This is a genomic window from Bradyrhizobium semiaridum, assembly GCF_020329505.1.
Classification (GTDB): domain Bacteria; phylum Pseudomonadota; class Alphaproteobacteria; order Rhizobiales; family Xanthobacteraceae; genus Bradyrhizobium; species Bradyrhizobium semiaridum.
Window position 1 is genome coordinate 1 of record NZ_JAGKJJ010000035.1, and the last position, 56713, is coordinate 56713.

A 56713-nucleotide genomic window follows, 5' to 3' on the forward strand; every position below is an offset into this window, starting at 1 on the left:
TCGCGACGCTGCTCGGCCAGCCGCGCTTCGAGAACGAGATCGCGATGCGCACCAGCATCCCCGGCGTCGCCACCGGCCTCGCCTGGACCCAGGTCGGCGGCGACATCCTGTTCATCGAGGCCTCTCGCACGCCGGGCCGCGGCACGCTGATCCTCACCGGCCAGCTCGGCGAAGTCATGCGCGAGAGCGCGCAGGCGGCGCTGACGCTGGTGAAGAGCCGCGCCTCGCAGCTCGGCATCGATCCTTCGATCTTCGAGAAGAACGACATCCACGTCCACGTGCCGGCGGGCGCGACCCCGAAGGACGGGCCCAGCGCGGGGGTCGCGATGTTCACCGCGCTCACCTCGCTGCTGACCGACCGCACCGTGCGCAGCGACACCGCGATGACCGGCGAGATCTCGCTGCGCGGCCTGGTGCTGCCGGTCGGCGGCATCAAGGAGAAGGTGGTCGCCGCCGCCGCGGCCGGCCTCACCCGCGTGATGCTGCCGGCGCGCAATAGGCGCGACTTCGACGATATCCCGGCGAGCGCCCGCGAGAAGCTCGAGTTCATCTGGCTCGAACGCGTCGACGAGGCGATATCGGCGGCGCTGGAAGCCGCCAAGACCACGCCCGCGGCGGCTGAGTAATCGCGGACTGCGGTGACCGACATCCCCGCGCAAGGGCTTCTCCCTTGCGCGGTTGCGCCGCGTCAATTGCGCCGCTCCGCCTTACGAGACACCCCGTTTTCAAATAGGATGACCGCAACCAGCGCAAGAAGGACATGAGGAACGCGGCAGCGACCGCCCAAGGACACGGCCAAGGAAAATTGCCAGCCATGACAAAATCCCTTGAAATCGAAATTGCACCGGACGATCTCGAATTCCTGAGAACCCACAGCTATCTGCTTTGCATCGCCGCCACCGCGGCTGACGGAAATGGCGTCGTGGTCCGGCGGTGCCTCGACCGTTACCTCGCAAACAATCGCGTTGATGGTCCCGATGTCTTCAGCCACGTGCCGCGCGACCGCCTTCGCGTCTGGTTCCAGCAGAACATCGCCGCCGGCGCGACGCTGCACCAGGAGATGCTGGCGAACGGCCCGAATGCGATCGAGGCCGATCTCACCGCTTCGGAAACGGCCTCGCTACGCTACGAGAATGGCATGTGGTCGGCGATCGCCGGCTGACTGGAGGGGCGCTCGACAACGAGGCCTGCGCTTTAGGATGGCGGTGATGGAATTATGGCATCGTCCTGGCGAAAGCCAGGACCGATAACCACCGAATTTGGTTGAGAGCGGGATACCGGCCCCAGCGGCGCGCAACAACGAGCGGCTGGGGTAATGGGTCCTGGCCTTCGCCAGGACGACTCCGAGGGTGGTGCCGCTTGTGAGCGATGCGTTCGCATCGCCTCAGGTCTTGGTCATGCACTCCTCGATGTAGAACCAGCGGTCGTCGCCGGTGAGGCCCTTCGCCTTCACGTCCTTGCGGCACGCCTTCAGCTTGGGCTTGTTGGTCTTCCACTGCGCCCGCATCGCCTTCAGCTTCTCCATCGTCAGCTTCATCTTCGACGGCTTGGCGGCGGTGGCGGCGGGCGCGGGCGTTGCAGGTGCCGCGGTCTGGGCCGAGGCGGCATGAAGACCGAAGGCGAGCAGCGCCGCGGCAAGACAAGTCCGGGTAACAAACATTAAAACCCCCAATTCATTCTTGTTCGTTCAAAGAAAAGCAAATGCCGCAGGATGCCCGACATCGGCACCCTGCGGCGATCATGCACGACGGTCAGAGAATTTTGACCGCGCTGAGCAGCGTCATGTAGATGCCCCACGCCAGCGGGATGCCGACGAACAGCCAGAACAGCGCCGCCTTGCCATCCAGGCTGCCCTTGCCGATGCCGAACGATCCGCTCGGTCCGGCGCCTGCGGTCGCGGTGGCCTCCTGCAGCTTGGCCATCTCGGCATCGCTCATGTGCCACTTCGGATTGACCGGCTTGATCAGGTAATTGCAGATGAAGCCGGCGATCAGCATGGCGCAGAGGATGTACATCGTCGTGTTGTAGAGCTGGTCGCGCGGCACGCCGGCGGCAAGCTGGAATTCACGGATGTAGTTCACCACCACGGGGCCGATGATGCCGGCGGTCGACCACGCCGTGAGCAGCCGGCCGTGGATGGCGCCGACGAACTGGGTGCCGAACATGTCGGCGAGATAGGCCGGCACGGTGGCGAAACCGCCGCCATACATCGACAGGATGATGCCGAAGCCGAGCACGAACAAGAGCTTCGAGCCCATCGCGGCGAAGGTCGGCGCCAGCGCGTAGAGCACGATGCCGAGCACGAAGAACGTGTAGTAGGTGTTCTTGCGGCCGATCTTGTCCGACAGCGAAGCCCAGAAGAAGCGGCCGCCGATGTTGAACAGCGACAACAGGCCGGCGAAGCCGGCCGCGATCGCCGCGATCTGCGCCTTCTGCGAGGCGTCGAGCGCGTTGAAGCCGACATTGGGCAGCCCGATCAGCTTGCCGGCGAATATCTCCTGCAGCATCGGCGAGGCCATGCCGATCACGCCGATGCCCGCCGACACGTTGAGGCACAGCACCCACCAGATCAGCCAGAACTGCGGCGTCTTGTGCGCGTTGTCGAGGTGGACGTTCTTGCTCGAGATCATCGCATTGGCCTTGGCCGGCGGCGTCCAGCCCTCCGGCTTCCAGCCGGTCGGCGGGATGCGATAGCGGAACGCGCCGATCATCATGAACACGAGATAGATCGCGCCCATGGTGAGGAAGGTCTCCCAGACGCCGACCGAGGTCGGGGTCTTGTAATAGGTCATCAGTTTGTCGGCCAGCGGCGCGCCGATCATGGCGCCGCCGCCGAAGCCCATGATGGCCATGCCGGTCGCCATGCCGCGGCGGTCGGGAAACCATTTCACCAGCGTCGACACCGGCGAGATGTAGCCGAGGCCGAGCCCGATGCCGCCGATCACGCCGGAGCCGAGCCACATCAGCCACAATTGATGCGTCATGATGCCGATCGCGCCGAGCACGAGACCGCCGCACCAGCACAGAGCGGCGACGAAGCCGGCCTTGCGCGGCCCAACCCGCTCGAGCCAGCCGCCCCACACCGCGGCGGAGACGCCGAGCACGACGAAGAACAGCGTGTACATCCAGCCGAGGCTCGCGACCTTCCAGTCGCAGGTGGTCGTGAACAATTCCTGGACCAGCGAGATGTCCGGACAGGCCTTCGGCGCGGAGAGGCCGATCGCGCGCGACAGCGGCAGCCAGAACACCGAGAAGCCATAGGCCATGCCGATGCACAGATGGATGCAGAGCGCAGCCGGCGGCACCAGCCAGCGGTTGAACCCGGCTGTCGCGATCGTCCGTTCCTTGTCGAGGAAACCCGCACCTGCTCCGGCGATACTTCCGGCGCTCACTGTCGTCATTGAAACCTCCCCTGCAGCCGCCATTACGACAGGCGAATCTGCTGTCTTCGATCCCGCTTCAGCCCCTCTGCGGCACAGCTTGCATCCGCTGGTCCACAAAACTCCCCGCATGCGCCGGGACCACCACACGCATTGTCGGAATTCTAACCCCCGACGCGACCGGATATGCCGATCACGCGGCGCTCATTTGGTTGTAGGCTCCCCATAGCCCCGACGCGCCTTCACCCGGGCGCGATTCCACCTCCACAGCGTCGGGGACATTATCAATTCGCGCAGAAGCGGGAATAGGTGTCGATAGGCAAAAGGTCGATATTCAAAGCCGTCACGAGCTGCGCGGCGATGCAGCATTTGTATTGTCTATCGTCCCATTTGTCTTCTCGATCAGGAAGACGATGCGGACGTCGCTGCGCTCGGTGATCTCGACCTTGTCGCCGGTCTCCCGAATGAGGTTCGGGATATCAATCACCGACAGCGGATCGGTGCAATGCACCTCAAGGAAATCGCCTGCCGTCACGCTCTTCAGCGCCTTGCGCGTCTTCAGCGCGGGCAGCGGACATTTCAGGCCGGTGAGATCGAGCTTTGTGGTGGTCATGACGCGACCATGGCGAAGCTGCCGCCCATCGTCAACGGAGACCGCGCATTGATGCGAACCTTGCCCATGTCAGTGATCGGCGGAAGCCCCGGCCAGCACCTCGTCGACTGGGATTGCGGAGCGCAGCATCAAAGCGGCGACGTCATCGATCCTGTCGAGATGGACCACCGGCAGCGCGGTCTCGACCGCCACGTCGCTCGCGATCCCGACCACGCGCCTGTCGTCGGCAAACAGCAACGGCTTGCCGTTGGCGGCGCGGTACACCTCGATCTTGTTGATCGGCTCGCGCTTGAAACCTTCGACCACGACGAGGTCAACCCGCGCCATCTTGGCGAGCAGTTCCGGCAAATGCGGTTCGCCGGCACCGCGCAGCTCGTGCATCAGCGCCCAGCGCCGGGCCGAGGACACCAGCACCTCGGTCGCGCCGGACTGCCGGTGCACCCAGGAATCCTTGCCGGGCCGGTCGACATCGAATTCGTGATGGGCGTGCTTGATCACCGACACGCGCAGGCCGCGCTCGAGCAGATGCGGGATCACCCGCGACAGCAGGGTGGTCTTGCCGGCGCCGCTCCACCCCGCAAGGCCAATCACTCTCATTCGATCCATCGCCACGTGCAAATCCGTTGGGCCCGCTCGTCGGTGCGAAGCGGAAAGATTCAAGCCCGGTTCCAGCCATCCTTATATCGGCGAGCAGGGCTTGTCATGCCAGCCCGGCCGGCGCCAGCACGAAGGGCACCCGTGGTCCCCCGCTTCTTCATAGTACGTAAGGAGAGCACACCGGTCGGGCTCTCTTCCCCTTGCAGGCAGGGCGATCGCATGTGAGGCGCGTAAGCTTATCAGCTGGTTCACTTCGCCTCTCCCGCTTGCGGGGGAGGCCGACGCGCATCGTGAGATGCGTGGCGGGTGGGGCTGTATCCACGGTGGGATTCTCTATGCCGGCCTGAACCCCGCCGCGGTCAAAGCGGCGCGGCCTTCGGCCGACGCCAGCGCGTCGAGAAAGGTCTGCACTGCCGGCCGCTGCTTGCGCGCCGTCACCAGCGCAAAATCATAATGCTCTTCGGCAAGCGGAATGAAACCGAGCCCGGACGCATGGGCGACCGGCGCGATGGTCATGCCCCAATCGGCGCGATGCTGCGCCACCGCGGCCGCGACCGCGTTGTGCGAGCGCGGCTGATTCCAGTAGCCGTCCGGCCGGCGACCTGCGAGCAGCCGATCGATCAGGATGCGCGTGCCGGCACCCTGGTTGCGGTTGACCATGATGCAGGCGGGATCGGCCAGTGCAGCGCGCACCGCCTCCTCCGCGCTCAGGCCGGCGAAGCGCGGATCGTCGTTGCGGAACACGATGCCCTGCATGCGGCGCCAGCCCGGCACCAGTTCGAGACCCTCGCTCAGATACGGCGTGTTGTAGGTCTCGGTCTTGTCATCGAACAGATGGATCGGGGCGAGATCGCATTCGCCGCGCTTGGCCGCGGCGAGCCCGCCGAGGCTGCCGACCGCGATCGACCGCACCACGAGGCCGGCCCGCGCCAGCGGCGCGGTGACCAGATCAAGCCCGGTGCAATGGCTGCCGACGATGACGAGATCGGGCACCCGCACATGCGGCGTGAACAAGGTCACGTCGGTCTCGCTGCCCGCCGGCATCTGGTCGGCGAGCGCGTCGATCTTCAAAAAACCGTCGGCCTGCGCGAACGAGGTGATCGCGCCGGATCCCTTGCCGCTGGGATAGGCGATCAGCCCCTCGCTGCCTTCGACCAGCGACACCATCACGAACTCGGTGCGGCCGAGTTCGGAAGCGATGCGCACCGGCACCTTCGCCGTCACCCTGGCATCTGCGCGCGGCGGCAACCCGGCCATGCGGCGCAGCACCGGCACGATCATGTCGTGGAAGGTGAACATCGCCGAGGTCGGAAAGCCCGGCAGGATGATCACCGGCTTGCCGTCGCAGACCGCAAGGCACAGCGGCTTGCCCGGCTTCAGTGCGACGCCATGCGCGATGATGCCGGGCGCACCGAGCCGCGCGATGATCCGGTGCGAAACGTCGCCGGCACCCTTGGAAGTGCCGCCCGACAGCACCAGCATGTCGCTGTCGGCCAGCGCCCTGCGCATCGCGGCTTCGAGCGCGGCCTCGTCGTCGGCAATCGCGCCGAGGAAATGCGCATCACCGCCGTTCTCGGCGATCGCCGCGCTGACGATCGCGCCGTTGGTGTCGTAGATCGCGGCCGGCCGCAGCGTCTCGCCGGGCTGCACCAGTTCGTCACCGGTCGAGAGGATCGCAACCCGCGGCCGGCGTGCAGCCAAAACCTCGGCGATGCCGCAGGCCGCGAGCATGCCGATCTCGCGCGAGCCGATCACGGTGCCGGCGCGCAGCAGCGCCTCGCCGCGCGCGATGTCGGAGCCGGCATAGGACACGAACTGCCCGGGCGATGCCGCGCGGCGCACCTCGATCGCGCGGTTGCCGGCGGGCTGGGTGTGCTCGACCATCACGATGGCGTCGGCGCCGCGCGGCACCGGACCGCCGGTCGCGATCGACGTCGCAGTGCCGGAGAGCACCGGCCGCGTCGGCGCGGTGCCACAGGCGATGGTCTCGTCGTTGAGCATCAGTTGCACCGGCGCACCTTCGCCGGCGCCTGCAAGATCGGCGGAGCGTACCGCAAAGCCGTCGACATTGGAGCGGTCGAACGGCGGCACGTCGATCGGCGCCACCACGTCCGCCGCCAGCGCGCAGCCGAGCGCGTCGGCAAGCAGCCGCGTCTGCGAAGGCACGTCGCGCGGGAACAGCGCGGCTTCGAAGCGCGCCAGCGCCTCCTCGCGCGACAGGACGGTCAGGAACTGGTCCTGATCGAGGGATGGATCATGTTTCGGCGTCGGCATGCTCATCTCGGGAACTCACTCCCGCAACATATAGGCATCGACGACCGTGCCCGCAGCAAAACCTTCCGTAGATCCGGGCACGATCAGGAGGGCTTCGGCGCGCGCGATCGCATCGAGCGACAGCTCCCCGAGCGCGAGCGTCGCCCAGGACGCATGTTGATGCATCAGCAGCGCGACCTCGGCAATGCCGACACTGGAAGCGATCTTGCGCGCCAGCGGCAATGCGCGCGTCTGGCGCGGCTGTCGATCCGTGAGGCGATCGAGCATGGGAAGCCCGAGCGCCCACCATACCGCGAAAGCCTGATCCGGAGCGCCCGGCAAGGCGATGACCGGCGTCTCGCCGATCCGGCCGAGCGCCGCGGTGCGCCCCGGCTGCAGGGCAATGCCGTGCGCGATCACCTCGCCGCGCGCGGACAGCGCCGCCACCGCCGCGTCGTTGCGGCCGACGCCGCTGCCGCCGATCGTGAGAAGCAGGTCGGCGCTGGCGTCGAGTGCCGCAACGATCGCCGCCGCATCGCGCCCGGGCGCCTCGCTGCGGGTGACATCGGCGCCGGCCGAGCGTGCGACATCAGCGATGAACGTTGCGGTCGCCTCACCGCCGGGAAGATTGACGATGCGAAGCCGCGGCCGGCGCACGAGCAGCGCCGCAACTCCGGCACCGCGCGCGAGCAGCAGGTCGCGCGGCTGCACTGGCCGCCCTGCGTCCGTCACCGCGCGCCCTTCGGCAATCTCGTTGCCGGCACGCCGCACGCCCTGCCCCGGGATCACCTCGGCCAACACCTGCACGATCGGACCGGAGGTGTCGACCATGTCGGCATCGACCACGCAGTCAGTGCCGGCGGGCATCGCGCTGCCTGCATCGACCCAGGTCGGGGCCTCCGTCAGCGGCAGCGGCGCATAGAACGACGCCCCGACCAGATCGTTGGCGCGCATCGCCCAGCCGTCAGCGGCGGCAACGTCATGCGGCGGGTGGGCGCGCAAGGGCGGCATCTCCGCGGCGATGCAGTGCAGGGCATCGGCCAGCGGCAATGTGACCGGCGCCACAGGGGCGACGCCGCGCAGCACGGCGGCCAGGGCCGTATCGAGCGGGGTGAGCGAAGCCGGCAGGCGCTGGGACGTGATCATGGCCCGCTATGGACTGAATCGGCCCGAAATGAAACCGGCTTGGGCCGATCCATGACGCCGCAATTAGACCGAAGGCGCGTTGACGCGGACCCCGAAATGGTTGCAAAAGAAACCAATATGGCCGGGCTTCGACGACCGGCACAAGCAATCAAGCAATAATGGCCAATGCGCCGATTCACGGGAGGGAGACAGAATGATCGCCACAAGACTGGCCGTGTTCGGGACGCTCGCGGCGGCGCTGCTGGCCGCCTCGGCCGCGAGCGCGCAGGTGTCCGACGATCTCGTCAAGATCGGCGTGCTCACCGACATGAACGGCCCGGCCTCGACGCCGACCGGACAGGGCTCGGTGACCGCCGCGCAGATGGCGGTCGACGATTTCGGCGGCAAGGTGCTGGGCAAGCCGATCAGCGTGATCGTCGGCGACCACCAGCTCAAGCCGGACATCGGCGCGAGTCTTGCGCGGCGCTGGTATGACGTCGATCAGGTCGACCTGATCGTCGACGTGCCGGTCTCCGCGGTCGGGCTCGCGGTGCAGAACATCGCCAACGAGAAGAAGAAGATGTTCATCACGCACTCGACCGGTGCGACCGATTTCCACGGAAAGTTCTGCTCGCCCTACACGATGCAGTGGGTGTTCGACACCCGGGCGCTCGCGGTCGGCACCGCGCAGGAGGTGGTGAAGCGCGGCGGGGACAGCTGGTTCTTCATCACCGACGACTACGCGTTCGGCCATTCCCTGGAGAAGGACGCCTCGGCCGTGGTGACCAAGAACGGCGGCAAGGTGCTCGGCGCGGTGCGGCCGCCGTTTGCGACGCCGGATTTGTCGTCCTTCATCCTGCAGGCGCAGGCCTCGAAGGCGAAGATCATCGGCATTGCCGGCGGGCCGCCGAACAACACCAACGAGATCAAGACGGCGGGCGAATTCGGCATCTTTGCCGGCGGGCAGCAGATGGCGGCGCTTTTGGCGCTGATTACCGACGTCCACGGCATTGGATTATCGGCCGCGCAGGGGCTGCTGCTGACGACCTCGTTCTACTGGGACATGGACGACAAGACCCGCGAATGGTCGAAGCGCTATTTCGCCAAGATGAACCGGATGCCGACGATGTGGCAGGCCGGCGTCTATTCCTCCGTGACGGCCTATCTCAACGCGATCAAGGAGGCCGGCACCGACGAACCGCTGAAGGTCGCGGCCAAGATGCGCGAGAAGCCCGTCGAGGATTTCTTCGCCCGCAACGGCAAGCTGCGCGAGGACAATCTGATGATCCACGACCTCTGGCTGGTTCAGGTCAAGACGCCCGCGGAATCGAAATATCCGTGGGACTATTACAAGATCCTGGCGAAGATTTCCGGCGAGGAAGCGTTCGGCCCGCCGGACCCGGCCTGCCCGCTGGTGAAAAAGTGACGTGAGCGAATGGCGAATAGCGAATGGTGAATAGCGGATGGCGATTGACGAACAAAAACGACTATTCGCCATTCACTACTCACCATTCGCTCTTCATTTCACCACCCCGATTTCGCGGAAATACTTCAGCACGCCGGGATGGATCAGATTGATGTCGGGCGCGGCGGCGACGGTGTTCGCCGCCGTGGTCTCGCAGGCCTGCGCGAGCCTGGCGCAGAACGCCGCCTCGGCCCCATGCAGCGTCTTCGCCAGCCGGTAGGCGAGGTCGTCGGGCAGGCTGTCGCGCACCAGGATGTAGCTCCAGGAGCCGACCGAGGCGATTGCCTCGGTCTGCTTCGGATAGCTGCCGGCCGGCACTGTCAGCGGCTTGAGGAAGGTGTGCTTGGCGCGGATGGTCGCGATCTCGTCGGCGCTCGGCGCGATGAAGCGCGCGCCGCTCGCGCTCTCGGCCAGCTTGGTGAAGCCCGGCCAGCCGATGCCCGCGCCCCACAGCGCCGCGGCGCGGCCGTCCTCGACCATCGCGGGGCCGTCACCGGCGCGGTCGAGATAGATCGACTTGAAGTCCTCGTCCTGCTTCAGGGAGATGCCGTCGAGGATATAGCGCGACAGGATCGGCAGGCCGGAGCCCTTGGCGCCGAACGCGACGGGCTGGCCGACCAGATCCCTGATGGTCCGGTAGGGACTGTCGGCACGGACCACGAACATGCCGGGGCTCGAATACATCGCGGTGAGGATCTTCAGCCTGGTCGCCTTCGGCCGGCCGATGCCCATGAAGGCCTCGTAGGACGGCTCGCCCGCCACCGTCGCGATGTCGACGGTGCCGGCCTCGAGCAGCGGGATGTTCTCGTTGGAGCCCTTGGTGTTGCGCGGCTCGATCGACAGCGTCGGATCGGCGGCGTTCATCACCTCGGCGAGAGCATTGCCATAGAGCGGAAAGCCGCCGCCCGGCGTCGCCGTGGCGAAACTGATCGGGGTCTTCGAAGCTGCGTTGGACATGGCCTTGCCCCCCTGTTGCGCTACCGCGTTGCCCGCCAGCAGCATCGCGCCGGCGCAAATCATAACAACGAATTTCATGGTCGGCCTCAAGTCGCATTGCAGGCAGGGCAGACCATCGTTGCACGGCCGGGGTCATAGGCAAAGCCGGCGTTTTGTGAAACCATGCAGATAAAGGTCAAAAGAAAATGACGGGAGAGACGATGATCCGCTTGGTGCGTACTGCATTGCTCGCTTTGATTTGCTGCTTTGCCTCTCTCGGCCCCTCCGCAGCATCCGACTATCCGAACCGCCCGGTGCGCTGGCTGATCGGCTTTGCCGCCGGCGGACCGGTCGACATCGTGGCGCGCATCATGGCGCAGTGGCTGTCGGACCATCTAGGCCAGCAATTCGTGGTCGAGAACCGCACCGGCTCCGGCGGCAACATCGCGGCGGCCGCCGCGATCAACTCGCCGGCCGACGGCTACACGCTGCTGTTCGTCGCGCCCAACAACGCGATCTCGACCTCGCTGTACAAGAAGCTGCCGTTCGACTTCCTGCGCGACACCGTGCCGGTTGCAAGCATCATGCAGCTGACCAACATGCTGGTGGTCTCCAACGCGATGCCGGTGAAGACCGTCAAGGAGTTCATCGACTACTGCAAGGCCAATCCGGGCAAGATCTCCTACGCCTCGTCCGGCAACGGCACCTCGGTGCACATGTCGGCCGAACTGTTCAAGGCGATGACCAAGTGCGAGATGCAGCACGTGCCGTACCGCGGCTCGGCGATCGCCTTCCCCGACATCATCTCCGACAAGGTGCAGCTGATCTTCGACAATCTGCCCTCGGCGCTGGAGCAGGCGCGCGGCGGCAATGTCCGCGCGCTCGGCGTCACCTCGCCGCAGCGCTGGCCGAGCGTGCCCGACGTGCCGGCGATCGCCGAGACCGTACCGGGCTTCGAGTCGGTCGGCTTCTACGGCATCTCGGCGCCGAAAGGCACCCCGCCGGAGGTGGTCGCGACCCTGAACAAGGCGGTCGGCGAAGCGCTGAAGGACCCCAAGCTGTTGGCCCGGCTGGCCGAGGTCGGCGGCATCCCGAAGCCGATGACCCCCGCCGAATTCGGCAAGCTGGTGGCCGACGAGACCGAGAAATGGCGCAAGGTGGTGGAGTTCGCCGGCGTCTCGGTGGACTGAGCTACGCCATTGCCGGAACGCGGCTCAGCCTGTAAACGGAGCCGGCACCGTTGCCGGCCGCCTCGCGCGGCCCGCAAGGCGGCGGGGCCTGTAGCTCAATGGTTAGAGCCGGCCGCTCATAACGGTCTGGTTGCAGGTTCGAGTCCTGCCGGGCCCACCAGCCTTCGCTCGCCAGGGGAGGGAAAGGTACTGTCACCCTGCACAGACGAAATGTCAGCGTGTGGCAAGAGTCTGAACCTGACTTGTTCGAGCGTCACGTTGTCGGGAATGGTGTACAAGAACTGTTTGGCGTCTCCGGTGCGATGCTGCCACTGCCCAGATAGAAGATTCAGTTTTTGCATGATTATTCGCACGGTCGGGGGCGCTAGCCCAGGATAGCCGACCCGTGCGGCGGCAGGGTGAGCTCGGTCCTTGTGCTTGCCCTGCGCACGGCCACCGATCCCGCGAGCCTGTCGACGGTAGTATCGATGGTGCGTACGACGGCTGCGTCGGCGAGGTTCAGAGCGACCGATAGCCGATTGCCTTCATCGAATGCCTCGACGACGAGGTCCGTGTTGTGAAGCCAGATCACTCGGGATTTCGCCCGAAACAGCCATGGATGCTTCCGGCGCAATCCGATCAGCTCCTGATGCAGCCGATAGACCGGCCAGCCGAACGGTGCCAGCTCTGCCGGCGCCGCCGGAAAGGCCGGACGGATCGCGTCGTCGCCGCCGGCCCGGCGCTCCTTGATGCCGCGGAACGCCTGTTCATCCCCGGCATAGATCGAGGGCGTGCCGCCACAGGTCATCAGGATCACCAGCGCATGCGCGATATGCCGTTCGTCCAGCAGCTGGCTCGCGATCCGCGTGACGTCGTGATTGCCGACAAACGTTTGCGGCACGAAGCGGTCGATCATCGCATTGTGGTGCCCGAGTGCCCATGCGAGCTCATGCAAGTTGCGATCGTTCAGGGCGCTCCAGATCGCCTTCCACAACTCGTATTGCGTGACCGCATCAACGCCGGTCTCGCCAACGAAGCCGGCATAGTCGCCGTGGATCATCTCACCGAAGATATGGGCGTCGGGATGCCGCGCGCGAACCGCAGGCAGGACACGCCGCCAGAACTGCCGCGGGACGGCATAGGCCGCATCGAGCCGCCAACCATCGGCACCGCGATCGAGCCAGTGATTCATCACGCGGATGACGTAGTCGGCGACCGCAGGCTCATCATGGTTGAGCGTCACGCGCTGGTGGTGGCCCTCGAAGGTTGCGCAGTCAGCAGCACGGCGATCGGCACCGACCGACGGCCTGGGACGCGCCGCAGCGGCTTTCGCCGCTTCATCCTAGAGCTGGACACCGCGGGTCAAGGCACCGTCCACCACGAGATTCGTTCCCGTGATGAAGCTCGCGGCGCGGCTCGCGAGAAACACGACGGCGTTGGCCATTTCCTGCGGCGTCCCCATTCGGCCGGTGGGATTGAGAGCCAGCGCAGTCTTGTAGAGCTCTGGATTGTTGTCCTTGATCGTATTCCAGACCCCGCCTTCGAAATAGGTGTTGCCCGGCGACACCGAGTTGGCGCGGATGCCCTTGTGCGCGAGCTGGTTGGCCAGGCCCTGCGTGTAGTGAATGATCGCCGCCTTGAACGTGCCATAGGGTCCGGCGGCAAAATCCACCTCGCGTCCCGAGACGCTGGAGATCGTGACGATGGCGCCCGCCTCGCTCTTCTCCAGATAGGGCATTGCCGCATTCACCAGGCGCACCGTTCCCATCATGTCGGTGGAAAATTCCTTTGCCCAGCTCTCATCGTCCTGCCCGATCGCCAGCGCACTCACATTCGCCACGACGACGTCGATCCCGCCCAGCTTGCCGGCCATATCAACGACCCAGGCCTTGAGCGCGGCGCCATCCGCCACGTCGACGGAGGCGCCGTACGCCGCGCCACCCCTGGCCTTGAGTGCGGCAACGGTGCTCTCGACGTCTGCCTGCTTGCGCGCACAGATGCCGAGATTTGCCCCCTCATCGGCAAAGGTTTCGGCGATCGCGCGGCCGATCCCCTTGGTGCTTCCGGTGACGAGAACCTTGGCGTCCTTGAGTCCCAGATCCATGGCCGGCTTCCTCCCATCGCTTTGCGCTAGCTTCACACGTTCAATAAGTGTTCGCAATCGTCCTGACCAATCCGCGATAGCTGTGCGGCATTCGCATCGAGACCAGATCCTTCCGTCGCACGACATTGGTCGGATAGGCGCTGTCGAGGTTGGTGGTGTCGACGAGTGCCGTCGCCAGGCCGGCGCCGCTTGAAACGATTGCCTCGCGGCGCGGGAATTCGAACGTATCGGGACCGAACACGCCGCTCAAACCAGAATAGCCGCGTTCGGGATCGAACACATTGGCGAACGCCAGGAACACGTTGTTCTCACCGGCACGGACGCGGAAGTGATGCCAATGATGCGGATCGGCACCGGTCGGAATCGGCTCCGGTTGCGTGACGGCCGTGCCCGCGTGCGGCGAACTGAAGCGGCCTTTCACCGCTGCCGGGCAGGCAATGATGTCGCAGCCGCGAAGCGCGAGCACCCTTGGCGCTTCGGGAAACGCCGCGTCGTGACCGATCAAGAGGCCGATGCGACCGACCGGCGTGTCGACCACGCTCCAATCGTCGCCGGCCGTGGCCCAGCTCCGCTCCTCTTCCGTCAAATGCGTCTTGCGATAGCGCGTGATCTGTCCATCCGGTGCAACCAGACAGGCACTGTTGTAAACAGCCTCGCCCGCACGCTCGGCCATTCCGCAGACGAGGTAAATCCGTAACTCCGTGGCGAGCGCAGCCAGACTGTCGGTGATCGAACCCGGTATCGGCTGCGCCGATCCGGCGGGATCGACGAGACCGCTGACCGCGAGCTCCGGGAACACGACGAGCCCGGCGCCGTCGGCGCGTGCCCGTCGCGCAAATGCTGCGATCTGTTGCAGATTTGCGGCAACGCTGTCGACCGGGCTGAACTGGGCAACGCTGACGCGCGAACGCGCCCCTTCAGGCCAGGGCTCGTGGCCGTAGAGACCGAAGAAATCCCGTGGATTCCAGCTGAAAGTGTCGGTGAGCAGTTCAGGATACAGCTCCGGCCGACGCTGGAGGAAGACAGGTTCGCCGAGGACCCGGCGCGCCCGTGCAAGATCGAGATCGATCTCGGCGAGGCTGAACCCGTCGCCCTTGTCGCGCACCGCAGTCACCTCGCCGTCGGGAGCGATGACGCAACTGCCGCCGCTGAACTGGACCGTGCGCTCAAGTCCCCAGCGGTTGCTCTCGATCACGTAGCAACCGTTCTCGAAGGCGCGGCTGATCCAGTACGGCGCCGGCGTTCGCTCGGCAAGCCAGTTGGAGATATGGCAGATCACGTCGGCGCCGCCGAGAGCCATCAGCCGCGCCGTCTCCACGAAATGGATGTCCATGCAGATCAGAAGCGCGATCCGCCCGATCCGGGTGTCGAACACCTGATTGTGCAGATCGCCGGGCGCAGCCCATTTCGGCTCGGAGATATAGGGGTGGGTCTTGCGGTGTCGTCCGACCACGCCTTCGGGGCCGATCAGCACGGCGCTGTTGAAATAGATGCCGTCCTCATCGACCTCGGGCATGCCGACCACGATGTAGCAATCGTGCTTCGCCGCGAGAGCGGCGAAGCGGTCGGTGGTCGGGCCCGGTATCGTTTCGACGAAAGGAGCGACTTCGGCACGGTCGAACCAGCAATATCCCGTCGTTCCCATTTCCGGCGTGACGATCAGCCTGGCGCCGGCCACCGCCGCCTGCTCGCAGAGTTCGAGCAGGCGCGCGATGTTGCGCGCCTTCTCGAACATCGTCGGCTCGAACTGGACTGTCGCGACCTTGTGGATGCTGGACATGATCCGGCCACCTCAGCCGAGATAGGATTTCTTGATCGAGGCACCGAGCGTATATTTCGGATCGACCATGTTGCCGAGACGGACCCGGCCGGCCTGGGTCAGCAGCATGTAGGCATCTATCTCGTCGAAGCCGTAATCCGCCGCCATCCAGCGGCAGAGCTCCCGATAGGCGATGCGCGCGGCATCCTCCATTGGCCGCGCCGAGCCGATGGTCATGATGAAATCGGCCGTCTCGAGCCGCGGCCAGGCGATAGTCCAGCCCTTGATCAGGTCGATCTGCACCGTGGTCACCGTCGGATGCTCGATGGCGACGCCGCAGAGTTCGCCGTCGCCCTGCGCCGCGTGACAGTCGCCGAGATAGAGCAGCGCGCCTTTGGTGTTGACCGGCAGATAGATGATGGCGCCGACGCCGACATCCGGCAGGTCCATGTTGCCGCCGTAGTAATCGGGGACCAGCGAGGAGATCGCCTCGATCTCCGGCGACGTGCCGATCGTGCCGATGAACGGCTCATAAGGCAGCGTGATCTTGTCGTTCCATTTGGTTCCGCTCGCGGCGTCGATCTCGAGTTTCTTCACCCGCTCCGGCAGCGCCGGATTGAGCAACGCGGTCTGGCCGGTGCTGACCAGGCCGCCGAAATCCGGCATGATCACCGTGGTGCCTCGGGGCTGCGGTCCCCGTGGCACGATGCTTTCGATATAGACCGCGAGCGTATCGCCCTTCTCCGCGCCGTTGACGTGGATCGGCCCGTTCTGCGGATTCAAGAACGGAAAGTTGAGAATCTTCGACGGGCTGTCGGTCTCATGCTTGATCGCGCCCTCGAATGCGTCATGGGTCTCGGCGGAGACGACCGCGCCGGGGTCGACCGTCAGCACCGGATTCACATAAGGCCCATAGACGTAGTGGTACTTGCCCTGCTCGGCTTCCGTGATCGCGTATCGCGGGCCGCGTTCGCCCTTGGCGACGCCTTTGCGCGCCATGATGGAATTGCTGTGCCAGGCCATTGCTGTTCTCCTTTGTTATGGGCGTAGCCGTTCAAACCGCGAGGTGTCGGCGCATCTCGGCCTCGTCGTCGAGCGCGGAGCGGTCGAGGCTGGCGACGATGCGTCCCTTGTCCATGACGTAGCAGCGCTGCGCCATGGCGCGGATCATGTCGAGATTCTGCTCGACCAGGATGATGGTCACGCCGGTCCTGCGGTTGAGCTCGACCATGTTGCGCGCGATGTCCTGGACGATATTGGGCTGGATCCCTTCCGAGGGTTCGTCGAGCAGGATGAGATTGGGATCGGCGATCAGGACGCGTCCGATCGCAAGTTGCTGCTGCTGGCCGCCGGACATCGTGCCGGCGCGCTGGTCCCAGCGCTCGGCCAGGATCGGAAAGGCCTCGACGATCTTGCGCCGGCCGGCCTCGGGAATTCCGCCACCCCTGATCGCGGCGCCGACTGCGACATTTTCGCCGACGGTCAGCCGCGGAAACACGTCGCGGCCCTGCGGCACGTAGCCCATGCCGAGCCGCGCACGCTTGTGCGCCGGCAGCGCCTCGACCGCCTCGCCGCGATAGACGATCGTTCCGCTCATGGCGGGGACGAGCCCGATCAGGCTCTTCATCAAGGTGGACTTGCCGACACCGTTGCGGCCGATCACCGCGACGATCTCGCCTTCGCGCACCTCGATCTCGAGGCCCTGGAGCACCGGCTTGCCGCCGTAACCGGCGCGCAAGCCGAGCGTCGAGAGGATGACTTCCTTGCGCATCGTATCAAGCATGCGCCTGTCCCAGATAGATGGCAGCCACGCGCTCGTCGGCCACGATCTGGTCGATCGAACCCTGGGCAAAGACCTGGCCAAGATGCAGTACCGTGACGCGGTGGGCGACCTGACGCACGAACGCCATGTCGTGCTCGATCGCCAGCACCGTCATGCCATCGGCATTGAGCCGCTGAACCATCTCGCCGGTCAGATGGGTTTCTTCCGGCGACATGCCGGCGGTCGGCTCGTCGAGCAGGAGAAGCCGCGGCTTCAGGCTGATCGCCATGCCGATCTCGAGCCACTGCTTCTGGCCATGGCTGAGATTTCCGGCGGTCTGGGCCTGCTCGGATTCCAGTCCGAGGAAGGCAAGCAGCCGATCGATCTCCATCTCGAGCTCCACCCCGCCGTGCCTGCTCTGCAGGGCGATCTCCAGGTTCTGGCGAACCGACAGCCCCTTGAACACGCCCGGCACCTGGAACTTGACCGAGAGGCCACGATGGATCCGCGCGAACGACTTCATCCTGGTGATGTTTTCGCCGGCGAAGAGGATATCGCCACTGCCCGGATGGTGCTCGCCGAGGATCAGGCGGAACAGCGTGCTCTTGCCGGCGCCATTCGGACCGATCAGGCAATGGATTTCGCCGGCCTCCAGCGTGAGGTCGACCGCATTGGTGACGTGCAGGCCGCCGAAATGCTTGTTCAGCTTGCGAAGCTCGAGCAGCGACATCAGGGCGCCTTCCGCGTGAAGCGGGCGGTCAGGCGCCCCAGCCAGTTCATCACGCCGAGCACCAGGCCGTTCGGGGCGATCAGGACGGTCAGCACCAAAAGCACGCCCATGAAGACCAGCGCATACTGGCTGCCATAGATCGTAAGCGCCTGGAACCCTGCGAGCACCACCAACGTGCCAACCACGGTGGACGTCAGATCGCTACGGCCGCCGACGGCGACCCAGATCAGCGGCAGCGCGGCTGCCGTCATGCCCATGCTCGACGGCGTGATGTACTGCCCCCACGCCGTGTAGAGCACGCCGGACAGGCCGGCGAGGGCGGCCCCGATCACGAAAGTGATGAGCTGATATTTGCGCACGTCGTAGCCCAGCATCTCCGCGCGTTCGGGGTTTTCACGGATCGCAACGATGACATTGCCGAACGACGAGTTCATCAGGATGCGCAGGCCGAGATAGACGAAAACCAAAAGACCGAGCACGAGATAGTAGAGACCGACATCCGCGAACAGCACGATCGGCTCGCCCGGCCAGGGGATGGTGAGCGGCGGCATCGCGCTCATGCCGTTGAAGCCGTTGAGTCGCGCGCTGCCGATGCGCCACTCGGGCCCCGCGGTCTGCGCCATGAAGCGCTCCAGCATCAGCGTCACGGCCAGCGTGACGATGCCGAGGAAAACGCCCGCGATGCGGCCGAAGAACATGAAATAGCCGAGCAGCACGGCGAACAGCGCGGCAATCGCCACCGCAGCGACCAGCGCGATCAGCGTGAACCCGTAGGCCGAACCGAAGTTGATGGTCAGGATGCCGTAGCCATAGCCGGCAATCCCGAAGAACGCGGTCTGACCGAACGAGAGCGAGCCACCATAGCCCCAGATCAAGCACAGGCTCAGCGCGATGAAGACCCAGACGAAGAAATAGACGGTGTTGCCGACCGTGTAGCCGTCGCTGAACTGGGGATAAGCCAGCGCGACTGCCAGCACGAGAGCGAACAGGCTCCAGAAGGCCGGGCCGCGACCGACGGTCTGTGGGCCTTCGAGGCGCCGAAACAACGACATGAAACCCGTCATGACGCCACCATCCGTCACGTGCGCTCGCGCAGCACGAAGCCCGAGATGCCTTTCGGCAGCACCCGGACGACGATGATGACCGCCACCAGCAGACCGATCTGGCCGAACAATTGCCCCTGCCAGGAGGTCATTGCCGCTTTCACCACCGCGAGCACGCCGCCGGCAGGAGCCGTGCCGAGGAAGACATCGGCGCCGCCGATCACGACCGTGACGAAGGCTTCCATGATGAAGGTCGCGCCCATGGTCGGCACCAGCGTCATGGTCGGTGCGTAGAGGCCACCGGCAAGTCCGGCGAGGCCCGCTCCGCAGGCAAACGTCAGGCTGTAGATCAGGCGCGTATCGACGCCGAGCGCGGCAGCCATGTGCGGTACTTGAATGGTGGCGCGCGCAAGCACGCCGAAGCGCGTCCAGTTGAACAGCGCATAGAGGCACGCCAGGACCCCGAGCGCAGCGCAGAACAGCACGATGCGGTAGATCGAATAGGAATAAGCGCCGACCTGGAAGCTGCCGAACGGCGTGCCGACCCCTGCCATCGTCGATCCGACCATGATCAGCGTTCCCTGCGTGGCGATCAGGCTGAGGCCCCAGGTCGCGACGATGGTATCGAGCGGCCGGTCGTAGAGGTGACGAATGACGACGAGCTCGACCATAACGCCCACCAGCGCCGACACGACCGTGCCCGCCAAAATTCCGAGCGGGAGCGGCAGGCCCGCGTGCACCGTCGCGGCCGTCACATAGGCGCCGCACATGATGAACTCGCCATGGGCGAGGTTGATCACACCCATCATGCCGAAGATCACCGCGAGACCGCAGGCCGACAGCACCAGGAAGGCGAAGGCGTCGCCGAATTGATAGAGCGCGGAAAATGCAAGGGTCGCAATGTCCATGAACCAACCAGAGTATCGAGGAACGTGACGTTGCCGCAGCGGGTTTTGATGATCGCCCCGGCGTCCCGGGAAACGCCGGGGCGATCCGGGAACGCCAGGGCGATCCGGCGCCGTCAGGGTTTCGGCGGCGGATTCGACGGCGTGTACTGGGCCATCGGATCCTTCTTCGTGAGATCGCAGCCGGCGTCACCGAGCCAATAGGGCTTGATGTCCTCCCAGACCTTCGGGAACGAGATCGAGTGGTCGGCGCCGACCTTGGCGAGGTAGATCGTGTGCGACATGTGCTGGCTCTTCGGATCGATGCAGACCTTGCCCTCGGGGGCATCCATGCAGACATCGCCCATCGCGATCACCTTGCGGATCTCCTCGCGCTTGGTCGACTTCGCCCGCTCGACCATTTGCTTGTAGAGATAGACGGCAAGATAGGAGTTCTCCGCCTCCTGGTTCACATAGGGTTCGCTGGGGAACTTGGCCTTGAACTTGGCGTAGAACTCCTTGCTCTTGGGCGAATCGATCTCCTCGATGTAGTTGGTGGTGACGTACATGTCCTTCAGGCTCGGCGGCTTGAACCGCTTGTGCTCGTAGCCCTGTCCGACGTTGACGGAGGACGCCATCGGCAGGTTGACGTTGGCGGAGGCCGCCTGCTCGTAATAGGAGGCCTGTGCGGTGCCGACGAGCAGGGTGACCACGAAGTCCGGCTTGGCCTTCTGGATGTTCTGGATGCTCTGGGAGAATTGCGACACGCCGAGCGGGATGAACTCCTCGCCGGCCATTTCGCCGCCGTTCTCCTTGACGATCTTGCGCACCCACTCCGCCGAGATCTGGCCGAAATTGTAGTCGGCGGCGAGCGTGTAGACCTTCTTGCCGTAGGTCTGCATCATGTAGGGGATCAACGTGGAGAACTGCTGCTCGGGCACCGCGCCGGTAACGATCATGTGGCCGTCGCAGACGCCGCCTTCGTACTGGTTGTTGTAGAAAGCGAAGCCGTTGAACTGGTCCACGATCGGACGGTAGGCCTCGCGCGAGGCAGACGAGAAGCCCGCGAACACGACGTCGACCTTGTCGCGCTGGAGGACGCGCCGCATGAATTCCTGATAGCGCGTGTTGTCGGATTGCGTGTCGTATGTCACGAGTTCGAGCGGCCGGCCCATGATGCCGCCGGCCTTGTTGATCTCGTCGGCGGCGAGCTGGATGGCGTGAACCTTGCCGATGGTTGCGGCGGCGAAATCGCCGGACTGATCCTCCAGGACACCGAGTTTGACCGGGTTCTCGGCTGCGATCGCCAGCTGTGATCCGAAGACAAGCGTTCCCGTGAGGGCTGCGGCACGCAGCCCCCGCAATACAGATTTGCTCATATGTGTTTCTCCTAGATGGCCTGCTTGTTGCCGCCTCGCAGCGTGATGCCGGTCGTGCGGCCGGACGTATCGGGCTTCGCCCACTTGCTCATGAACTCCTCGCAATAGATCTCCATGCTCTGCCGCGCGCGCATGCTTTCGCGGCGCAGCAGGGAATAGGCGCCGTCTTCATCGAGGCCGTTCTGCCGCATCAACAGGATCACGGCCCGGATCACCGCGCGGCGGCCGCGGCGCCTCTCTTCCAGATCCTGCAGCCGCTCGTACATCTCGGCGCGCAGCAGGAACTGGTTGATGCCCATGAACAGCGAGGTGTAGACCGCGCCGCCATGCACCGGCTTGCGCAAGAACGAGGTGGCGCCGAGATTGACGAGCGCCTTGAGCCGGCTCGGTGCCTCCACGCCGACGAGGCCGATCACCGGGGCCGGCGGCAGCCGCGACGCCGGATCGACCTCGATCGCGACCACGCCTTCGAGGTCTGCGTCGACGAACAGGATGTCGCGATCGGGCTGCAGACCCGCGACGTCGATCTGTGCACGGCCATCGACGATCTCCGGGTACTCGGTGGAAACGCCGAGCTTGGCCAGCGTGGTTTCGAGCGCGCCTTCGCAACCGCCGTGCCGGGTGACGACGATGGCGCGGCCGCCCTTGAAATTCTGCAGCAGTCGGGAGCTCATGATTGCACCACTTTCAACAGCGGGGAGCGCATTGCGCTGGCAAAGCGCGGCGATGACTGAACGAGATAGGGATCGGGCGCGATCGGTTCGCGCGATTCCAGCAGCACCTCGAACTGCCCGTTGGCGGCCGACCGGCCGATCCGCGGCGTGAGCCAGGCATGGAAAGTCTGCCGGTCGATGCGGACCTCACCCTGCGGAGCGAGCAACCGCTGATCGGCCACCGCAGCGCGGACCTTGCGGGCGTCGTCAGTTCCGGCCTGCGCCAACGCGGCCGCCAGAAGCTTGACTGCAACGTAGGAGGCTTCGGCATCGGCCGACGAGACCGGCCCGTCCGGAAACGCCTCGGCATAGGCGCGGCTGAAGGCAGCGTTCTCGGGCGAATTCAGCGATGAGAAGTAGACGCTCGAGGACAGATGGCCGTCGACGGCATCGGCGCCGATCTCCGGCAATTCGGGCTCGGAGAGCGTGCAGCTCGCGACCGGAATTTGCGCAGCCTGGTCGATGCCGCGTGCACGACAGGTGGCGCGGAACGCGCGGAAGAAGGCATAGGCGCTGGTGCCGATCAAATTGTTGAAGACGAAATCCGGACGCTGGTCGATGATCGCCGCGACGACCTGGTCGACCTCGGTGTCGCCGACCGAAAGATAGCGTTCGGCCGTCACGGTGCCGCCGCGCGCGGTGAGGGCCTCGCGGAAGATGCGGTTGTTCTCCCAGGCCCAAATGTAGTTGGAGCCGACGCAGAAAGCGCTGGAGCCGACGCGAGATGCGAGATAGTCGACCAGCGGCAGCACGTGCTGGTTGGGTGCTGCACCGGTGTAGATGACGTTGTCGGAGCTCTCGAACCCCTCGTAGTGTGACGGATACCACAACAATCCGTCGAACTTCTCGAAACAGGGAATGACCTCCTTGCGGCTCGACGACGTGTAGCAGCCGACCACGTGGCGGATATCCGATCCCAGCAATTCGAGACTGAGCGAACGGTAGCTCGCAAGGTCGCCGGACGGATTGACCACGACCGGCTCGAGCGAGATCGCATCGGCGCTGTCATTGACCTCGCGGAACGCGAGCATCGCGCCGTTCAGCATCGAGCGCGCGACGACGCTGTACGAGCCCGTCGTCGAGAACATCACGCCGATCCGATACCGCGTCCGCATCATCTCTCAATCCAAAAACAAAAAAGCGCCCACCGGCCATGAAGCCGAGGGCGCCCTCGCCGCCAACCGAACACGCAAGGCCGCGTGGTGTTGGAAATGGTTGAACTTGTCGCGTTGATGGGCCGTTCTGCCCAACGCTCATGCGATAGGCTCGTTGAGATCGTTTGGGATGTCAAGCGCGTTGTTGCAGCGAACCCTGCCGCGATTTCTGCCGAAATGTAGAAAAACTGTGCACCCAACAGCCAGCCGGGATCGGCATACAGACGGCGCTGCGGCGCACCAGCATTTTCTTCGGATTGCGTCGGCATTTGACGTCTTCTTGCCGCGCATCGCCAACCCATCGACGCGCTTAGTTCGAACGACCCGGATCGCCATTGCCCGACAGCACCTGCGCGGCGCCGCCGACACCGCGGCGGAAGGCTTCATCGAATGTCACACCGCGAAACTGCCATTGGTAGTCCTTGCCGTGCCAGGCCATCCGGTACTGCGTGGTCCAGCCGAGATCGTTGTCGTCCCAGACCAGCCGCCCGAGCAATACGACCTCGCCGCCCCGCGGTGCGACAATCGGCGTCAGCCTTTCCGGCGATGCTGTCCTGAGTTCGGCGCCCGCGATATTTGCGCGCATCAACTCCGCCGCGCTCGGCAGCACCACGCGCATGCCGCGCTTGTCCGCCGCGGCCACAAGCGCATCGCGCTGCAGGTCCGACTGTGCATCGTCGGCCGTGACGACGAAATCCTTCGCTCCCTGTTGCATTTCGATGAAGGCACCGAGCACCGGCCGCTGCGCGCGCCACGGCTTGAGGCCGAGCTCGCCGAGGATGCCGTCGATCTTCCGGCCGTCGAACTCCACCGTCAGGTCGTAGGGCCGGTCGCGGGTGCCCTGCTCATCGCGATGCGGCTTGCCGGCGAACTGATCGTGATAGCTGAAATTGCTGACCAGCTCCTTGGCCTTCGATCTGTACGCCGCCAGCCGCTTGTCGCTCGCGAGCGCCGGCTGGCCGGAGACCTTGATCAGCACGTCCTCCAGGCATGCGCCGAACCCGATCAAGCGGTTCGGCTCGCCCTGGCCGGTGACGACGGTCTGCGCGCGGTACAGATCATCGGCCGCGGCCGCCATCGTTCCGCTGCAACAGACCAGCATTGTGGCGAGCCACATTATGACAGCGTAGCGCGCGAGGCCGCCGGTCAGCGTTCGTCTCGTCTTCAGCAAAGCCGCCATGATCGCCTCCGCTCGGCCGCCCTTGCAAGTTCCGGCATGGGCGCCATTCCGTGGAGCCTGCGATACGTGGTGGCCACCCGCTGCCCACCTGACATATGCTCAAGGAATCCCCAGCGGCGCGCGACGCGTCGCCCATGACTACAGCCGTTCGCAGGAGACGTCCCTTGAAGTGCTACGAGTTGCAAGGTCCCGGTGGCGTCGAGGCGCTGGCACTGGTCGACAAGCCGGTCCCGCAGGCCGGCCCAGGCGAGGTGTTGGTGCGGCTGAAGGCGGCGACGCTGAACTATCGCGACCTGCTGACTGTCAAGGGCGGTTACGGCTCGCGCCAAAAATTTCCGCTGGTGCCGGTCTCCGACGGCGCCGGCATCGTCGAGGCGGTCGGCGCCGGTGTCAGGAATTTCGCCGTCGGTGACCGCGTGATCGGCAGCTTCTTCGAGAGCTGGATCGGCGGCGAGCCGAGCGAGGCCAGGATGCGCGCTGCGCTCGGCGGCAGCGTCGACGGCGTCTTGACCGAATACCGGGTGTTTCCCGCCCACGCACTGGTGCGCTCGCCGGATCATCTCTCCGACATCGAGGCCGCCGCGCTGCCTTGCGCCGGCGTCACCGCCTGGAGCGCGGTGGTCAAGCTCGGCAATCTGAAGCCGGGCCAGACGGTGCTGACGCAAGGCACCGGCGGCGTCTCGCTGTTCGCACTGCAATTCGCCAAAATGTGCGGCGCCCGCGTCATCGCGACGTCCTCCAGCGACGCCAAGATCGCGCGGCTGAAGCAGCTCGGCGCCGACGTGACGCTGAACTACAAGACAACGCCCGACTGGGGCAAGAAGGCGCGCGAGCTCACCGGGCGCGGCGTCGATCTCGTGGTCGAGGTCGGCGGCGTCGGCACGCTGAACGAGTCGATCCGCGCGACAAGAATCGGCGGCACCATCGCCTTCATCGGCGTGCTGGCCGGTCCGGCACCATCCGACACCAGGCTGCCGCTGATGGTGATGCAGCAGCAGCGCCTGCAAGGCGTCACCGTCGGCTCGATCGAGGATCTGCAGGCGCTGTGCGACGGCATTGCCATGCACGGCGTCAAGCCGGTCATCGACAAGGTGTTCGCTTTCAGTGAGGTCAAGGATGCGTTCGCGCACATGGCGAGCGGCGCGCATTTCGGCAAGGTAGCGATCGCGATCGGCTAGCGCACCTGACATCACGGTCTAGCGTCCGGTGAATTGCGCCTTGCGCCTCTCGACGAAGGCCTTGCGGCCTTCCTGCGCGTCCGCGCCGGTGCGGATCACCGACTGCACTTCGAGCTCGCGGCGGAACTGGGCCTCATAGCTCGCATGCTCGCTCTCCTCGAGCAGTTGCCGGGTTGCGACCAGCGCGCGGGTCGGGCCGTCGCCGAGGCGATGCGCCAGCGCCTTTGCCTCATCGAGTAGGCTTGCGTCGTCGATGACCTCGCGCACCAGTCCCCACTCCCTGGCACGCTCGGCGGACAGCGGCTCGTTCAGCAGCATCAGTTCGAGCGCACGCTGGCGGCCGATCAGGCGCGGCAGCAGCCAGGTCGAGCCGAGATCGGGCACCAGGGCGATCCGGCTGAACACCTGGATGAAGCTCGCCGAGCGCGCCGCAAGGATGATGTCGCCGGACATCGCGAGGCTGAAGCCGCCGCCGGCCGCGACACCGTTGACCGCGACCACGACAGGCACGCGGCATTCGCGCAGCGCCTGCATGGCCGGCCAATAGTGTTGCATGACCCCGGCATAGAGATTGTCGCCGAGTGCATTGGTCGCCTTCAGGTTCTGTCCCGAGCAGAAGCCGCGGCCCGCCCCGGTCAGCACCAGCGCGCGGATTCCGGGATCATTGGACATTTCACCGATCGCGGCGGCGAGATCGCCGAGCAGGTCCGGCGTCATTGCGTTCAGGCTGGCGGGATCGTCGAGGGTGAGGATGCCGACTTTGCCGTCGCGTTCACGCTTCACACCGGTCATTTTTCCTCTCCCCGGAATAGGCTTGTTGTTGCACTGACTGTGCCATGCTTGGCATGCTACGCCAACGTCTCCTGCCCGCAACAAGAACGGCGAAAGCAACGCCAGAAAGCACCGCCATGTCCGACCAGTTCTCCAACTCCCAAGTGATCCGCAAACCCGCCGTCAGCTCCAAGGGCGGTATCGTCGCCGCGCAATCGCGCAAGGCCGCCGAGGTCGGCGCCGAGGTCTTGGCCGCCGGCGGCGATTGCGTCGATGCCGTGATCGCGACCACCTTTGCGCTCGGCGTGCTGGAACCGTGGATGAGCGGCGTCGGCGGCGGCGGCGCCATGGTGCTGTACCGCGCCCGCGAGAACCGGGTCGAGGTGATCGACTACGGCATGCGCGCGCCGGATAGCCTGCGCGTCGAGGATTATCCGCTCAGTCCCAGCGGTATCGCCTCCGACATCTTCCCCTGGGCGCGGGTCAAGGATGACCGCAATCTGCACGGCCCCGGCTCGATCGCAGTTCCCGGTGTCGTCGCCGGCATGGAGGAGGCGCATCGCCGCCACGCCAAACTGGCGTGGAAAGAGCTGCTGGCGCCGAGCGTCAAGCTCGCCGGCGAAGGCCTGCTGGTCGACTGGTGGACCACCGCGATGGTCTCGAGCTCCGCCGCCGACCTGCGCCGCTATCCCGCCAGCGCGGCGGCTTACTTGCAGGACGGCCTGCCGCCGAATCCGCAATGGGGCATCAAGTCGGTCGTTCGCATGCCGCAGGACCGGCTCAAGGCGACGATGACGCAACTCGCCGCAGCCGGTCCGCGCGACTTCTACGAGGGCGATCTGGCTCGCAGCATCGCCGACGACATCCAGGCCGCGGGCGGTGCGCTGTCGGTGCGCGATCTCGCCGCGTTCCGCGCGCATCTGCGCGAACCGCTGGCGATCCCCTATCGCGGCGGCACCGTCTATGCGACGCCGGAGCTGACCGCGGGCCCGACCATGGCGCGCACGCTCGGCCTCTTGCAAAAGGCGTTCGAGCCCGCGCGCGGCGGCCCGGATGCCGCCGCCTACACCGCCTATGTCGAGGCGCTGCAGGCGGCCTATCGCGAGCGGCTGAAGGACATGGGCGACGTCGACGGCCGCCGTTCCCTCGGCGCCGAAGCGATCGCGCCCGCCTGCACCACGCATTTCTCCGCGGTCGACCGCGACGGCAACATGGCCGCGGTGACGCAGACGCTGCTGTCGACCTTCGGCTCGAAATTCGTGACGCCGAACACCGGGCTCACCATGAACAACGGCATCATGTGGTTCGATCCGACGCCGGGCAATCCGAACTCGCTTGCCGGCGGCAAGCGCTGCCTGACCAACTACACGCCGGTGGTGGCAGAAGCCGCCGACGGCCGCAGGGTCGCCGTCGGCGCATCGGGCGGCCGCCGCATCCTGCCCGCGGTATCGCAGCTGCTGTCCTTCGTGATGGATTTCGGCATGGACCTCGACGCCGCGATCCATCAGCCGCGGATCGACGCCAGCGAGGGCGCGGTCGTGATCGGCGACGTGCGCCTGCCGCAGCCGGTGCGCGAGGCGCTGCGCGGACGCTACGACTATGAGGAAGCACGCATCCAGAACCTGCCGCTGAAGTTCGCCTGCCCGAGCCTCGTGCTGCGCAATGGCGACACCAACAGCGGCGCTACCGAACCGTTCCAGCCGTGGGGCGATGCGGTGGCGGAGAGGTGAGCCAGCGGAAGCGAAGTAGTTGCGCGAGGTGATCGCCCCATCCAACAGTGTCGTCCCTGCGAAAGCAGGGACCCATAAACAGGGGTGGGTTGTTAAATAAGTTGTGGCAACAGCATCGCGCCAGAACTGACATTCCCGGGTCAAGCCCGGGACGACACCAAATGTGCGGCCCGGCCGGTGAGTCTACACACAATCACACGCCGAGCCGGTCGCGCACCCGGCCCGTCAGCACGGCGGCGGTGACGCCGACGCGCCAGAAGGCGTGCAGCGGCATCGGCTTGATACCGGTGATCGGCATATCGATCTCGGCCCTGCCGTCGATCAGGCGGCGGGCGAGCTGCGCACCCATCGCGGTCGAAAGCGCGACGCCGCGGCCGTTGCAGCCGAGCGAGATCAAAAGATTCTCCGCGGGCTCGTGGACATGCGGATAGTGGTCGGCGGTGATCGCAAGGCGGCTGTTCCAGCCGTGGGTCCAGTTGACGCCCTCGAGCTGCGGCCACAGCCGCTCGGCGTAGCTGATGAGATAGGCGACATCGGCAGGCTTGCTGATCCAGCGCATCGGGCCGCGGCCGCCCATCAAGAGCCGATTGCGCTGGTCGATGCGGTAATAGACCGTGATGTGGCCGCTCTCGTAGAGTACCGGCCGGCTCGGCATGATGGAGCGCGCGACGTCGTCGGACAACGGCGCGGTGCAGGCGATCGAGGAGAACACCGGCACGATGCTGCGGCGGAGCGATGGCCAGAGATCATCCGTGAATCCGTTGGTCGCGAGCAGCACCTTGTCCGCGTGCACCACGGCGCGCGGCGTTTCGATCCGCCAGCGGGCGCCGTTGCGACAGAGCGACAACGCCGGCGTCTCGCCATGCACGGCAGCGCCGGCACCGATCGCGGCGCGCGCCAGCCCGCGGGCGTAGCTCAGCGGATGCAGATCGCCGCCACGCGCATCGAGCATGGCACAGAGATAACGGTCGCTGCCGGTGATCTCGCGCGTCGCGGCGGCGTCGAGCAGTTTGACGGGCATGTCGCGGGCGATGCATTGCCTGGCGGTCCTCTCGATCCCGGCGGCGCTGGCTTCATTGTAGGCGGCGCGCAGCGTGCCGTTCTGCCGCGCCTCACACGGGATCTGGTAGCGGCGGATCAAATCATGTGTGAAGTTGGTGGTGCCGTAGGAGAAATCGATCATGCGGCGGCCGAGATCGGCGCCGAAATCCGCCTCGATCTGATCCGGGTCGTGCTTCAGCCCCGGATTGGTCTGCCCGCCATTGTTGCCGGAGGCGCCCCAGCCCGGCTCCTGCGCCTCCAGCACTGTCGCTGATACGCCCTGCTCGGCGAGATGCAGCGCCGTCGATAGGCCCGTGAAACCGCCGCCGATGATCGCGACCGGCACGCTCTTGTCTGCGGTCAGCGGTGGGGTCGGGGTCGGCGCGACTGCAGTGTCGGCGTAGAGGCTCGGCGGCAGAGGAAGACGAACAGGAGAGGACATCGAAAGCGACCGGATCAGAGCGGATGCAGCACGCGGCGCAGAAAGTCTTGCGTGCGCGGATGCTGGGGCTGGTTGAGGACGGATTTGGCGGTGCCCTGCTCGACGATGACCCCGCCGTCGATGAACAGCACACGGTCGGCGACGTCGCGGGCAAAGCCCATTTCGTGGGTGACGACGACCATGGTCATGCCGTCGTCGGCGAGCTTGCGCATCACCGACAGCACCTCGCCGACCAGTTCGGGATCGAGCGCCGAGGTCGGCTCGTCGAACAGGATCGCTTTCGGCTGCATCGCCAGCGCGCGGGCGATGGCGACACGCTGCTGCTGGCCGCCGGAGAGCTTTGGCGGATGCACGTCGGCCTTGTCGGCAAGCCCGACCTGCGCCAGCAGCGCGCGGCCGCGGGCGAGCGCCGCCTCGCGCGGCTCCTTCTTCACATAGAGCGGTCCCTCGATGACGTTCTCCAGCGCGGTGCGATGCGGAAACAAATTGAAGCGCTGGAACACCATCGACACTTGGGTGCGGATCGCAACGATCGAGCGGTCGTCGCGATTGACCCGCGCGCCCTCGACCGTGATATCGCCGGCATCGTAGCTTTCGAGCCCGTTGATGCAGCGCAGGATGGTCGATTTGCCCGACCCCGACGGGCCGATGATGCAGACCACCTCGCTCTTGGCGACCGAGGCGGTGATGCCCTTCAGCACCTCGACCTTGCCAAAGCTCTTGTGAACGTCCTTCAGCTCGATCATTTGCGGCTGGCCTTGTTCTCGAAGTGCCGGACCAGCAGGATGAGCGGAATGCTCATGGTGAGATACATCAGCGCGACCAACGTGAACACGCTGGTGTTCTTGAAGGTCGACGAGGCAATCAGCTTGCCCTGCAGCGCGAGCTCCGCGACCGTGATGGTCGAGGCCTGCGAAGAGTCCTTCAGCATCATGATCATGATGTTGCCGTAGGGCGGCAGGATGATCCTGACCGCCTGCGGCAGCACCACGCGGCGCATGGTGAGCCACCAGCCCATGCCGATGGTCTGCGCCGCTTCGATCTGCCCCTTGTCGATCGCCTCGATGCCGGCGCGGAAGTTTTCCGCCTGGTAGGCCGAATAGGCGATGCCGAGCCCGATGATCGCCGCCTGCAGCGCCGTCAGCGCGATGCCGAAATCGGGCATCACGAAGTAGATGTAGAACAGCAGCACGATGATCGGAATGCCGCGGATCACGTTGATGAACGAGGCGCTGAGCCCGGTGAAGAAGCCGATGCCGGAGACCCGCATCAGCGCCCACACCAGCCCGAGCACGGTCGACAGCAGCAGCGATCCGATGGTGACGACGACGGTCAGCCAGACACCCTGCAGCAGGATCGGCACGAACTCGACGGCGTCATGGAAGAATTTTTGCATCGGCTAGCTGTATCCAGATCCGTCTCATACTTTCCCGTCATCCCCGCGCAAAGGCTTCGCCTTTGTCGCTGGAGGCGCGAGCTCTTGCGAGCCTTGAAGGATGACGGGTCACTGGTTTCGTGCAGCTTCGACAGGTCAATAGGCGCCCGCCCTCACGACGCGTTGGCTTTCTGGCCCCACTTCTCCAAGATCTTCGCGATCATGCCGTTGGCCTTCAGTTTCGCCAGCGAGGTGTTGATCTTGCCAAGCAGTTCGGTGTCGCTCTTGCGCACGCCGATCGCCACCGTGCCGACGGTGACGGGCTTGTAGCCGTCGACGAGGCGGACGTCGGCGAAATTGCCCTGCTGCAGATTGTAGGCGAGGATCGGATAGTCGGCGAAGCCGGCCTTGAGGCGGCCTGCGTTCACGTCGCGCAGGATGTCGGGAATGGTGTCGTAGACCTTCACCTCGCTGAACAGCCCGGTCTTCTTCAGGGCATCGACGAACGCCGTGCCGACCTGGGCGCCGACCACCGTGCCCTTCAAGTCTTCCTGCGAGGTGTAGGCCTTGCTGTCGGTCTTCGGCACGACCAGACCCTCGCCATAGGTGTAGACCGGGTCGGAGAAGTCGATCACCTCTTTCCGCGCCGCGGTGGCGAACATCGCGGCGGCGATGATGTCGATCTTGTTCGCGGTCAGCGAGGGGATCAGCGCCGAGAACTGCATCGGCTCGATCTGCACGGTGAAGCCGGCGTCCTTGCCGATCTCGGTGGCAAGATCGACCATGATGCCCTGGATCGAATTGGTCTTGGTGTCGAGGAAGGTGAAGGGGATTCCGGTCGGCGTCGAGCCGACTCTCAGCACCTGCTGCGCCTGCGACGGCGCGCTGATCGCCGGGATCGAGACAAGGGCAAGCGCCGCCAAAGCGGCCTGGACGAGACGCGGAAACGACATTGCACGACCTCCCGAAGCTGGTCCCGGCGCCACATCGCCCGCTGATTTTGAGCTTGTTGTTGCGGGCGACGCCGTTCCGGCCTATTTTCACCAATATGAAATTGTGGTCACGAAACCGCGTCCGATGCAAGCGGTTTTCATGCACATGAAGGAAGCGGATTGACGTGAGCGGCGGCAAGAGAATGCGCAAAGCGGCGGCAGCACGGCCCGCGACGGCACGCCGCGCCGGCAGCAGGCCGGCCAAATCTCCCGTCAGGAAGCCTGCGAAGCAGCCGGGCGAGCCGCCGATGGATCTCGCGGTCGGACGCCGCATCCGCGACCTGCGCCGCGGCAGGCAGATGTCGCTGGAGACGGTGGCCGCGCGCACCGATCTGTCGATCGGCTTCATCAGCCAGATCGAGCGCGGCCTCTCCTCGCCCTCGCTGCGCGTGCTGGCGACGCTGGCCGATGTGCTCGGCGTCGGCATCGCCGCGCTGTTCGGCGCGAGCCCGCACGACGACGGCGCCAGTGGCGTCGTCACCCGCGAGGTCCAACGCGCCGAGCTGAAGCTGTGGCGCACCGGAATTTCAAAGCAGCTCCTAAGTCCCGCGGGCAGCGAGAGCCGGCTCAATCTGTTCCTGGTGCATCTCGATCCCGGCGGCAACACCGGTGACGAGTTTTATACCCATGATGGCGAGGAAGCCGGCCTGGTGCTGTCAGGCGAGATGACGCTGACGGTGGATACCGAAACGTGGACCTTGAAGCAGGGCGACAGCTTTCGATTCGCCAGCCGCCGGCCGCATCGGTTTTCCAATCCGGCGCGTGATGCAAAGGCCGTGGTGCTGTGGGTGAATTGCGTGACTGCGGCGGGGTGAAGCCCCCGCTCTATTTCGCGTCGTCCTGGCGAAAGCCAGGACCCATGCCCACCGCATTCGATTGTGAACGGGATCGCGGCCCCAGCGCCGCACAATCATAGACATCCGGAGTAATGGGTCCTGGCCTTCGCCGGGACGACGCGAGGATATTTCTGGCTCAATCGTCAACCGTCATTGCGAGGAGCGAAGCGACGAAGCAATCCATCTATCCCCGCATAGAGAAGTGGATTGCTTCGCTTCGCTCGCAATGACAGTGAGAGGGGTCAGTCTCCCAGCCCCATCACCATCTCCTCGATCCGGATCGGAAACCGCCTGATACGGATGCCGGTGGCGTGCCAGACGGCGTTGGCGACGGCGCCGGCGCTGCCGGTGATGCCGATCTCGCCGACACCCTTGATGCCGAGCGGATTGACGTGCGGATCGTGCTCGTCGACCGTGATGACATCCATCGGCGGCACGTCGGCATTCACGGGCACATGATACTCGGCGAGGTTGGCGTTGAGGATGCGGCCCGAACGATGGTCCATCACGGCCTCCTCGTGCAGCGCGAAGGAGAGGCCCCAGATCATGCCGCCATAGAGCTGGCTCTGCACCAGCAGCGGATTGATGATCCGGCCGGCGGCAAAGGCGCCGACCATCCGGGTGGCGCGGATCTGGCCGAGGTCCGGATCGACCTTCACCTCCGCGAACACCGCGCCATGGGCATGCATCGCATATTGCGACTGCGCCGCAGGATCGGCTGCGCCGCTGCCCATGCCATCGACCTCGGCAAGGCCGGCGCGCGCCAGGATGTCGGCATAGCTTTCGCTGCGCGCCTCGTCGTCGCGGCGATGCAGCCGGCCGCCGCGCGCGATCACGCCGGCATTGCCGGCGCCGAACAGCGGCGAGCGCTCGTCCGCGGTTGCGAGCTCGGCGAGTTTTGCGATCACCGCCGCACCGGCGTTGTGGATCGCGGCGCCGACGGTTGCAGTGTGGCCCGAGCCTCCGGCGATGCCGGCGTCCGGCAGATCGGAGGAGCCGGAGCGGAACGTCAGCTGGTCGAGATCGAGGCCGAGCGAGTCGGCCGAAATCTGCGCCAGCGCGGTCCAGGCGCCCTGCCCCATGTCGTGCGCACCGGTCTCCATGACGCCGCGTCCGTCAGCGCGGATCACGGCGCGCGCATTGCCCTGGAACATGATCGCCGGGAACGTCGCGGTGCCCATGCCCCAGCCGACGAGATAGCCGTTCTCGTCGCGCATCTGCTTCGGCGCCAGCGGCCGCCGCGCCCAGCCGAACCGTTCAGCCGCCTTGGCGTAGCACTGCCGCAGCGCCTTGGACGAAAACGGCTTGCCGGTGGTCGGCTCGACCTCGGCATAGTTCTTCAACCGGAACTCGAGCGGATCGATGCCGCAGGCGAACGCCGCCTCGTCGATCGCGCTCTCCAGCGCGATCGATCCGGTGGCCTCGCCCGGCGCGCGCATGAACAGCGGCGTGCCGGTGTCGACGCGCACCGCCTCATGCGCGGTGTGGATCGCGGGAGCCGCATAGAGCGTGTGCGAGGCGTCGGCGGCGGGCTCGTAGAAGTCGTCGAAGCTCGACGTCGTGATGCGGGCGTGGTGGTCGATCGCGGTCAGCATGCCCGCATCATCGGTGCCGATGCGCAGCCGCTGCCGGGTCGGCGGGCGATGGCCGACCGGACCATACATCTGGCTGCGGCGCAGCACCAGCTTGACCGGACGGCCGACCAGTTTTGCCGCCATGATGCCGAGCACCTGCGGTCCGGAGATCAGGCCCTTGGAGCCGAAGCCGCCGCCGAGGAACGGGCTGTTGATGTGGATGTTGCCGGGTGGAATGCCGAACAGCCCGGCGACGCGCATCTGCGCGAACGCCATACCCTGGCTCGGCGTGTCGATGAATAGGCGGTCACCGTCCCACACCGCGACGATGGCGTGCGGCTCCATCGCGTTATGGTACTGCGCCGGCGTCTCGTAGGTCGCATCCGTCAACTTCGTCGCGGCGGCAAGGCCGGCATCGATGTCGCCATGGACGACTTCGGCCGGGTTGCCGATGCCGACCACCGGCGGCGCATAGACTTCGCCGGCATCGAGGCCGACGCGCGCGATCTCGACCTGGTAGTGCGGCGACAGCAGCACGGCGCCCTCGGTCGCGGCCTCCAGCGTCTCGGCGATCACGACCGCGATCGCCTGATTGGCGTAGCGCACCTCGTCGCTCTGCAACAGCTCCATGCGGAAGGCGAACGGATTGCCCTTGGCGTCCGGATCCTCCGCCAGCTCGGGCTTGTGCGCCGGCGTCATCACGTCGACGACGCCGGGATGGCGTTTCGCGGCGGCGACGTCGAGCGATTTGACGCGGCCGCGCGCGATGCAGCTGGTCGCGATCACGGCGTAGAGCATGCCGGCCGGATGATTGTCGGCGGCATAGCGGGCCTTGCCCGTCACCTTGAGGATGCCATCCGTGCGGGTCAGCGGCTGGCCCATATTCGAGCCGTGACGGAGATGGGCGGGGTCGCGGGTCAGGTTGATCTCAAGCGTCATGCATCACGCTCCCGGTAGCGATGAGAAGGGAGAAGCCGGCAGCGCGGCGACGCGCGCCGGCGTGCCTTGCGCGGCAAGTGAAAGCGCGCGCACCACGATGCGTTGCGCGAGCTCGATCTTGAATGCGTTGTCGCCGGACGGCTTTGCGCCGGCGAGCGCAGCGCGCGCCGCCTCGCGATAGCGCGCCGCATCCGGCGCGGCTCCAGCGAGCAGTTGCTCGGCCTCGCGCGACCGCCACGGTTTTGCCGCCACGCCGCCGAGCGCCAGCCGCGCCTCGCGGATGGCGCCGTCCTCGATGCGCAGCGCCGCCGCGGCCGAGACCACGGCAAACGCATAGGACGTGCGCTCGCGCACCTTGATGTAGCGCGCATGCGCGGCGAAGTTTTGCGCCGCGGCTGGCAGGCGCAGCGCGACGATCAGCTCGCCGCGCTCCAGCTCGGTCTCGTGCGCCGGCGCATCGCCGGGCAGACGATGCAGCGCCTCGAGCGGCAACTCGCGCCGGCCATCCTTGCCCTCGATCTCGACCACGGCATCGAGTGCGACCAGCGGCACGCAGAAATCGGACGGATGGGTCGCGATGCAGCCCTCGCTCCAGCCGAGCACCGCATGCAGGCGGTTCTCGCCATCAAGCGCGTCACAGCCGGCGCCCGGCCAGCGCTTGTTGCAGGCGCTGCCGATGTCATAGAAATAGGCGCAGCGGGTCCGCTGCAGCAGATTGCCGCCGACGGTCGCGGCATTGCGCAGCTGTGCGGAGGCGCCCGACAGCAGCGCCTCGGCCACGGCTGGATAGTTGCGCACGAACTCCGCGTCATGCGCGAGGTCGGCGTTGCGCACCAGCGCGCCGATCCGCAGCGAGCCGTCGGCAAGACGCTCGATGCGGTCGAGCCCTGGCAGCCGCGTGACATCGACGAGACGGCTCGGCCGGCTGACGCCGCCCTTCATCAGGTCGAGCAGATTGGTGCCGGACGCGAGATAGGCCGCGCCCTTTTCGGATGCCGCCGCGATCGCGTCGGCGACGCTGGCCGGCCTGACATAGTCGAAGTTCATCATGCGGAGCGCCTCCGGTTGGCAGCGGTCATGTTGGCAGCATTCATGTTGATTTGCGCTTCGAGCACGGCCTCGGTGATCCCTTGATAGGCGCCGCAGCGGCAGAGATTGCCGCTCATGCATTCGCGCACCCGCTCGGGATCGTCGCCGGCCTGGCCTTCCTCGATCAGGCCGATCGCGCTCATGATCTGGCCTGGCGTGCAGAAGCCGCACTGGAAGCCGTCATGAGCGATGAAGGCGGCCTGCACCGGATGCAGTTCGTCGCCCTGCGTGACGCCCTCGATGGTGGTGATCTCGGCGCCGTCATGGCTGACGGCGAGCGCGAGGCAGGAATTGATGCGGCGGCCGTCGACCAGGATGGTGCAGGCACCGCACTGGCCGCGGTCGCATCCCTTCTTGGTGCCGGTGAGGTCGAGCCGCTCGCGTAACAGGTCGAGCAGCGTGACGCGGGGGTCGTCGAGAACAATTTCCCGGCGGACGCCATTGATCGTGAGGGTGATTGGGAGATTCATGCAGGGCTCCGATCCGTGTATGGTCGGTTGAATCGAGGCAACGCGATCCCGTGGCCCGCCAATCCTGGATCGGCGCGCCTTGTCAGGCCGGATGCTGGCCGCCATATACGGAGGCATCCTCCGGTTAACAAGGGAGGGTGAAAAGAAAAAGGAATGGTCGATCGATCAACAGAAATTGTCCGCAAGCCGCGGGCGGATGCCGTGCGCAACCGCGAGCGCGTGCTGGAATCCGCCAAGGCCGTGTTCTCGGCCGGCGGCAGCGAAGCGAGTCTCGAGGCGGTGGCGCGGCATGCCGGCGTCGGTATCGGCACGCTCTATCGCCATTTCCCGACCCGCGAGGCGCTGTATGAGGCGGTCTACCGCCGCGAGGTCGAGCAGCTCGGCGAGCTGGCCGAGCAACTGCAATGCGCACCCGAGCCGGTCGAGGCGCTGCGGCGCTGGCTGCGCGCCAATGTCGAATTCGTCGCTACCAAGAAGGGCATGGTGGCGGCGCTGGCACTGGTCGCGCACGGCTCGAGCGAGCTGCATGCCTATTCGTTCGACCGTCTGACGAAGGCGATCGGCACCCTGCTCGCGCGCGCGGTCGCAGCCGGCGAGATCCGCGCCGACATCAGCGCCGAGGACGTGCTGCGCGCGCTGATCGGCATGTGCTACATGCACGACCAGCCCGGCTGGCAGACCACGGCGCTGCGGCTGCTGGACGTGTTCGTGGATGGCCTGCGCCTGCGGCCGGCGGACAAGGCAGCGCCGGGGGCAAAGCCCGCAAAAAAGAAGAGCGCCGGTCGAAAGAAAACGCGCTGACCCGTAGCCCGCATGAGCCGACGGGTCGCGTGAACGCGCCCGATGACAAGCTCCGCGATATGCGGGACCTGAAGCCCCGGATATCGCTGCGCTCATCCGGCTACACTTCCTTCGCTCGCCGGTGGCAAACACGCCGGTGTTCAAAAGTGCACAGACGGCCCGATCGGCCTCGGATAAACGGCCGGAATTGCGGAGAATTGCACGATACTATGATCAGCCCGGCCATCGTGCCGGGCTTTTCGTTGACGGCCGCCGGTGCGCGGCCGCATCCGTTGCATGACGATCGCATGCGGCATGCGCCGCATAGGCGACGGCAAGCGGGGTCCGTAGCCCGCACGAGCGAAGGCGAATGCGAGGTTACACCCCGGATATCGCGGACCTTGTCATCGAGCGCGCATTCGCGCGACCCGTTGGCTCATCCCGGCTACTTGAACGTCACCCGAAGCGGTGATCGTAGCGGGTGATCGCGAGATCCGTGGTGTCGATCTCGGGGGTCTTGCCGGACAGCATGTCCGCCAGCACGCGGCCCGAGCCGCACGCCATGGTCCAGCCGAGCGTGCCGTGGCCGGTGTTGAGATGCAGGTTGGCGAAGCGCGTCTTGCCGATCACGGGCGGGCCGTCCGGCGTCATCGGGCGCAGGCCGCACCAGAAGGTGGCCTTCGCCAGATCGCCGCCGCGCGGAAACAATTCGGTGAGCGAATGATCCAGCGTGGCGCGCCGCGCCGGATAGAGTTCCTTGGAATAGCCGGAGATCTCCGCGGTGCCGCCGACGCGGATGCGGTCCCCTAACCGCGTGATCGCGACCTTGTAGCTCTCGTCCATCACGGTGGATTCCGGTGCGCCTGTGGCGTCTTTGATCGGCACCGTGATCGAATAGCCCTTCACCGGATAGACCGGCAGCGCGATGCCGAGCGGGCGGGCGAGGATCGGCGAGTAGCTGCCGAGCGCCAGCACATAGGCATCGGCCGTCATCATGCCGGCGCTGGTCGCAACGCCGGTGATGCGCGTCGCGTCCGCATTCAACCCATCGATGCCGACATTGAAGTTGAATCGCACACCGAGCTTCTCGGCTTCCAGCGCCAACGCCTGGGTGAACATGTGACAATCGCCGGTCTCGTCCAGCGGCAAACGAAGGCCGCCGGCGATCTTGTCCTTGACCTGAGCGAGCGCAGGCTCCGCGGCGATGCAGCCGTCGCGATCGAGCACCTCATACGGCACGCCGTATTGCTTGAGCACCGCGATGTCCTCGCCGGTGCCGTCGAGCTGGGCCTGGTAGCGAAACAGCTGCAAGGTGCCGCGGTCACGCTCGTCGTAACGGATGCCGATCTCGGCGCGCAGCGCGCGCAGACAGTCGCGGCTGTATTCCGCGATCGTGATCATCCGGCTCTTGTTGACCGCGTACCGCGCCGAGGTGCAGTTGCGCAGCATCTTGAGCAGCCACCACCACATCATCGGATCGAGCTTCGGGCGGATCACCAGCGGACCATGCTTCATCAGCAGCCACTTCACGGCTTTCACCGGCACGCCGGGGCCGGCCCAGGGCGAGGAATAGCCGGGCGACACCTCGCCAGCATTGGCAAAGGAGGTTTCCAGCGCAGGCTTCGGCTGACGGTCGATCACCGTCACCTCGTGACCGGCGCGCGCAAGATAATAGGCCGAGGTGACGCCGATCACGCCACTGCCGAGAACAAGGACCTTCACTTTTCCTCACATCCTGTGCCGAAAACGCATTCGCCGCTGCGAAACCACTCTGCTTCGCAGCGGCGACAGCAATGTGTAGAGCGAGCAATATTCAAGCCAAAGCCCCGTTCCGCCGGAACGGGGCTTTGATTTTCTTTTGACGCGCTTTCTTGACGCGAACCGGTATCCACTTCGCTTGAAAACGCTACGCCTATCAGGCCACGCGCTTGATGGCGTCGCCGAGGATAGAGACCATGTCGTCGACGTGCTTCTTCTCGACGATCAGCGGCGGCGACACCGCGAGCGAGTCGCCGCTCATGCGCAGATAGAGCCCGTTGTTGAAGCAATCGACCATGATGTCGTAGCCGCGTGCGGCAACGACACCATCGCGCGGCGCAACCTCGATCGCGCCCATCAGGCCGATGTTGCGGATGTCGATGACGTTCGGCAGACCCTTCAGCGAGTGCAGACCATCGCGGAAATAATCGGCCATCTCGGCGCCGCGGGTCAAAAGGCCCTCGTCCTTGTAGATGTCGAGCGTGGCAAGGCCGGCGGCGCAGGCCACCGGATGCGCCGAATAGGTATAGCCGTGAAACAGCTCGATCGCGCCCTCGGGTCCGGTCATCAGCCCGTCATGGATCTGCTGGGTCGCGAACACCGCGCCGCAGGGCACGCTGCCGTTGGTGATGCCCTTGGCGGTCGTCATCATGTCCGGCGTCACGCCGAAGAAATTGGCGGCGAACGGGGTGCCGAGCCGGCCGAAGCCGGTGATGACCTCGTCGAAGATCAGGAGGATGCCGTGCTTGCTGCAGAGCTCGCGCAGCCGCTGCAGATAGCCCTTCGGCGGCGGCAGCACCGCGGTCGAACCCGGCACCGGTTCGACGATCACGGCGGCAATGGTGTCGGCACCATGCAGCGCCACCATCCGCTCGACATCGTCGGCGAGTTCGGCGCCGTGCTCCGGCATGTCCTTGGCGAAGGCGTTGCGGGGCAGATCGTGGGTGTGGCGGATATGATCGACGCCGGGCAGATGGGTCGCGAACTGGCGGCGGTTGGCGACCATGCCGCCGACCGACATGCCGCCGAAGCCGACGCCGTGATAGCCGCGCTCGCGGCCGATCAAGCGGGTGCGGGTCGGCTGGCCATTGGCCCGATGATAGGCCAGCGCGATCTTCAGCGCGGTGTCGACCGATTCAGAGCCCGAATTGGTGAAGAAAATGCGGTCGAGGCCCTTCGGCGCGATCTCGGCGAGGCGCTCGGCGAAATCGAACGCCAGCGGATGGCCCATGTTGAAGGACGGCGCGAAATCCAGCGTCGAGAGCTGCCGCTCGACGGCGGCCGCGATTTGCGGACGGCCGTGGCCGGCATTGACACACCAGAGGCCCGCGGAGCCGTCGATCACCTGCCGGCCGTCGACCGAGGTGTAGTACATGCCCTTGGCCGAGGAGAACAGCCGCGGCGCCTTCTTGAACTGCCGGTTGGCCGTGAACGGCATCCAGAACGATTCGGTCTTGATGGTGTTCGGTATCTGATGAACGGTCACGGGGGGCGCTCCATTGTGGATTTCCTATAGTCGGACCACGCTTCCCATCACTCAACAAGTCCTTTTCTGCCGCGCTGCAAGCCATTGATCTGATTGATGCGGTCTGCGATGATTTGTTCGATCCGCAACACCTGCAACAGGCATTTTGCAAAAGGATTGCCATGAGCGTCGATATCGGCGGACGGCTGCGATTCATCCGCGCGCGCGCCAAGCTGTCGCAGCGCGAGCTCGCCAAGCGCTCCGGCGTAACCAATTCGACGATCTCGCTGATCGAATCCAACCAGATGAACCCGTCGGTCGGCGCACTGAAACGGATCCTCGACGGCATTCCGATGGGACTCGCCGAATTCTTCGCGATCGAGCCGGAGCGGCCGCGCAAGGCGTTCTACCGCGCCGAGGAACTGACCGAGATCGGCAAGAAGCCGATCTCCTACCGCCAGGTCGGCGACAATCTGTTTGGCCGCGCGCTTCAGATCCTGAAAGAGCGCTACGAGCCGGGCAGCGACACCGGCCGGGTGCTGCTGCAGCATGAGGGCGAGGAAGGCGGCATCGTGGTCGCGGGCCGGCTCGAGGTCACCGTCGACGACGAGCGGCGGGTGCTCAACGCCGGCGACGCCTATTACTTCGAGAGCCGCCGCCCGCACCGCTTCCGCTGCATCGGCAACAAGCCCTGCGAGGTGATCTCGGCTTGCACGCCGCCAACGTTCTGAACCCGGCGCGCATAGCGCGCCTCGCCCGGCGCTACGCGCCGACCTCTCCCACGGAAGAGGTGAGCCTGCGCTGCCGCGCCCGCATCAACAGCAGCAGCACGATGCTGACGTTGAGCAGGTTCCAAGCGAGGCCGTTGGCGAAGGCTGCGGCATAGGAGCCGGTGGCGTCGAAGATCACGCCGGAGATCCAGCCGCCGAACGACATGCCGAACACCGAGGCGAAGATCACGATGCCGATGCGGGTCGCGGCTTCCGAGGCCGGCATCGCCTCGCGCACGATGATGGCATAGCTTGGCACGATGCCGCCCTGGAACAGGCCGAACATCGCCGAGATGATATAGAGCGAGGTCAGGCCGTCGAAGAACAGATAGAACAGCAGCGCCGTTCCTTGCGCGATCGAGCCGATCAAGAGCGTGCGCAGGCCGCCGATCTTGTCGGCGAGGAAGCCGGAGCCGATCCGGCTGATGATGCCGAAGCCGAGCATCAGCGACAGCATCTCGGCGCCGCGCGCGACGCCATAGCCGAGATCGCCGCAATAGGCGACGATGTGGACCTGCGGCATCGACATCGCCACGCAGCAGGAGATCGAAGCCAGCGCCAGGATCGCGGTCAGCGCGTTGGTGGAGAGCCTGAGATCAACCCGCGGCGCCGCCGCGTTGCCATGGTTGCGCCTGACTGCGGCGCCCATCAGGAGGCGCAGCACCACGAGCGCGAGCATCATCGCCACCGCCGTGAAGATGCCGATCGCGATATGGGTGGTGCGCCAGCCAAAGGTCTGCATGCCGAAATTGGCCAGCGGCGGCCAGATCGTGCCGCCGATGTAATTGCCGCTGGCGGCGATCGCGACCGCGAGCCCGCGATAACGGCTGAACCAGTGCGAGGCCTCCGCCATCAGGGGGCCGAACGTCGCCGCCGACGACAGCCCGATCGCAAAATGCAGCAGGTTGAAGGCCCAAATCGACGGCGCGTAGCCGGCACCGATATAGCCGAGCCCGAGGATGCCGATGCCGACGCCGATCGCGGCGACGATACCGTAGCGGTCGCTGATCTTGCCGGTGACCACCTGGCCGAGGCCGAAGCCGAGCATCACCATCGTGAAGGCCAGCGAGGCGGTGCCGCGGGTCGCGCCGAAATCGGTCTGCACCACCGGCAGCGCCACCACCACCGACCACATCCCCACGCTGCCGAGCGAGCCGATCACCACGGCGATGGCAAGCCGCAGCCATGCCCGGCGCGAGTCGGGAATAAACTGATCGTATGAGGGAGAATACTGAGAATAAATATCCACGGCGGTGGCAACTTCGTCGGCATTTGCCTCAAGGTCAACCCGCAATGCCGAGATATTGGGCATGCAGGGGCCACGGAGCGCGCCCTACCGACCGCTGCCGACCCCTGGGAATATCCTGCGTCGAATGGCGATCCTCCTGCGACAAGGAAACCTGATACAATGCGAGCCGGTTCAAACTGGTAGTCCGCCATCCGGAACTATCATCATCCCGTTGGGATGGCGCGCATATCGCATTGCATAGGGGATCGAAGCGCAACTTGTCGGAGGGTCATCATGCATTCGTCAGCGGAATGGCAACCCGTTTCAACCGCGCCGTCAGACCGAGAGCTTGAGGTCTGCGTTCTCGACTACGATGGAATGGTCCACGCGCTGGTCCGTCCTTGTCATAGGGACGGCGCGGAATGGGTCGACCCGGCCACCAGGAAGCCGCTCGGTATCCAGCCGACGCATTGGCGCAACTGGATACAATCGGCCAATTAGCCGGCAGCACGCCGGCAATCGCGAGAGCGGATCACGGGCGGCTTGATCGTCGCATCGGGCGGATGCGCGCGACGTCCTAACAGAGCCGCCGGCCGCCGTCCGGCGTCTCGCCGACGTATCCAGCGGGCATCCCCGCCGCCGCCCCGCCTGCGACGACCGCGCAGCCGGCTGGCCGACCCGTATTAATCCTTTGCTAACCATACACCCGGCAAGAATTGCCGAGCGAAGTCGAGTGTCGTCGATCGCGGATAACGGGCGGAGATCCCCGTGGACGCCAGCGCGGTGCCTCACTTTCGGAACGGCGGCCCTTCGGCCGCCGCGCAGACGTTTGGCGCCCGCAGCCGCCAGTCGCGAGGGGGAACGGCAAGCATGGTCGACGTCACGGCAGGTCAGGGTACGGCGGGCAAGAACGGGTTCCCGAGCCTCGGCGAGATCGGCGATATCCTCAAGCGCGGCGACATTGCGCTCGCGGTCGGCGTCCTCACCATCCTGGTGGTGCTGATCCTGCCGTTGCCGGCGATCGTGCTCGACCTATTCCTGGCGGTCTCGATCACGGTCTCGATCCTGATCCTGATGACCTCGCTGTTCATCCAGGCGCCGCTGGAATTCTCGTCGTTTCCGACCATCCTGCTGATCTCGACCATGTTGCGGCTGTCGCTGAACATGGCCTCGACCCGGCTGATCCTGAGCCACGGCCATGAGGGCACGGCGGCGGCCGGCCACGTCATCGAGGCCTTCGGCAACTTCGTGATGGGCGGCAACTTCGTGATCGGCATCATCGTGTTCGCGATCCTGGTGATCGTGAACTTCGTGGTCATCACAAAAGGTTCGGGCCGCATCGCCGAGGTCGCGGCGCGCTTCCAGCTCGACTCGATGCCCGGCAAGCAAATGGCGATCGACGCCGACCTCTCCGCCGGCCTGATCGACGAGAAGACCGCCAAGGAACGGCGCAAGGCGCTGGAGGACGAAAGCGGCTTCTTCGGCGCGATGGACGGTGCCTCGAAATTCGTCCGCGGCGATGCCATCGCCGGTCTTTTGATCGTCGGCATCAACATCGTCGGCGGCATCATCATCGGGGTCGCCCAGCAGGGCCTCTCGTTCAGCGAAGCCGCCCGCACCTACACCGTGCTCACCGTGGGTGACGGCCTCGTCACTCAGGTCCCGGCGCTGATCGTCTCGACCGCGGCAGGCTTGCTCGTCTCCAAGGCCGGCATCACCGGCGCCGCCGACAAGGCGCTGATGGGCCAGCTCTCCGGCTATCCGCAGGCGCTCGGCATGTCGGCCGGCGTCATGCTGGTGCTGGCGCTGCTGCCGGGCATCCCGACGCTTCCGTTCCTGGCGCTCGGCTCGGGCGCGGCAGCGCTGGCCTGGAACGCGCGCAAGAAGAAGCGGGTGGCGAAGGCCGCCGAAGCCGCCGCCGCGGCCGCCCCGGCTGCGGCTGCCGCCGCTGCCGCCGCGGCGGAAGAGCCGATCACCGCCGCGCTGAAGATCGACGACCTCAAGATCGAGCTCGGCTACGCGCTGCTGCCGCTGGTCAACGGCCCTGACGGTACCGACCGCCTCACCGAGCAGATCAAGGCGCTGCGCCGCTCGCTCGCCGTCGAAATGGGCTTCGTGATGCCGGCGGTGCGCATCCTCGACAACGTCCAGCTCGAAGCCAACAGCTACGTCATCAAGATCAAGGAGGTCGACGCCGGCACCGGGCGGATCTGGCCGAGCCAGTTCATGGTCATGGATCCCGGCGGCAACCAGGTCCACCTGCCCGGCGTCCACACCATCGAGCCGACCTTCGGCCTGCCGGCGACCTGGGTCGATGCCGGCCTGAAGGAAGAGGCCGCGCTGAAGGGCTACACCGTGGTCGACGCCGCCACCGTGCTGTCGACCCATCTGACCGAGCTGCTCAAGACCAACATGTCGGACTTGCTGTCCTACGGCGAGGTGCAGAAGCTGCTGAAGGACCTGCCGAAGGAGCAAGGCGAGCTGATCAAGGACATCGTGCCGGGCCAGGTCACGATCTCGGGCATCCAGCGCGTGCTGCAATTGCTGCTCGCCGAGCGCATCTCGATCCGCGACCTCTCGACCATCCTCGAAGGCATCGCCGACGCGCTGGCGTTCTCGCGCAATCCGGCCACCATGGTCGAGCACGTCCGCGCCCGGCTGGCGCGGCAGATCTGCGCGCAGAACATCTCGCCAAACGGCTATCTGCCGCTGATCGCGCTGTCGGCGCGCTGGGAGCAGGCGTTCGCCGAGTCAATCGTCGGCCAGGGCGACGACCGCAGCCTAGCGATGCAGCCGTCCAAGCTCTCGGAATTCATGACCGCCGTGCGCAACGCCTTCGAGCAGGCGGCACGCGAAGGCGAGGCGCCGGTATTGGTGACGTCGGCCGCGATCCGCCCGTTCGTGCGCTCACTGGTCGAACGGTTCCGCTCGCAGACCACGGTGCTGTCGCAAGCCGAGATTCATCCGCGCGCCCGGCTGAAAACGGTCGGAAGCGTCTACGGCTGTTTCGGACGGCATTTTAATCGCGGCTGATCACGTCTGATCACCGCCTTGTGAACGCCCCTTGGGAACGGAATCGGTGAATCCTACGTTAGCGGGGCGCGAGATGTTGAACCCGGCAGCGAACCGAGCCGACCAATTCTCGACAAGAGCAGGAAGGCGGCAGGAGACTTCCATGAACCACTCGATCTATAGCGCAGATCGCACGACGCATCTGAAGATCGTCGTGGTTGCATTGGTCGCCGGTATCCTGGTCGCTGGTTTTGGTATCACGATGCACAACGCGTCCGACGAGGGCTACACTCAGACGGCGCGGGTCATGAAGGCCGGCAAGCCGGTCGCGATCACAAGCTCGAGCAACTCGCTGGTCCGCTGATCGGCAGGCTCGTCAATAGGAGAGTTTCACGAATTCACGTAGCCTCTTTACAGCCCCCCAAAGTCGCTACGTGGATATTTAAGACCCCCAACTACCCCCAAGTTGACTATCGAAAACGCCCGCTCCCCACGGGCGTTTTCTTTTTTTGTGCGCTGGGAATTGGCTCACGCGGATGCGACGGTCGAAGCGGACGCGGCTCTATCCGCCGTCATTGCAATGACGCCGTGGCACGAGGCACAGCCTCTCGCGCAAATCCTACCGCGGCGGCGCGCCCTGCACCGTCTCGATCAGCTTGCCGGTGAAGATCGGCGCCGAGGTCGGCTGGCCGGTCGGCGAGCCGCCGTCCGGCTCGACGGTCACCGCGTAGGTCGCACCGTTGATCACATCGGAATCGTAGCCCGACAGCACCGGCCGCTCGGTGAAGTCGCCGACGCCGATCACGCCGAGCGAGCGCGGCTGCGGCAACCTGTCGGAGATCAGCCAGAGCTCGAAGCTCTTGCCGGGCTCCGAGGTGGCGCCGACCTTGCGCACCGTGAAATTCTTCGTCGCGCCGTCGATGGTCATGATGAAGGCCGGACCGCCGCTCGGCCCCTGCAGCAGCGCGACGTACTGCGCCGATGGCGTCAGCGCCGGCGCCGGCACCTTGACCTCCACGGTCTGGACGCGCGGCTTGGGCCGGATCGCCTCCGGCAAGGCGTCTGGCTGGAAGATCTGCAAGCCCAGCATCAGCAGCAGCGCAGCCGCGATCGCGCTCGCCGCGGAGGCGATGCCGCGCCAGCGCCTCACGCGGCCGGCCAGCGCGACGACGTTGCTGTCGTCGGCGACCGGCGGCAGCGGCAAGATCTCGGCCGGCGCGGCCTCCGCGCCGAATGCGGGATCGTCAGCCAGTGGCGGCGGTGGAGGTGGAGGTGGCGGCGGCGGCTCGGGCAGCACGAGCGGCAATTGCGGCTCGCCGGCATGGAAGACCGCCGCCTTGATGTTGTCCCAGACCACCGCGCGCGGCTCGACCGCGCCGACCATCTGGTTCAGCGATGCAAGCCTGAGCTCCCATGCTTGCACGACGCCGACGAAGTCCGCATCGACGGCCATCATGGTCTCGACCTGCGTGCGCTCCTCGGCGTCGAGCGTGCCGAGCGCGTATTCCGCCGCGAGCGCGATATGGTCTTCGCTATAGGCCATCACTCACAGTCCAAGAACTTCATAGTCCAAGACACTCGCGGATATCCATCAGGCTGCGGCGCAGCCAGGTCTTCACCGTATTGACCGGCGTCTCGAACTTGGCGGCGAGCTGCTCGCGGCTCCAGCCGTTGTAATAGGCGAGCAGCACCAGCTTCTGACGATCGGGCTCCAGCCGGCCGACGCATTCCAACAGCCGCTTCAGTTCTTCGGTCATTTCCCGTCGTGCCAGCGGATCGGGCTGGTCCGCGGCCACTTCCATCGCCGCCGGCTCCTCCTCCATCGAGACCTCGCCGCGCTTGCGCACGACGTCGATGGCGCGGTTGCGGGCGATCGAGGTCATCCACGTGATCGGGGAAGCCAGCGCCGGATTGAACTGACCGGCGCTGTTCCAGATCTTGACGTAGGTCTCCTGCAGGACCTCCTCGGCGAGGTCCTGTCGACGCAAGATACGGAGCACGACGCCAAAGAGTTTCGCGCGGGTCGCGGCGTAGAGGCGCTCGAAGGCGGCCTCGTCCCCCTTTGCAACGGCGGCGATCAGCCAGACCAGCTCAGCTGGCGTCAGCATTCAGCGCCCCCAAAGCCAAGCCTGCGTCCCCCTCGCCCTGATCGCCAATCGCGAAGTGGCGATCGTCTCGTGACCAATCCTGTCAGGACGGTAGCACAATTTGGCGCAGCAAGGTCCACCAGCAAGGTCGGCTGTGGACATCCTCAAACCAAACCGGCCCTTCGAGACCCGACCGCGCAAACAAAACCCGGGCTCAAGGCCCGGGTTGCGGTGTGGGATCGGCGGTCGAGGCAGACGCGTCAGGCGATGACGCCGAGCCGGGCGCGCATCAACCCGATCGAGTCCATGTCGGCCTGCTCGCGGGCATTCTCTTCGGCGCGCTCGCGCGCCTGGTCGCGCTCGTCGAGCAGCTCGACTTTCTTGAGCTCCTCGAAGGCTTCCGCCAACAGCGCCTTGGCGTCCTCGAGCTGGACGCGCAGCTCCTCGGCCGAGCGGGTCAGGTTCTCGCGGCGCTGGATCGCCGCCTTGGCGTAGGTCGGATAGGCGAAATGGGAGGGATCGTTGATCCCGGCGCGGTCCTGCTCGGTCTGGATCTCGCGCTCAAGCTCCACCGACATGCGCTGGAAGTCGGCGATCATGCCTTCGATCTGGGTAACCCGGCGGCGCTTTTCATCGACCTGAAACTTCTTCAGGCGGATCAGCGTTTCACGTGACTTCATCGACTCATACTCCCCAGAAGTCCCGGCCTTGAACGCGGGACAGTGCCGGCTTCCCGCTGGGCCCCGCCGGCATGGCTAATCGTGTGCCGGCGATGATGGCCTGACAAAGTTAGCGTTCCGTTTCCAAACTCGACAGGATTTGAGCGAGTTGCCGGTAGCCCTCGCCGAGGCTGGTGGCCTCGTCCTTGGCTTGGCGGAGGAAGGTCTCCAGCGGCTCGTGCAGCCGGATCGCCTCGTCGACCTCGGCGCTGGAACCCGGCCGGTAGGCGCCAAGCCGGATCAATTCTTCCATGTCGGCATAGGTCGCCATCACCTGCCGCGCCTTGGTGATGAAGGGCAGGAAGGCGGGATCGGCCGATTTCGGCATGGTGCGCGAGACCGACTTCAGGATGTTGATCGCCGGATAGCGGCCGCGCTCGGCGATCGAGCGCTGCATCACGATGTGGCCGTCGAGGATGCCGCGCACCGCGTCCGCGATCGGCTCGTTATGGTCGTCGCCGTCGACCAGCACGGTGAAGATCGCGGTGATGGTGCCGGCGCTGGTGCCCGGCCCGGCCCGCTCCAGGAGCTTCGGCAGCTCGGTGAACACGGTCGGCGTATAGCCTTTGGCGGTCGGCGGCTCGCCGGCGGAGAGGCCGATCTCACGCTGCGCCATCGCAAAGCGCGTCACCGAGTCCATCAGGCACAGCACGTCCTGGTCCTCGTCGCGAAAGTATTCGGCGATCGAGAGCGTCAGATAGGCCGCCTGGCGCCGCATCAGCGCCGGTTCGTCCGAGGTCGCGACCACCACGACCGAGCGGGCCAGCCCCTCCTCGCCGAGGTCCTCCTGGAGGAATTCCTGCACCTCGCGGCCGCGCTCGCCGATCAGGCCGATCACCGAGATCGCGGCGTCGACGTTGCGCGCCAGCATGGACAGCAGCACCGACTTGCCGACGCCGGAGCCAGCGAAGATGCCGAGCCGCTGGCCGCGGCAGCAGGTGAGGAAAGTATTGAGCCCGCGCACACCGAGGTCGAGCGGCGGGCCGACTCGCCTGCGCGAATGCGCCGGCGGCGGCAGGTTGCGATAGGGCATCGGGGAAGCGCCCTGCGGCAGCGGCCCCTTGCCATCGATCGGCTCACCCATCGCGTTGACGACGCGGCCGAGCCAGCCCGGCGACGGCCGCACCTGGCTCGCCGCATTGGCGATCACGGCGCGGCAGCCGCGCCTGACACCTTCGAGGCCGCCGAACGGCATCACCACCGCGTTCTCACCGGAGAAGCCGATCACCTCGGCCGCGATGCAGCGGCCGCTGCCGACGTCGATCACGATGCGGGCGCCGACCGACATCGCGTGGATCGGGCCTGCGATCTCCACCATCAGGCCGCGAACGCCGACCACTCGGCCATAAATATTGACGCCGTCGATGTCGCCGATCTGCTCCGCGAGGGCCTTCATTGCGAAAACCTTAAGTTTCCACGCTTTTGGCCCGATCGCTTAACTTCGTGTTTACCCGCATCATTAATCATTGCGTCACTGTCTTTGGTGACTGAGGTCGCTTGCCCATCAGAAGAAGGGCGAGTCGCGAGAGTCGGTTAGGCCCGGCTCTTAATGTGGAGCATGAACGAGCGCGGATAGGAAAAGCTTCTTCTACGCAATATCTTAGGGCGATTCGACAAAAATTGCACGATTAGACCTTGCGCGGAAGAATCAGTTTTTGTTAACCATAGCTCGTCAGGATCCGAATCAGTTGTCAAAGGCGTTTTGTGAGTGCCGCAAGTGCGGCCGACCTGACGCCCGGAGCGGCGACTAAAGGGGACTGGCATGCGCGTTTTGCTGATTGAAGATGACAGCGCCGTTGCGCAGTCTATCGAGCTGATGCTCAAATCCGAGAGCTTCAACGTCTACACGACGGATCTCGGTGAAGAAGGCGTCGATCTCGGCAAACTCTACGACTACGACATCATTCTTCTCGACCTCAACCTGCCCGACATGTCCGGCTACGACGTGCTGAAGCAGCTTCGGGTGTCGAAGATCAAGACTCCCATTCTGATCCTCTCCGGCCTCGCCGGCATCGAGGACAAGGTCAAGGGTCTCGGCGTTGGCGCCGACGACTACATGACCAAGCCCTTCCACAAGGATGAACTGGTCGCCCGCATCCACGCGATCGTGCGCCGCTCCAAGGGCCACGCCCAGTCGGTGATCCAGACCGGCGATCTCGTGGTCAATCTCGACACCAAGACGGTCGAGGTCGGCGGCCAGCGCGTGCACCTGACCGGCAAGGAATACCAGATGCTGGAGCTGCTCTCGCTCCGCAAGGGCACCACGCTCACCAAAGAAATGTTCCTCAACCACCTCTATGGCGGCATGGACGAGCCGGAGCTGAAGATCATCGACGTCTTCATCTGCAAGCTGCGCAAGAAGCTCGCCAACGCCTCCGAAGGCCGCAACTTCATCGAGACCGTGTGGGGCCGCGGCTATGTGCTGCGCGAGCCGCACGAGGCCGACGAGCGGATTCCCGCCTGATCCTCCAAGGGTGACAGCCTCAGACCCCGCCGCACCGGCGGGGTTTTTGTTTGGCTTGAACCCGCCGGCGCGCTGCGCAGACCAACGGAACGTGCAACACTTCGCGCAATTCCCGACGACTTCCCGGAAGCCGGCACGACATGATCCTGCAATCCCTCGCCGGCCTGCCGGCGTTCCTGGTCTATTTCTGCACGGCGCTGATCGTCGTGGTCGCCTATCTCTTCGTCTACACGCGCGTCACGCCGCACGACGAATTCCAGCTGATCCGCGACAACCACCCGGCGGCGGCGGTCGCGCTCGGCCTCAGCCTGCTCGGCTTCGTGCTGCCGGTGGTGAGCGCCATCGCGCATTCCGCCAACGTGATCGACTGCCTGATCTGGAGCATGATCGCGCTGATCGTGCAGATCATCGTGTTCTATATCGTCAAGGTCCCGGTGCCGAACCTGTCGGCGCGGATCGCGGACGGCGAACTGGCGCCGGCGATCTGGCTCGGGCTGTCCTCGCTGGCCGCAGGCGCGCTGAACGCGGCCTGCATGATCTACTGACATGACCCGCAAACCGGATCCGCAGTCCGGCAAGCGGCGGACGGTGGTGCCCGCGGTCCTGCCGCTGCCGCGGCCGCCGGGCCCACCGAGCAAGCGTTCCAACCATGTCGCGCTGCTGGTGATGGGCACGCTCGCGGTCGGCGGCAGCGCCTATGCACTGATGCCGCGCCAGGACTGCCAGCCGCCGCCTCCCCCGCCGCCCGGGGTCACCGCACCGGTCACCCCGCAGCCCGGTGCTGGCTGCACCTCGCGCAGCTCGTCCTCCGGCGGCAGCGGCAGCAGCGGCCGCTCCTCTCGCAGCAGCTTCTTCGATTCCTCGTCGAGCAGTTCGTCGTCCTCGAGCTCCTCGGTGAGCCGCGGCGGCTTCGGCTCGTTCGCACATGCGTTCGGCTTCAGTGGCGGCTGACACATGCCGTGCACGTTGGCATGTCACTATCCCGCTTTCGCTTGCCGGAAGGATGCAGCTGATGGACACTCGATGGCGCTGGTCGATAGCAAGGGTCGCAACCATGAAACGCTCGCGCCGCGTATGGTTGAAACTGATGGGCAGCGCCGCCGTCGGCGCCGTCTCGATCGGCATCACGCCGGCCGACGCCCGCAGCCGACGCCATCACACGGTGGGGACCAAAGGCAATCCCACGCGCCAATCGACGCCAGGCGGATTTGGCGGCGCGCCGCGCGAGATCGCCCGCTTCGGTGCTGACGACCCCTCGCACGGCGGCAGCTGAGCAACGCGAACCTGACATCACTCCACGACCAGGGTCCAGTTCATGCAACGCATCGCCTGCCCCGAGCGCGACGATTGGCGGGCCACCGCCGAAAGCGCCGGCTTCGCCTTCCACACCATCGACGGCGAACGCTATTGGGACGAGCGCGCCTATTACGCGTTCACGCTGGACGAGATCGAGCGCGCGATCGAGGCGCCGACCGGCGAGCTCGACGCGATGTGTCTCGAGCTGGCCGGCCGCGCCGTCAAGGACGAACGTTATCTGCGGCGGCTTAAAATCCCGGAAGCGTTCTGGGATCTGATCGCGACGAGCTGGCGGCGCAAGGAGCCGAGCCTGTACGGCCGGTTCGATCTCAAATTCGACGGCAGCGGCCCGGCCAAACTGCTGGAATACAACGCTGACACGCCGACCTCGATCTTCGAGGCGGCGGTGTTTCAATGGACCTGGCTCGAACAGGCGATCGAGCGCAACATCATCCCGAAGCGCGCCGACCAGTTCAACTCGATCCACGACCGCTTGATCGACGCCTGGAAGAAGCTCGGCAGCCGCTATCCGCTGCATCTCACTGGCATGACCGGAAATGCCGAGGACGTCGGCACGCTGGCCTATCTCGAGGACACCGCGGTGCAGGCCGGGCTGAAGACCACGACACTCGACATCGAGGAGATCGGGCTGCGCGACGACGGCCAGTTCGTCGATCTGGACGAGGAGCCGATCGCGCTCGCCTTCAAGCTCTATCCCTGGGAATGGATGTTCCACGACGCCTTCGGCAAGAGCCTCGCCTCCGCACCGACGCGCTGGATCGAGCCGCCCTGGAAAGCGATCCTGTCCAACAAGGGCATCCTGCCACTGCTGTGGGAGATGTTTCCGAACCACCCCAATCTATTGCCGGCGTATTTCGAGGACGATCCGCAAGCGGCGCAGCTCGGCACCTCCTTCGTGCGAAAGCCGATCTATTCGCGCGAAGGCGCCAACGTCGCACTCGTCAGCGCCGGCACCACGCTGGTCGAACAGCAAGGCCCCTACGGCGCCGAGGGCTTCATCCGCCAGGCGCTCGCTCCGTTGCCGAACTTTTCCGGCCAGTATCCCGTGCTCGGCAGCTGGCTGGTCGACCACACGCCATGCGGCCTGTCGATCCGCGAGGACGAGAACCCGATTACCGGCAACACCTCGCGATTTCTGCCGCACGCGATTTTGTAGACATTGACCGCAGAACGAGCGCCGCTCGCTCACAGTCATCCTGAGAGGGTGTGAAGTTTTGTCCTCAGCCACCGCTGTCATCGCCCGGCCTGTGCGCAATTGCGCACATGGACCGGGCGATCCAGTAACCCGTCACCCTGAGAGGTTGTGACGGAACGGGCCACGTCGCTTCGTGGCTCAGAGAACTTTAGCGCGCAGCCGAGGCCACAGCCTTCAGCACGTGCGGCGCGGCGCCGGCGCGGGCGACGGGGGCGGTGCTCGGCTGGTAGAGGCCGCGCCGGTCGGGATAGGGTCTGAACACATTGGTGATGCCGACCACCGATTCCGCGGCGCCCAGCGCCAGCACGCCGTCGGGCTCCAGCATCCGCGCCAGCTTGTCGAAGATGGCGGCCTTGGTGGGCTGATCGAAATAGATCAGCACGTTGCGGCAGAAGATCACGTCGAAGGTGCCGAGATGAGAAAAATCCTGCAGCAAATTGAGCTGACGGTGCTGCACCATGCCGCGGATGTCGGCGTTGAGCTGCCAGAGCTCACCCTTCTGCGCGAAATACTTCACCAGCATCTGGATCGGCAAGCCGCGCTGCACCTCGAACTGGCTGAACAAACCTGACTTGGCCTTCTCCAGCACCGCCTGCGACAGATCGGTGGCGATGATCTCGATGCGCCAGCCGCTGAACAGCGCGGTCATCTCCTTGACCAGCATCGCGATCGAATAAGGCTCCTGTCCGGTCGAACCGGCCGCGCACCAGATGCGAAGCGCACGGCGTGCCGCGCGCGCCTGCGCAAGCGCGGGCAGCACAGCTTCCTTGAGATGATCGAACGGGATCTTGTCGCGGAAGAAGAAGGTCTCGTTTGTGGTCATCGCCTCGACCACGTCCGAGGTCAGCGTCTCGGCGCCGCCCTTGATCTTCTGGACCAGCTCGGGAATGCCGGCGAGGTTCGACCGGCGCGCCAGCGGCACCAGGCGGCTCTCGACGAGGTATTGCTTGTCGGCCGAGAGATCGAGGCCGGAGCGTTCCTTCAGCAGCTTGCGCAGATACTCATAGTCCAGCGGCGTCACGAACGGTCTCCGGAAAACACACGAACAAGTTTCGGTCCGATCTGATTGAGCGGCAGCACCGCGGCGCAGATCCCGGCATTGGCGGCCGCGCCGGGCATGCCCCACACTACGCTGGTCGCCTCGTCCTGCGCGATCACGCTGCCGCCGGCGGCGACGATGTCCTTGCCGCCGCGCATGCCGTCCGAGCCCATTCCGGTCAGGATCACCGACATGATGCTGCCCTGCCAGACGTCGATCGCCGACGCGAACAGCGGATCGACCGCGGGCTTGCAGAAATTGACCGGCGGGCCATCGTCGAGCGCGATCACGGCGTCGATGCCGTGGCGGGCGACGCGCATGTGGCGGCCGCCGGGCGCCAGATAGATCCGTCCGGGCTTGATGGTTTCGCCGTCAATGGCTTCATGCGCCGGGCGCTTGCTGGTGCGCGCGAGATGCTCGGCGAGAATGGTGGTGAAGGTCGGTGGCATGTGCTGGGTGATCAGCACCGGAAAGCGGTCGATCACCGGTCCGATCTCGGCGACCAGCGTCATCAGCGCCTGCGGGCCGCCGGTCGAGGAGCCGACCAGGAGCACCTTCGGCTGCAGCAGGCCGAACGGACGGCGGGTCAATGGCGCCGGTGCGGCAACTCCTGGCGCTGCGCCCGGCGCCGCCACGCGCGGCCTGTCATGGCCGGCGGCGAGCGGCGGGCTCGCCGTCGTATGCACGCTGCTCCGCCGCGCTCTCGCGCCGAGATGACGGATCTTCTGGATCAGGTCGTGGCGGAAAGTTTCCGCGGCGGTTGCCTCGCGCGTGCTTTCCGGCTTCGGAATGTAATCGGAGGCGCCGAGCGACAGCGCCTTCAGGCTGATCTCCGCGTTGCGACGGGTCAGCGTCGAGGCCATGATGACGACGAGGTCGCGCTTCTTGTCGAGCAGTTGCGGCAGCGCCGAGATGCCATCGAGATCGGGCATCTCGATATCGAGCACCGCGACGTCGGGATTGATGTGCTCGAGCTGGTTGACGGCGTCGAGCCCGGTGCGCAACGAGGCCACGACTTCCATGTCGGGCTCGGCGCCGATCCAGCGCGAGATCATGCCGCGGATCACCACGGAGTCGTCGACCACCATCACCCGCACCTTGTCGGTACGGGGCGACGTCGGGGCCGCAGCATTTGTCAACGCAACACTCATGACTTCACCGGCGACGCAACGCTACCGCACAACAATAGTTGAGCCGAAGGCTTGCGCCGCCGGATCGAACCAGAAAACTAGATCAGTCCCACTTCCTGGAACTTCGCAGTGACGATGTCCCGGTCGAACGGCTTCATGATGTATTCGTTCGCCCCGGCATGCAGCGCGCGCGCGATGTGCGCGACATCATTCTCGGTGGTGCAGAAGACCACCTTGGGCTGGTCGCCGCCGGGCATGCGGCGGAGATTGCCGAGGAACTCGTAGCCGTCCATCACGGGCATGTTCCAGTCGAGCAGCACCGCATCGGGCATCGTCCGCTTGCAGGCTTCGAGCGCCTTGGCGCCGTCTTCGGCCTCGGTGATCTGGAAATCGAGACCTTCCAGGATGCGGCGAGCGACCTTGCGAATGACGCTTGAGTCATCGACGACAAGACACGTTCTCATTTGCGACCTCTGCTTCCTCATCCCCCGAGGGGATGCTTTCGTTCTTCACTTCCGTCCGCTGCTCAGGCAGCTTTGGCGTCGGGCATCAATTCGAGCACGCGATCGACGTCGAGCACGACCATGAGCTGGCCGTCGAGGCGGTGGACGCCGCCGGCGAGCTTGGCCATGCGCGGATCGAGGTTGACCGGATTGTCCTCGCGGCCGGCATCGGGCAGCCGCAGCACTTCGCCGATCTGGTCGATCAAGAGGCCATACGATTCGCCGCGCAGGTCGACGCCGACCGCCATCGGCACCTGGCCGTCAGCGGCCTTCGGCAGGCCGAGCCGGGCGCGCATGTCGATCACGGTGACGATGCGGCCGCGCAGGTTGAGCACGCCGGCGATCTCGCTGGACGCCAGCGGCACCCGCGTCAGCCGCTCCGGCATGAACACGTCCTGCACCCGCGAGATCGGCAGGCCGAACAGCTGTCCGCCGATCACAGCGGTGACGTATTCCGCCATCGCCCCTTCGCCCGCTTCGGTCTTGCTGGTCATCGGTATCGTTTCCGTTGGTTAGGCTGCCCGCCGCATCTCGGCGGTCTGTTCCTTCAGCGCCGCGATCAG

General features: G+C 65.6%; 54 protein-coding genes and 1 tRNA gene. 17 read left to right on the plus strand and 38 right to left on the minus strand.

Going from position 1 to position 56713, the window contains the following annotated elements:
• Together J6500_RS27750 and J6500_RS27755 are read left to right on the plus strand one after the other, a co-directional pair.
• Positions 1–626 (plus strand): S16 family serine protease (locus J6500_RS27750; RefSeq protein WP_283842956.1); only part of this gene is annotated, 626 nt, incomplete at its 5' end.
• Positions 627–814: 188 nt separating this feature from the next.
• Positions 815–1162, plus strand: coding sequence for a hypothetical protein (locus J6500_RS27755; RefSeq protein WP_225715887.1), 348 nt, complete (start codon positions 815–817; stop codon positions 1160–1162).
• 222 nt (positions 1163–1384) lie between these two features.
• Here J6500_RS27755 and J6500_RS27760 read toward each other — a convergent pair whose 3' ends face one another.
• The 6 genes from J6500_RS27760 to J6500_RS27785 form a co-directional block, all read right to left on the minus strand.
• A complete protein-coding gene (locus J6500_RS27760; RefSeq protein WP_225715888.1) occupies positions 1385–1660 on the minus strand; it encodes a hypothetical protein in 276 nt (91 codons plus the stop codon).
• A 91-nt stretch (positions 1661–1751) separates the two neighbouring features.
• A complete protein-coding gene (locus J6500_RS27765; protein WP_225715889.1) occupies positions 1752–3401 on the minus strand; it encodes an OFA family MFS transporter in 1650 nt (549 codons plus the stop codon).
• A gap of 322 nt (positions 3402–3723) precedes the next feature.
• A complete protein-coding gene (locus J6500_RS27770) occupies positions 3724–3993 on the minus strand; it encodes a sulfurtransferase TusA family protein (protein WP_225715890.1) in 270 nt (89 codons plus the stop codon).
• A 69-nt stretch (positions 3994–4062) separates the two neighbouring features.
• The gene (mobB, locus tag J6500_RS27775) at positions 4063–4590 is read right to left on the minus strand and encodes a molybdopterin-guanine dinucleotide biosynthesis protein B (protein WP_225715891.1); all 528 of its coding nucleotides are present in this window, start codon (positions 4588–4590) and stop codon (positions 4063–4065) included.
• A gap of 333 nt (positions 4591–4923) precedes the next feature.
• Positions 4924–6864, minus strand: coding sequence for a molybdopterin biosynthesis protein (locus J6500_RS27780; protein ID WP_376707869.1), 1941 nt, complete (start codon positions 6862–6864; stop codon positions 4924–4926).
• 15 nt (positions 6865–6879) lie between these two features.
• Positions 6880–7989: a molybdopterin-binding protein gene (locus J6500_RS27785; RefSeq protein ID WP_225715893.1), complete on the minus strand. Its 1110-nt coding sequence runs from the start codon at positions 7987–7989 to the stop codon at positions 6880–6882.
• Positions 7990–8182: 193 nt separating this feature from the next.
• Between J6500_RS27785 and J6500_RS27790 the strand changes: the two genes are divergently transcribed.
• On the plus strand, positions 8183–9394 hold the full coding sequence (locus tag J6500_RS27790; RefSeq protein ID WP_225715894.1) for an ABC transporter substrate-binding protein: 1212 nt from the start codon (positions 8183–8185) through the stop codon (positions 9392–9394).
• 93 nt (positions 9395–9487) lie between these two features.
• Here the strand turns inward: J6500_RS27790 and J6500_RS27795 are convergent, their stop codons facing one another.
• The gene (locus J6500_RS27795) at positions 9488–10468 is read right to left on the minus strand and encodes a TAXI family TRAP transporter solute-binding subunit (RefSeq protein ID WP_225715895.1); all 981 of its coding nucleotides are present in this window, start codon (positions 10466–10468) and stop codon (positions 9488–9490) included.
• A gap of 122 nt (positions 10469–10590) precedes the next feature.
• Between J6500_RS27795 and J6500_RS27800 the strand changes: the two genes are divergently transcribed.
• Together J6500_RS27800 and J6500_RS27805 are read left to right on the plus strand one after the other, a co-directional pair.
• The gene (locus J6500_RS27800) at positions 10591–11559 is read left to right on the plus strand and encodes a Bug family tripartite tricarboxylate transporter substrate binding protein (RefSeq protein WP_225715896.1); all 969 of its coding nucleotides are present in this window, start codon (positions 10591–10593) and stop codon (positions 11557–11559) included.
• 84 nt (positions 11560–11643) lie between these two features.
• A tRNA-Ile gene (locus J6500_RS27805) sits at positions 11644–11719 on the plus strand.
• A 204-nt stretch (positions 11720–11923) separates the two neighbouring features.
• Here J6500_RS27805 and J6500_RS32310 read toward each other — a convergent pair.
• The 12 genes from J6500_RS32310 to J6500_RS27865 form a co-directional block, all read right to left on the minus strand.
• The gene (locus J6500_RS32310; protein WP_225715897.1) at positions 11924–12781 is read right to left on the minus strand and encodes an alpha-amylase family glycosyl hydrolase; all 858 of its coding nucleotides are present in this window, start codon (positions 12779–12781) and stop codon (positions 11924–11926) included.
• A gap of 99 nt (positions 12782–12880) precedes the next feature.
• Positions 12881–13642 carry an SDR family NAD(P)-dependent oxidoreductase gene (locus tag J6500_RS27815; protein ID WP_225715898.1) on the minus strand — a complete coding sequence of 254 codons (762 nt, stop codon included), beginning with the start codon at positions 13640–13642 and terminating at the stop codon, positions 12881–12883.
• A 40-nt stretch (positions 13643–13682) separates the two neighbouring features.
• Positions 13683–15422, minus strand: coding sequence for a nitrilase-related carbon-nitrogen hydrolase (locus J6500_RS27820; RefSeq protein WP_225715899.1), 1740 nt, complete (start codon positions 15420–15422; stop codon positions 13683–13685).
• A 12-nt stretch (positions 15423–15434) separates the two neighbouring features.
• Positions 15435–16424: an acetamidase/formamidase family protein gene (locus tag J6500_RS27825; RefSeq protein WP_225715900.1), complete on the minus strand. Its 990-nt coding sequence runs from the start codon at positions 16422–16424 to the stop codon at positions 15435–15437.
• A 31-nt stretch (positions 16425–16455) separates the two neighbouring features.
• A complete protein-coding gene (locus tag J6500_RS27830; protein WP_225715937.1) occupies positions 16456–17172 on the minus strand; it encodes an ABC transporter ATP-binding protein in 717 nt (238 codons plus the stop codon).
• 4 nt (positions 17173–17176) lie between these two features.
• Positions 17177–17893, minus strand: coding sequence for an ABC transporter ATP-binding protein (locus J6500_RS27835; RefSeq protein WP_225715901.1), 717 nt, complete (start codon positions 17891–17893; stop codon positions 17177–17179).
• Complete coding sequence (locus J6500_RS27840) at positions 17893–18957, minus strand: branched-chain amino acid ABC transporter permease (RefSeq protein WP_225715902.1); 1065 nt, start codon at positions 18955–18957, stop codon at positions 17893–17895. The genes J6500_RS27835 and J6500_RS27840 overlap by 1 nt, the downstream gene beginning before the upstream one ends.
• Positions 18958–18971: 14 nt before the next feature.
• A complete protein-coding gene (locus J6500_RS27845; protein WP_225715903.1) occupies positions 18972–19844 on the minus strand; it encodes an ABC transporter permease subunit in 873 nt (290 codons plus the stop codon).
• Positions 19845–19957: 113 nt separating this feature from the next.
• Positions 19958–21199 (minus strand): urea ABC transporter substrate-binding protein, encoded by a 1242-nt coding sequence (locus J6500_RS27850; RefSeq protein ID WP_225715904.1) that lies wholly within the window; start codon positions 21197–21199, stop codon positions 19958–19960.
• An 11-nt stretch (positions 21200–21210) separates the two neighbouring features.
• Entirely contained in the window at positions 21211–21873 is a 663-nt protein-coding gene (locus tag J6500_RS27855; protein ID WP_225715905.1) for an ANTAR domain-containing response regulator, read from the minus strand.
• On the minus strand, positions 21870–23030 hold the full coding sequence (locus J6500_RS27860) for a transporter substrate-binding domain-containing protein (protein ID WP_225715906.1): 1161 nt from the start codon (positions 23028–23030) through the stop codon (positions 21870–21872). Before J6500_RS27860 ends, J6500_RS27855 begins: the two co-directional genes overlap by 4 nt.
• A 346-nt stretch (positions 23031–23376) precedes the next feature.
• Complete coding sequence (locus tag J6500_RS27865; RefSeq protein WP_225715907.1) at positions 23377–24246, minus strand: DUF2066 domain-containing protein; 870 nt, start codon at positions 24244–24246, stop codon at positions 23377–23379.
• A gap of 164 nt (positions 24247–24410) precedes the next feature.
• Here J6500_RS27865 and J6500_RS27870 point away from each other — a divergent pair, with 164 nt between their 5' ends.
• On the plus strand, positions 24411–25424 hold the full coding sequence (locus J6500_RS27870; protein WP_225715908.1) for a zinc-dependent alcohol dehydrogenase family protein: 1014 nt from the start codon (positions 24411–24413) through the stop codon (positions 25422–25424).
• An 18-nt stretch (positions 25425–25442) separates the two neighbouring features.
• Here J6500_RS27870 and J6500_RS27875 read toward each other — a convergent pair whose 3' ends face one another.
• Positions 25443–26216 carry an enoyl-CoA hydratase-related protein gene (locus J6500_RS27875; protein ID WP_225715909.1) on the minus strand — a complete coding sequence of 258 codons (774 nt, stop codon included), beginning with the start codon at positions 26214–26216 and terminating at the stop codon, positions 25443–25445.
• A gap of 116 nt (positions 26217–26332) precedes the next feature.
• On the opposite strand from J6500_RS27875, the gene J6500_RS27880 reads away from it, so the two are divergent.
• On the plus strand, positions 26333–27925 hold the full coding sequence (locus J6500_RS27880) for a gamma-glutamyltransferase family protein (RefSeq protein ID WP_225715910.1): 1593 nt from the start codon (positions 26333–26335) through the stop codon (positions 27923–27925).
• A 193-nt stretch (positions 27926–28118) separates the two neighbouring features.
• Here J6500_RS27880 and J6500_RS27885 read toward each other — a convergent pair whose 3' ends face one another.
• From J6500_RS27885 to J6500_RS27900, 4 genes are all read right to left on the minus strand, one after another.
• Positions 28119–29408 carry an NAD(P)/FAD-dependent oxidoreductase gene (locus tag J6500_RS27885; RefSeq protein ID WP_225715911.1) on the minus strand — a complete coding sequence of 430 codons (1290 nt, stop codon included), beginning with the start codon at positions 29406–29408 and terminating at the stop codon, positions 28119–28121.
• Between the two features lie 14 nt (positions 29409–29422).
• Complete coding sequence (locus tag J6500_RS27890) at positions 29423–30154, minus strand: amino acid ABC transporter ATP-binding protein (protein WP_225715912.1); 732 nt, start codon at positions 30152–30154, stop codon at positions 29423–29425.
• On the minus strand, positions 30151–30804 hold the full coding sequence (locus J6500_RS27895) for an amino acid ABC transporter permease (protein ID WP_225715913.1): 654 nt from the start codon (positions 30802–30804) through the stop codon (positions 30151–30153). Before J6500_RS27895 ends, J6500_RS27890 begins: the two co-directional genes overlap by 4 nt.
• A 152-nt stretch (positions 30805–30956) precedes the next feature.
• Positions 30957–31736, minus strand: a complete 780-nt coding sequence (locus J6500_RS27900; protein ID WP_225715914.1) for an ABC transporter substrate-binding protein — start codon at positions 31734–31736, stop codon at positions 30957–30959.
• A gap of 182 nt (positions 31737–31918) precedes the next feature.
• On the opposite strand from J6500_RS27900, the gene J6500_RS27905 reads away from it, so the two are divergent.
• Positions 31919–32590 (plus strand): helix-turn-helix domain-containing protein, encoded by a 672-nt coding sequence (locus J6500_RS27905; protein ID WP_225715915.1) that lies wholly within the window; start codon positions 31919–31921, stop codon positions 32588–32590.
• Positions 32591–32853: 263 nt separating this feature from the next.
• On the opposite strand, the gene J6500_RS27910 is transcribed toward J6500_RS27905, so the two are convergent.
• Genes J6500_RS27910 through J6500_RS27920 form a run of 3 tightly spaced genes read right to left on the minus strand, consistent with a single transcriptional unit; the run spans position 32854 to position 36683 of the window.
• Entirely contained in the window at positions 32854–35124 is a 2271-nt protein-coding gene (locus J6500_RS27910) for a xanthine dehydrogenase family protein molybdopterin-binding subunit (RefSeq protein WP_225715916.1), read from the minus strand.
• Positions 35125–35127: 3 nt separating this feature from the next.
• Complete coding sequence (locus J6500_RS27915) at positions 35128–36174, minus strand: FAD binding domain-containing protein (protein WP_225715917.1); 1047 nt, start codon at positions 36172–36174, stop codon at positions 35128–35130.
• Entirely contained in the window at positions 36171–36683 is a 513-nt protein-coding gene (locus J6500_RS27920) for a (2Fe-2S)-binding protein (RefSeq protein ID WP_225715918.1), read from the minus strand. The genes J6500_RS27915 and J6500_RS27920 overlap by 4 nt, the downstream gene beginning before the upstream one ends.
• A 153-nt stretch (positions 36684–36836) precedes the next feature.
• On the opposite strand from J6500_RS27920, the gene J6500_RS27925 reads away from it, so the two are divergent.
• On the plus strand, positions 36837–37484 hold the full coding sequence (locus J6500_RS27925; RefSeq protein ID WP_225715919.1) for a TetR/AcrR family transcriptional regulator: 648 nt from the start codon (positions 36837–36839) through the stop codon (positions 37482–37484).
• 435 nt (positions 37485–37919) lie between these two features.
• On the opposite strand, the gene J6500_RS27930 is transcribed toward J6500_RS27925, so the two are convergent.
• Positions 37920–39185, minus strand: a complete 1266-nt coding sequence (locus J6500_RS27930) for a D-amino acid dehydrogenase (protein WP_225715920.1) — start codon at positions 39183–39185, stop codon at positions 37920–37922.
• A 193-nt stretch (positions 39186–39378) separates the two neighbouring features.
• Entirely contained in the window at positions 39379–40707 is a 1329-nt protein-coding gene (gene aptA, locus J6500_RS27935) for an omega-aminotransferase AptA (RefSeq protein ID WP_225715921.1), read from the minus strand.
• 161 nt (positions 40708–40868) lie between these two features.
• Here aptA and J6500_RS27940 point away from each other — a divergent pair, with 161 nt between their 5' ends.
• Complete coding sequence (locus J6500_RS27940; RefSeq protein ID WP_225715922.1) at positions 40869–41417, plus strand: cupin domain-containing protein; 549 nt, start codon at positions 40869–40871, stop codon at positions 41415–41417.
• A 31-nt stretch (positions 41418–41448) separates the two neighbouring features.
• Here the strand turns inward: J6500_RS27940 and J6500_RS27945 are convergent, their stop codons facing one another.
• Positions 41449–42705: an MFS transporter gene (locus tag J6500_RS27945; RefSeq protein WP_225715923.1), complete on the minus strand. Its 1257-nt coding sequence runs from the start codon at positions 42703–42705 to the stop codon at positions 41449–41451.
• An 849-nt stretch (positions 42706–43554) separates the two neighbouring features.
• Here J6500_RS27945 and flhA point away from each other — a divergent pair.
• Entirely contained in the window at positions 43555–45717 is a 2163-nt protein-coding gene (flhA, locus tag J6500_RS27950) for a flagellar biosynthesis protein FlhA (RefSeq protein WP_225715924.1), read from the plus strand.
• A 142-nt stretch (positions 45718–45859) separates the two neighbouring features.
• Positions 45860–46060: a hypothetical protein gene (locus J6500_RS27955; RefSeq protein WP_225715925.1), complete on the plus strand. Its 201-nt coding sequence runs from the start codon at positions 45860–45862 to the stop codon at positions 46058–46060.
• A 255-nt stretch (positions 46061–46315) separates the two neighbouring features.
• Here J6500_RS27955 and J6500_RS27960 read toward each other — a convergent pair whose 3' ends face one another.
• The 4 genes from J6500_RS27960 to fliI form a co-directional block, all read right to left on the minus strand.
• The gene (locus tag J6500_RS27960; protein WP_225715926.1) at positions 46316–47239 is read right to left on the minus strand and encodes an anti-sigma factor; all 924 of its coding nucleotides are present in this window, start codon (positions 47237–47239) and stop codon (positions 46316–46318) included.
• Positions 47240–47258: 19 nt separating this feature from the next.
• Positions 47259–47804: a sigma-70 family RNA polymerase sigma factor gene (locus J6500_RS27965; protein WP_225715927.1), complete on the minus strand. Its 546-nt coding sequence runs from the start codon at positions 47802–47804 to the stop codon at positions 47259–47261.
• A 239-nt stretch (positions 47805–48043) separates the two neighbouring features.
• The gene (gene fliJ / locus J6500_RS27970; protein ID WP_225715928.1) at positions 48044–48463 is read right to left on the minus strand and encodes a flagellar export protein FliJ; all 420 of its coding nucleotides are present in this window, start codon (positions 48461–48463) and stop codon (positions 48044–48046) included.
• A 109-nt stretch (positions 48464–48572) separates the two neighbouring features.
• Entirely contained in the window at positions 48573–49898 is a 1326-nt protein-coding gene (gene fliI / locus J6500_RS27975; protein ID WP_225715929.1) for a flagellar protein export ATPase FliI, read from the minus strand.
• Positions 49899–50264: 366 nt separating this feature from the next.
• On the opposite strand from fliI, the gene ctrA reads away from it, so the two are divergent.
• The 5 genes from ctrA (at position 50265) to J6500_RS28000 (ending at position 53439) form a co-directional block, all read left to right on the plus strand.
• Entirely contained in the window at positions 50265–50966 is a 702-nt protein-coding gene (gene ctrA / locus J6500_RS27980; protein ID WP_016848562.1) for a response regulator transcription factor CtrA, read from the plus strand.
• Between the two features lie 140 nt (positions 50967–51106).
• A complete protein-coding gene (locus J6500_RS27985; RefSeq protein ID WP_225715930.1) occupies positions 51107–51511 on the plus strand; it encodes a DUF350 domain-containing protein in 405 nt (134 codons plus the stop codon).
• 1 nt (position 51512) lies between these two features.
• Complete coding sequence (locus J6500_RS27990) at positions 51513–51917, plus strand: hypothetical protein (protein ID WP_225715931.1); 405 nt, start codon at positions 51513–51515, stop codon at positions 51915–51917.
• Positions 51918–52020: 103 nt separating this feature from the next.
• The gene (locus tag J6500_RS27995; protein WP_225715932.1) at positions 52021–52239 is read left to right on the plus strand and encodes a hypothetical protein; all 219 of its coding nucleotides are present in this window, start codon (positions 52021–52023) and stop codon (positions 52237–52239) included.
• A 42-nt stretch (positions 52240–52281) separates the two neighbouring features.
• The gene (locus tag J6500_RS28000) at positions 52282–53439 is read left to right on the plus strand and encodes a glutathionylspermidine synthase family protein (protein ID WP_225715933.1); all 1158 of its coding nucleotides are present in this window, start codon (positions 52282–52284) and stop codon (positions 53437–53439) included.
• Between the two features lie 187 nt (positions 53440–53626).
• Here the strand turns inward: J6500_RS28000 and J6500_RS28005 are convergent, their stop codons facing one another.
• From J6500_RS28005 to J6500_RS28020, 4 genes are all read right to left on the minus strand, one after another.
• Entirely contained in the window at positions 53627–54499 is an 873-nt protein-coding gene (locus J6500_RS28005; RefSeq protein WP_225715934.1) for a CheR family methyltransferase, read from the minus strand.
• A complete protein-coding gene (locus tag J6500_RS28010; protein WP_225715935.1) occupies positions 54496–55668 on the minus strand; it encodes a protein-glutamate methylesterase/protein-glutamine glutaminase in 1173 nt (390 codons plus the stop codon). The genes J6500_RS28005 and J6500_RS28010 overlap by 4 nt, the downstream gene beginning before the upstream one ends.
• A gap of 77 nt (positions 55669–55745) precedes the next feature.
• Entirely contained in the window at positions 55746–56111 is a 366-nt protein-coding gene (locus J6500_RS28015; RefSeq protein ID WP_211990170.1) for a response regulator, read from the minus strand.
• Between the two features lie 62 nt (positions 56112–56173).
• Entirely contained in the window at positions 56174–56644 is a 471-nt protein-coding gene (locus tag J6500_RS28020) for a chemotaxis protein CheW (protein WP_225715936.1), read from the minus strand.
• Between the last annotated feature and the right edge of the window lie 69 nt (positions 56645–56713).

Excerpts from the sequence above, each read along its gene's own strand:
- J6500_RS28020 (WP_225715936.1), bottom strand. The coding sequence starts at position 56,644 with ATGACCAGCAAGACCGAAGCGGGCGAAGGGGCGATGGCGGAATACGTC.
- J6500_RS27780 (WP_376707869.1), bottom strand. The coding sequence starts at position 6,864 with ATGCCGACGCCGAAACATGATCCATCCCTCGATCAGGACCAGTTCCTG.
- J6500_RS28000 (WP_225715933.1), top strand. The coding sequence starts at position 52,282 with ATGCAACGCATCGCCTGCCCCGAGCGCGACGATTGGCGGGCCACCGCC.
- J6500_RS28010 (WP_225715935.1), bottom strand. The coding sequence starts at position 55,668 with ATGAGTGTTGCGTTGACAAATGCTGCGGCCCCGACGTCGCCCCGTACC.
- J6500_RS27860 (WP_225715906.1), bottom strand. The coding sequence starts at position 23,030 with ATGATGCGGACGCGGTATCGGATCGGCGTGATGTTCTCGACGACGGGC.
- J6500_RS27765 (WP_225715889.1), bottom strand. The coding sequence starts at position 3,401 with ATGACGACAGTGAGCGCCGGAAGTATCGCCGGAGCAGGTGCGGGTTTC.
- J6500_RS27960 (WP_225715926.1), bottom strand. The coding sequence starts at position 47,239 with ATGGCCTATAGCGAAGACCATATCGCGCTCGCGGCGGAATACGCGCTC.
- J6500_RS27850 (WP_225715904.1), bottom strand. The coding sequence starts at position 21,199 with ATGAGCAAATCTGTATTGCGGGGGCTGCGTGCCGCAGCCCTCACGGGA.
- flhA (WP_225715924.1), top strand. The coding sequence starts at position 43,555 with ATGGTCGACGTCACGGCAGGTCAGGGTACGGCGGGCAAGAACGGGTTC.
- J6500_RS27900 (WP_225715914.1), bottom strand. The coding sequence starts at position 31,736 with ATGTCGTTTCCGCGTCTCGTCCAGGCCGCTTTGGCGGCGCTTGCCCTT.
- J6500_RS27830 (WP_225715937.1), bottom strand. The coding sequence starts at position 17,172 with ATGCGCAAGGAAGTCATCCTCTCGACGCTCGGCTTGCGCGCCGGTTAC.
- J6500_RS27845 (WP_225715903.1), bottom strand. The coding sequence starts at position 19,844 with ATGGACATTGCGACCCTTGCATTTTCCGCGCTCTATCAATTCGGCGAC.
- ctrA (WP_016848562.1), top strand. The coding sequence starts at position 50,265 with ATGCGCGTTTTGCTGATTGAAGATGACAGCGCCGTTGCGCAGTCTATC.
- J6500_RS28015 (WP_211990170.1), bottom strand. The coding sequence starts at position 56,111 with ATGAGAACGTGTCTTGTCGTCGATGACTCAAGCGTCATTCGCAAGGTC.
- J6500_RS27885 (WP_225715911.1), bottom strand. The coding sequence starts at position 29,408 with ATGTCCTCTCCTGTTCGTCTTCCTCTGCCGCCGAGCCTCTACGCCGAC.
- fliJ (WP_225715928.1), bottom strand. The coding sequence starts at position 48,463 with ATGAAGTCACGTGAAACGCTGATCCGCCTGAAGAAGTTTCAGGTCGAT.
- J6500_RS27985 (WP_225715930.1), top strand. The coding sequence starts at position 51,107 with ATGATCCTGCAATCCCTCGCCGGCCTGCCGGCGTTCCTGGTCTATTTC.
- J6500_RS27865 (WP_225715907.1), bottom strand. The coding sequence starts at position 24,246 with ATGGCGGCTTTGCTGAAGACGAGACGAACGCTGACCGGCGGCCTCGCG.
- mobB (WP_225715891.1), bottom strand. The coding sequence starts at position 4,590 with ATGAGAGTGATTGGCCTTGCGGGGTGGAGCGGCGCCGGCAAGACCACC.
- J6500_RS27995 (WP_225715932.1), top strand. The coding sequence starts at position 52,021 with ATGAAACGCTCGCGCCGCGTATGGTTGAAACTGATGGGCAGCGCCGCC.
- J6500_RS27920 (WP_225715918.1), bottom strand. The coding sequence starts at position 36,683 with ATGAATCTCCCAATCACCCTCACGATCAATGGCGTCCGCCGGGAAATT.
- J6500_RS27965 (WP_225715927.1), bottom strand. The coding sequence starts at position 47,804 with ATGCTGACGCCAGCTGAGCTGGTCTGGCTGATCGCCGCCGTTGCAAAG.
- J6500_RS27940 (WP_225715922.1), top strand. The coding sequence starts at position 40,869 with ATGAGCGTCGATATCGGCGGACGGCTGCGATTCATCCGCGCGCGCGCC.
- J6500_RS27890 (WP_225715912.1), bottom strand. The coding sequence starts at position 30,154 with ATGATCGAGCTGAAGGACGTTCACAAGAGCTTTGGCAAGGTCGAGGTG.
- J6500_RS27800 (WP_225715896.1), top strand. The coding sequence starts at position 10,591 with ATGATCCGCTTGGTGCGTACTGCATTGCTCGCTTTGATTTGCTGCTTT.
- J6500_RS27875 (WP_225715909.1), bottom strand. The coding sequence starts at position 26,216 with ATGACCGGTGTGAAGCGTGAACGCGACGGCAAAGTCGGCATCCTCACC.
- J6500_RS27840 (WP_225715902.1), bottom strand. The coding sequence starts at position 18,957 with ATGACGGGTTTCATGTCGTTGTTTCGGCGCCTCGAAGGCCCACAGACC.
- J6500_RS27815 (WP_225715898.1), bottom strand. The coding sequence starts at position 13,642 with ATGGATCTGGGACTCAAGGACGCCAAGGTTCTCGTCACCGGAAGCACC.
- fliI (WP_225715929.1), bottom strand. The coding sequence starts at position 49,898 with ATGAAGGCCCTCGCGGAGCAGATCGGCGACATCGACGGCGTCAATATT.
- J6500_RS27955 (WP_225715925.1), top strand. The coding sequence starts at position 45,860 with ATGAACCACTCGATCTATAGCGCAGATCGCACGACGCATCTGAAGATC.
- J6500_RS27820 (WP_225715899.1), bottom strand. The coding sequence starts at position 15,422 with ATGTCCAGCATCCACAAGGTCGCGACAGTCCAGTTCGAGCCGACGATG.
- J6500_RS27925 (WP_225715919.1), top strand. The coding sequence starts at position 36,837 with ATGGTCGATCGATCAACAGAAATTGTCCGCAAGCCGCGGGCGGATGCC.
- J6500_RS27910 (WP_225715916.1), bottom strand. The coding sequence starts at position 35,124 with ATGACGCTTGAGATCAACCTGACCCGCGACCCCGCCCATCTCCGTCAC.
- J6500_RS27835 (WP_225715901.1), bottom strand. The coding sequence starts at position 17,893 with ATGTCGCTGCTCGAGCTTCGCAAGCTGAACAAGCATTTCGGCGGCCTG.
- J6500_RS27795 (WP_225715895.1), bottom strand. The coding sequence starts at position 10,468 with ATGAAATTCGTTGTTATGATTTGCGCCGGCGCGATGCTGCTGGCGGGC.
- J6500_RS27915 (WP_225715917.1), bottom strand. The coding sequence starts at position 36,174 with ATGATGAACTTCGACTATGTCAGGCCGGCCAGCGTCGCCGACGCGATC.
- J6500_RS27770 (WP_225715890.1), bottom strand. The coding sequence starts at position 3,993 with ATGACCACCACAAAGCTCGATCTCACCGGCCTGAAATGTCCGCTGCCC.
- J6500_RS27790 (WP_225715894.1), top strand. The coding sequence starts at position 8,183 with ATGATCGCCACAAGACTGGCCGTGTTCGGGACGCTCGCGGCGGCGCTG.
- J6500_RS27990 (WP_225715931.1), top strand. The coding sequence starts at position 51,513 with ATGACCCGCAAACCGGATCCGCAGTCCGGCAAGCGGCGGACGGTGGTG.
- J6500_RS27760 (WP_225715888.1), bottom strand. The coding sequence starts at position 1,660 with ATGTTTGTTACCCGGACTTGTCTTGCCGCGGCGCTGCTCGCCTTCGGT.
- J6500_RS27785 (WP_225715893.1), bottom strand. The coding sequence starts at position 7,989 with ATGATCACGTCCCAGCGCCTGCCGGCTTCGCTCACCCCGCTCGATACG.
- J6500_RS27880 (WP_225715910.1), top strand. The coding sequence starts at position 26,333 with ATGTCCGACCAGTTCTCCAACTCCCAAGTGATCCGCAAACCCGCCGTC.
- J6500_RS27855 (WP_225715905.1), bottom strand. The coding sequence starts at position 21,873 with ATGAGCTCCCGACTGCTGCAGAATTTCAAGGGCGGCCGCGCCATCGTC.
- J6500_RS27825 (WP_225715900.1), bottom strand. The coding sequence starts at position 16,424 with ATGGCCTGGCACAGCAATTCCATCATGGCGCGCAAAGGCGTCGCCAAG.
- J6500_RS27905 (WP_225715915.1), top strand. The coding sequence starts at position 31,919 with ATGCGCAAAGCGGCGGCAGCACGGCCCGCGACGGCACGCCGCGCCGGC.
- J6500_RS27895 (WP_225715913.1), bottom strand. The coding sequence starts at position 30,804 with ATGCAAAAATTCTTCCATGACGCCGTCGAGTTCGTGCCGATCCTGCTG.
- J6500_RS27755 (WP_225715887.1), top strand. The coding sequence starts at position 815 with ATGACAAAATCCCTTGAAATCGAAATTGCACCGGACGATCTCGAATTC.